Below are 55,504 nucleotides of genomic sequence, written 5' to 3' on the forward strand. Positions count from 1 at the left end.
GGGCGAGCGGATGGTTTTCTTTCGCGATGCGCAAGGCCGTGTGCAGGCGGTGGAAGATTTTTGCCCGCACCGGGGTGCTGCACTCTCGCTCGGGCGCGTGTGCAAAGGTGAACTGGTGTGCGGCTACCACGGCCTGGCCATGGGCGGCGATGGCGTGACGCGCTCGATGCCGGGCCAGCGCGTGGGCGCCTTCCCGCGCATCCAGCGCTTTGCCGTGGAGGAGCGGTATGGCTTTGTCTGGGTCTGGGCGGGAGAGGCCGATGGTGCCGACACCTCGGCCATTCCGGTGCTCGAATGGCATGGCAACCCGGCCTGGGCCTATGGCGGCGGCCTCTACCACATCAAGGCCGACTACCGGCTCATGATCGACAACCTGATGGATCTCACGCACGAGACCTATGTGCATGCCACCAGCATCGGCCAGGAGGAAATCGACGAAACGCCGTGCACCACGCGCCGCGAGGGCGCAACGGTGGTCACGAGCCGCTTCATGGAGCGCATTGACGCGCCACCGTTCTGGCGCGATGCCCTGGCGGCCATCGGCGTGCCTGAGGACACCAAAGTGGACCGCTGGCAGATCTGCCGCTTCTCACCGCCCAGCCATGTGCTGATCGAAGTGGGTGTGGCGGTGGCAGGGCTCGGTGGTGTGGATGCGCCCGATGACCAGAAGGCCTACAGCATCGTGACCGACTTCATCACACCCGAAGCCGATGGGTCGATGTGGTACTTCTGGGGCATGGCGCGCCGCTTCCGGCCGCAGGATGCTGCGCTCACCGAGCGCATCCGCGACGGGCAGGGCCGCATCTTCGCGGAAGACATGGCCGTGCTCGAACACCAGCAGCGCAACCTGGATGACTTTGCGCAGCGCAAGCTCCTCAAGCTCAACATCGATGCCGGCGGTGTGCAGTCCCGCCGCATGATCGACGAGCTCCTCGCGAAGGAAGCCTGCGCTCAAGTCGTTTGAAAGCGTTCGAACGGCGTGACCAGCACATCGCCGTCGGCCCACTTGACGAGGCGTTGCGCCACACTGCCGGTCACGATCCGCTCCCATGCCGAGAGGCGGCGCTTGCCCACTACGATCAGTTCAGCCCGTGTGGCATGTTGCTGCAGCGCCGCCGAGTAGGCCGGGTCACCGTGGCCGACGTCGTACGTGACCGGGCGATCTCGCCGCTCCAGGCTGTCGACGAGTGTGGCAAGGCGTTCCTTCGCGTTTTGCCGAGAACTCACGCGGTAGGACTGGATGGCCTGCTGTGACGCATCGGCCGAACGCAGCTTGGTTTCGCCGACCGTGTCGATGGCATGGAACAGGCGCAACTGAGAGGGCTGGCACAAGCGATGGCCGATGTCGATCAAGGTGGAAGACTGGGGCGACAGATCGATCGACACCAGAACGCGTTCGTACATCCGCGCGGCCTGGCGCCTGACCACCAGCAGCGGGCAGGTGCTGCCGTGCACGGCCTGATCCAGGGTCGTTCCCTTGTGGAACCGCTTCCAATGCCGGTGGGTCAGTGGCCCCATGACGAGAAGATCGACAGACTTCGCTTCTTCCAGGAGCTCGTCGATCGAACAGATCTTCTGCACGGTGTGCACGACCAGGTTGTAGCGCCGGCCGAGTTGGCGGGCGCGCTGCTCCAGGCGCGCGACGGGATGGGCCAGGTAGGGGTGGCGGTCTTCGGTGTGGAATGCCAGGCGCAAGGTGGCCTGGTGTTGCTGCGCGAGCAACGCGGCACGCTCCAAGGCGTGTTCGGAGTTCACGGTGAAGTCGGAGACGGCGAGAATCGAATCGAAGTTCATGGAAGTCCTGACGTACGAAAGCCCGCCCTGTGGCGCACAGCCTGCAGGGACGCGATGGATGAAGATCGAAGCGCGGCTTAGGTGGTGTAGTCGCCGCTGGCTTCGGGCTGGAACAACAGCTCGACGACTTCCGCCGCGCACTGGTCGCCATTGGGCGTCTGCCAACGCGCGATGGCACCCACGCGCTGCCCGATGAGGCTCGCGCCCACTGGCGACAGCACCGAGATGAAGCCCACGTGGGGTTCCGCGTCGGCGGGGTAGCACAGGGTGAGCTTTTGCTGCTTGCCCGTCTGCAGATCGGCGACCATCACCTGCGAATACATCGTGACGACGTCTGCGGGAATCGACTGCGAGGGCACCTGTTCCAACGATTCCAGGGTGTCGAGCAGGTCGGTTGAGACCTGCGCGGCAGGCAGGTTTTTCAGGCGGGCGAAATCGAGCTCGGTGAGCATGCGTTCGCTGTCCAGGACTTTTTGCATGTGCAACTCCATTGGGGGCGGCCCGACGCCCACAAGGCGGCGGCCGCGATCGCGCTGAGCTGTGGGCCCGGCGATAGATGGATTGCGCAAGAAGGTGAGGAGGGGTATCGCCGGGCTTAGGAATGTGCGGCGGGCTGGCGCAGTCCTGCCGCGCCCATTCGCGCGTGCTGCGCGGTAGGGGTCGTCGTTGCGATGGAGCAGGGGAGGGCCATGGGTGGCATTGTAGGCAGCCTCGGCCGCTGGTGTTCTTGCGTGGCGAGTGACGCACCGCCGCAGTGCGGTATTGCGATCGCGCATTGCGCGCATGGGCACGCAGGCATGCCGATCTTGAGGGGACGGGTTGCATCGATCGGCGTATCGGGTTAACCTAAAAAAGGACGAGGCGCAAAGCCCTTGTCCCTCTGGCTCCCGATGCGGCACGCGTGTCGCCTCTCTTCTGTGGGCCGGTGATCGTTCAACGGCCAGCCGGTCGCTTGAGTTTTTTTGTAGGTCCGCAGGAGCGGGCCGGCCAGCCGCGGTGCCCGCCCATGTGGCGTTGACGCGGTGTGGCACGTTCGGGTGCGAAAGGCGCACGGAACGTGTCACCAAGACAACCCATTGCATGACCCTTAAGACCGTCGAGAACCCGACCTCCGCTTCCGTTCCCCTTCAATTTCGCGCAGCCCGTCCCACCGACGGTGCATCCCTGTGGCAGATCGCCAGGGCCACCGGCACGCTGGAGGTGAATTCGGCTTACTTCTACCTGCTGTTCGCGACCGACTTTGGTCGCACCTGCCTGGTGGCCGAGCAAGAAGGCAGGCCCATTGGCATGGTCATCGGTTACCGCGTGCCCGACGATCCGGACGCGGCCTTCGTGTGGCAGGTGGGCGTGCTGCCGGGCCTTCAAGGCCGAGGCCTGGGCATGCAGTTGCTGGAGCACTGGCGCGCATTGCCGGCACTGGCGACGTGCCGGTATGTGAGCGCCACCGTCGCAGACGACAACCCGGCATCGCAAAAGCTGTTTCGCCGGTTCGCGCGCGCCCATGACGTGGCTTGCGAGGAGCGAACCCATTTCACGGCCGACATGTTCCCCCACGACCATGCACCCGAACCCTTGTTTCGGATCGGTCCCTTGTCGCACGGCACCTCGCCGCGCGCCTGACGCCGGACGCCTGCGGGCGCCCGTTCCCAGCGCGTGTCGAGCACGGGCTATCCGCCCCGACCGCGCGCCAACATTTCAGAAGGAAGAGACATGAACATCTTTGAACAATTCGAATCCGAAGTGCGCGGCTACTGCCGCAGCTTCCCCACCGTCTTCAGCAGCGCCAAGGGCTCCTGGATGACCAACACGGCAGGAGAGCGCTACCTCGACTTCTTCGCCGGCGCGGGCGTGCTGAACTACGGCCACAACCCCGACAAGATCAAGCAAGCCTTGCTGGGCTATCTCATGCGCGACGGCATCACCCACACGCTGGACATGTACAGCCAGGCCAAGCAGCGCTTCATCGAGCGCTTCCACGAAGTCATCCTGCAGCCGCGCGGCTTGCACTACAAGTTCCAGTTCCCGGGACCGACCGGCACCAATGCGGTGGAGGCTGCGCTCAAGCTCGCGCGCAAGGTCACCGGGCGCGAGCAGGTGGTGGGCTTCACCAATGCCTTCCACGGCATGACGCTGGGCGCACTCGCCGTCACAGGCAACAGTTTCAAGCGCGCGGGCGCCGGCGTGCCGCTGGGTCACACCGCTTCCGTGCCGTTCGACGGCTACATGGGCCAGGACATCGATACCCTGAACTACTTCGAAGCCATGCTGCACGACAACGGCAGCGGCATGGACACACCGGCGGCGGTGATCGTGGAGACGGTGCAGGCCGAGGGCGGTGTCAACGTGGCCAGCGTCGAGTGGCTGCGCCGCCTGCGCCAGATCACGCAAGCGCACGGCATCGTGCTGATCGTGGACGACATCCAGGTCGGGTGCGGGCGCACCGGCAGCTTCTTCAGTTTCGAGGAAGCCGGCATCGTGCCGGACATCGTCACGCTGTCGAAATCGCTCTCGGGCTATGGCCTGCCGCTGGCGCTGGTGCTCATCAAGCCGGAACTCGACCAATGGGCGCCGGGTGAACACAACGGCACCTTCCGGGGCCATTGCCCTGCGTTCGTCACCGCCACCGCCGCGCTCACCTTCTGGGAAGACGGGCGGCTGCAGCAAGCGGTGGCCAAGAAAGAGCGCATGGTGCAGAAGCAACTGCAGAAGATGGTGGCGAAGCACGTGCCCGGCGCGCAGGTGCGGGGTCGCGGCCTGATCTGGGGTGTCGAGTTCGGCGATGCGGGCCTTGCCGCCCGCGTGTCCAAGGCGTGTTTCGAGCGCGGTCTCATCATCGAAACCGCGGGCATCGACGACCAGGTGCTCAAGCTCCTGCCGAGCCTGACCATCACCGAAGAAGAGTTGCAGCACGGGCTCGGCGTGATCGAGTCCAGCCTGGTGGCCGTGTTGACGGGCAAGGACGGCGCACCCACGGGCGAAGCGCATGCCTTGGCGGAAGCCGCCTGAGCCCATCCAAGCCTCTTCACCACCGAACAAAGGAATCCCACCATGATCGTGAAACACCTCGACGACATCCTCAACACCCCGGCCGACGTGGACACCGAAGGCTGGACCAGCCGACGCCTCATCTACAAGGACGCGGGCATGGGTTACTCGGTCAACGACACCATCATCAAACCCGGCGCCGAGCTGGAGATGGAATACCGCAACCACTTCGAGACGGTGTACTGCATCGAAGGCGCGGGTGAAATCACCGACCTGGGCACCGGCCAGACCCACCCCATCCGCGTCGGCACGCTCTACGCGCTGAACCACCACGACCGCCATGTGCTGCGCGCCAACAAGGGCACGCACATGCGCATGGTGTGCGTGTTCAACCCGCCGTTGACCGGCCGCGAGGTGCACGACGCATCCGGCGCCTACGCGCTGGCCGACTGAGGAGGGCACGCGCATGATGAGCATGACCGGCATGGGCGCGGCCGCCCGACCCGTTCTCGCCCAGCCCCGCGAAGACGACCGCTACCCCTCGCGCTTCGGCGCACGGGGTCAGATCAAGAAGCGGCTCGACCCGGTGGTATGGGGCACGCCCGAACAAGGCAGCCTGAGCAACAGCCAACTGATGTTCTACGAGGACAACGGCTACCTCAACTTCGACCAGCTGCTCACGCCCGACGAGGTGCTGACCTGCCTGGAAGAGCTGCAGCGCCTGCGCGCGAGCGAGGCGGTCAAGCGTGCCGACGAAGCGGTGGTCGAACCGGGCAGCCGCGAGTTGCGCTCGCTGTTTGCCGTGCACCAGAGCAGCGCCGTTCTCAAGTCGCTGTGCCAGCACCCCAAGCTGGTGGCCATCGCGCGCCAGTTGCTCGGCAGCGAGGTGTACATCCACCAGTCGCGCATCAACTACAAGGGCGGGTTTCGCGGCAAGGAGTTCTACTGGCATTCGGACTTCGAGACCTGGCACATGGAAGACGGCGTGCCCGCCATGCGCCTGTTGAGCTGTTCGATCGCGCTCACCGCGAACACACCGTACAACGGACCGCTGATGATCGTGCCGGGTTCGCACCAGCGCTACGTGAGCTGCGTGGGTGCGACACCCGAAGAGCACTACAAGGCCTCGCTCCAGCAACAGGAAGTGGGGGTACCCGACGACGCCAGCCTCACGCGCCTGGTGCAGGACTTCGGTATCACGGCACCGACGGGCCTGGCCGGTTCGGTCACGTTCTTCGACTGCAATGTGATGCACGGTTCGAGCTCGAACATCACCCCGCTGGCGCGCAGCAACGTCTTCGTGGTCTACAACAGCGTGCACAACGCGCCGACCGATCCGTTCTGCGGGCTTCCCCCGCGTCCCAATTTCATTGCCGAGCGGCGGGATTTCACGCCCGTTTGAGCGCCATGGCGCGTGTATTCAAGGAGAACCTTCATGAAAAAAACCTCTGTGTTGCGCCGAACGGCCCTTGGCCTGCTGGGTGCCGTGGTGTGGTCCACCGCCGGTCTGGCCAGTGCCCAGACCACGTTGGAAAGAATCCGGGAGCAAGGCTTCATCCGCGTGGGTTTCGCCAACGAGGCGCCCTTTGCGTTTGCCAATGCATCGGGCAAGCTCACGGGCGAGTCGCCCGCCGTGTTCGAGCATGTGATGAAACAACTCGGCGTCAAGGAGGTCGACGGCGTGCTGACCGAGTGGGGCTCGTTGATTCCTGGCCTGAAGGCGGGCCGCTTTGACGCCATCGTGGCATCCATGTACATCACGCCCAAGCGCTGCGAGCAGATCGTCTTCGCCGAGCCCACCTATGGCGTGGGCGAGGCGCTGATCGTGAAGACCGGCAACCCCGATGGGCTGACGCGGTACAAGGATGCCGTGGCCAGCGGCAAGAAGGTCGCCTTCGTGGCCGGCACGGCCGAGATCGAGCACGGCAAGCTGGCGGGCATGAAACGGCAGCAGCAAATGGTGGTGCCCAACATCGCGGCCGCCGTGGCGGCCGTGAAGTCGGGCCGCGCGTCGGCCGCCGCCTTCACGTCGCTCACCGCCAAGGGGCTGGCCGACAAGGACGGTTCGATCGTCCGTGCCGAGCCCTTCACCTTCACCCACAACGGCAAGATCTACAAGGGCGAAGGCTCGTTCGGTTTCCGCCCGGACGACACCAGCCTGCGCGATGCGGTCAACGCCGAGCTGGCCAAGTTCATTGGCACGCCCGAGCACCTGGCCATGACCGCGGAGTTCGGGTTCGACAAATCCAACCTGCCGGAGAAGACCACCGCGCAACACTGCGCCGGTGAATGATTGAACTGCTGCCCGAACTGCTGAAGGGTCTCCGGGTCACGGTGACCGTGGCGGCCGGTGGCGCGCTGCTGGCCAGCACGGTGGCGGTGCTGGCCGGCCTGGCCAAGCTGTATGGACCGAGGCCCGTGCGCGGGTTGGCGGTGGTGTATATCGAAACCTTTCGCGGCACCTCGGCACTCGTGCAGTTGTTCTGGCTGTTCTTCGTGCTGCCGCATTTCGGCATCACGCTGGAGCCGATGGCGGTGGGTATCGTGGCGCTGGGCCTGAACATCGGCGCCTATGGGGCCGAGGTGGTGCGCGGCGCGGTCCAGTCGATGCCGCGCGGCCAGTGGGAAGCCTGCACGGCGCTGAACTTCAGCCGCACCGAAGCCTTGCGCCACGTCATTCTTCCGCAGGCCTTCGTGGCCATGATTCCGCCCTGGGGCAATCTCTTGATCGAGTTGCTCAAGGCAACGTCGCTGGTGTCGCTCATCACCTTGTCGGACCTGAGCTTCAAGGCGCAGCAGATCAACCAGAACACCCTGCGCACGTTGGAAGTGTTTTCGCTGGTGCTGCTGCTCTACCTGGGGCTCTCCATGTTGATCACGCTGGGCGTGAGGACGCTGGAGAAGCACGCCGCGCGCGGTTTGCGCCGGGGGAGGGTGGCCTGATGGCACCGGTCTGGGACTGGGACTACGCCTGGGAAGTGCTGCCCATCCTGGCCGAGGCCTCGGTGGTCACGGTCAAGGCCACGCTGCTGGGCTTTGCCCTGGCATTGGGGGTGGGCCTTGTGTTCGCCATCGGCCGCATGGCGGGGCCGAAGGCGCTGCGGCTGGCGGTAGGTGCCGTCGTCGAATTCGTGCGGTCCACGCCGCTGCTGATCCAGATCTTCTTTCTGTACTACGTGATGCCGGAGTTCGGCATCACGATGGATGCCATGCTCACGGGCGTGCTCGCGCTCGGCTTGCACTACGGCGCCTACTGTTCCGAGGTGTACCGCGCGGGCCTGGACAACGTCTCCAAGGGCCAATGGGAAGCCTGCGTGGCGCTGAACCTCTCACCCTGGACCACCTTCAAGGACGTGATCCTGCCCCAGGCGATTCCGCCCGTGGTGCCCGCGCTGGGCAACTACCTGGTCGCGCTGTTCAAGGAGACACCCCTGTTGTCCGTGATCGCCTTGATGGAGCTGATGCAGACCGCCAAGATCCTCGGCTCCGAGAGCTTTCAATACACCGAGCCCATCACGCTGGTGGGCTTGTTCTTCCTCGCGTTCAGCCTCATCGCTGCCGCGCTGATCCGCCAACTGGAACAACACCTGCAACGCCGCAGAAAGACCCGGTCATGAACCCCGTGCCGTCCTCCACTTCCGCCGTGCCCATGGTGCGGTTCGCCGCCGTGACCAAGCGCTACGGCGCGCTCACCGTGCTGGATCGGCTGGACCTGGACGTCGCTGCCCATGAGAAGGTCGCGATCATCGGCCCATCGGGCTCGGGCAAGACCACCGTGTTGCGCATGTTGATGACGCTGGAGACCATCGATGCGGGCGTGATCTGGATCGACGGCGAACCCCTCACCCACATGCCGCGCGGTCAGTCGCTGGTCCGTGCCGACGCCACCCACCTGCGCCGCATGCGCGCCCAGGTGGGCATGGTGTTCCAGCAGTTCAACCTCTTTCCGCACATGACGGCGCTGAAGAACTGCATGCAGGCGCCCATGACCGTGCTCAAGCTGAGCGCCGACGAGGCGCGCGAGCGCGCGGGCGAATTGCTGCGCATGGTGGGGTTGGGCGACAAGCTCGACCACTACCCGGCCCAGCTCTCGGGTGGCCAGCAGCAGCGCGTGGCGATTGCCCGTGCGCTGGCCATGCGACCGCGCGTGATGCTGTTCGACGAAGTCACCTCGGCGCTCGACCCGGAGCTCTGTGGCGAGGTGCTGGGCGTGATCCGCGAACTCGGCCAGGCGCACGATCTGACCATGCTGATGGTCACCCACCAGATGGGCTTTGCCAAGGAGTTCGCCGACCGCGTCTGCTTCTTTGACCAGGGGCGTATTGCCGAACAGGGACCGGCGGACGCGTTCTTCGAGAACCCGAAGCAGGAACGCACGAAGCAATTCCTGCGGGCGGTGATGGATGCGGTGTAACGCAACTGGGGTCACGCCACGAGCGGCTCGCCCTGCATTTCCTCGATCTGCTCCACCAGCATGTCGACCTGGCCCTGCCAGTAGTCGCGGCTGCCGAACCAGGGGAAGTTGATCGGAAACGCGGGGTCGTCCCAGCGGCGCGCGATCCAGGCGCTGTAGTGGATCAGGCGCAGCGTGCGCAGCGGCTCGATCAGCGCCAGCTCGCGCCGGTCGAAGGGGCGGAACTGCTCGTAGCCGTCGACCAGCGCACCGAGTTGCTGCGTCTGCTGGCGGCGATCGCCCGACAGCAGCATCCACAGGTCCTGCACGGCCGGGCCGGTGCGCGCGTCGTCCAGGTCCACGAAATGCGGACCCGCGCCGGGCTGCCCCTCGGGTGTCCAGAGGATGTTGCCCGGGTGGCAATCGCCGTGCAGGCGGATGCACTGGATGCCGTCTTCCAGGTTCTGCGCCGCGGCACCGCTGCGCAACACCGGGTGCGCTTCGATCAGCGCCAGGGCTTCTTCGAGCGCCTCGGCCCAGGCGCTGCGCACCTCGGGCGCGATGGCATGGTGTTCCAGCAGCCAGTCGCGCGGCTCGTGCGCGAAGGCCGCCGCATCCAGCGCCGGCCTTGCAACGAAGGGCCGTGCCGCACCCACCGTGTGGATGCGCGCGAGAAACCGGCCGATCCATTCGAGCACCTCGAAGTTGTCCAGCTCAGGGCGGCGTCCGCCGCGGCGTGGGCTGACCGCGAAGGCGAAGCCGCCGAAGTGGTGCAGCGTTCGGCCTTGCACACGCAACGGCGGCACGGCCGGGATTTCCGCGGCGGCGAGTTCCTCGGCAAAGGCATGTTCTTCGGCGATCTGCGCATCGCTCCAACGCCCGGGGCGGTAGAACTTGGCCACCACCTGGTCCACCCCGTCCAGGGGCGATTCGAGGTGGATCTGGTAGACGCGGTTCTCGAAGCTGTTGAGCGCGCTCATGCGCCCGTCGCCCCACAGTCCGATGTGGCCGAGCGCATCCTGCACCACATCCGGGGTGAGGGCGCTGTAGGGATGGGTTGGGCGGGCGGTGTCGTCGGCGGGCAAAGTCATGCGCGATTGTCGCCGTTGGCTTCACCCGGTTCGCAAGGCGGTCTGGATGGCCTTGGCGGCTTCGGCCACCCGGGGGCCCACGCGTTTTTCCAGCCGTGCCTTGCTCAATTGCTGTGAAGGTGCCGCGCAGGACAGCACGAAGATCTCCGAGCCGCTGGAGACGATGGGCACCGCGGCCGCGCTCAGCACGCCCCCGCGCACGCGGCGTGACACCACGAACCCCAGGCGCTTGTACTCGGCATGCACCCGCTCCACATCGGCGCGGTAGCTCGGCCAGTCCACCGAGGACACGCGCTGCAGCTCCTTCAGAATGGCCGCGCGCTCCCGGGTCGGCGAGGCGACCAGGTAGGCCAGGCCGAGCGAGGTCGTCTCCATGGCCAGCAGGTCGCCCACTTGCTTGTTGATCGTGACGGAGCAGATCGGCGGGCGCACGATGTCCAGCAGCAGCATGCGCGAGTGCTCGCGGGTGGCGAGCAGCACGCTCACATCCAGTTCGTCGGCCAGTTGCTGCATGAACGGCGCGGAGACACGCTGGATGCCGTGCTTCTGCATGGTGATCGATCCCAGGTTGAGCACCCGGCCGCCCACGCGGTACTTGCGTTGCTTCTCGTCGAAGCGCAGGTAGCCCAGCTTCTCCAGTGTGCCGGTGAAGCGCGAGACGGTCGCCTTCGGCATGCCGGTGAGGTCCACGAGTTCCTGGTTGCCCAGCACGTCGGCATGCTCGAAGGCCGAGAGGATGGACAGGCCCTTGGCCAGCGAGGCCACGAAGTCGCGGTCGTGGGTGGGAATGGCGGCCATGTGCAGGGTGGGGGTCATGGGATGTTCCTGGCCAGGCAAAGGGGGCGCGAGAGGAAGTTTCGCAAGTTCCGGAATGCGGAACTGTGCCACATAGCCCTCGCCGCGGCGAGCCCCGCTGCCTAGAGTTGCACCGCATGAACACATACCGATTTCCCGACTACGAGGTGGCCGGCGACGCCGATACCACAGTCTTCCTGCTGCACGGTGCGTACGGCAGCCGCGCCTACTTCCGCCCGCTCATCGAGACGCTGGTGCTGGCCGGCTACCGGGTGGTGGCCTGGGACGCGCCGGGCTATGGCATGAGCCCCTTGCCCGAAGGGGGCCTGTCCATCGAAGGCCTGGCCGAGGCCGCCGCGCGCCTGATCGAGCGCGAAGGCACGCGGGTCAATGTGGTGGTGGGCCACAGCATGGGCGGCATCGTCGCGCCGCTGGCCTCGCTGCTGGCGAAGGAGCGGGTGCACGGCATCGTGGTCTCGGCCACCGTGGCCACGTTCTCGCGCAAGACGGCGCAGGACAAGGCCACGTTCGCCGAAGAGCGCATCGGTCCGATCCGCCGCGGGCTGCCGTTCAAGGAAGCAGCCTTGCCGGTCATCCGCGGCATGCTGGCGCCGACGTCCTGCGGGCCGCAGGTGGACCTGGTGGTCGACGTGGCCTCGGGCATGCGGGCGGAGACCTTTTGCGCCGCCATCGAAGCCATCGTCGGCTACGACGGTGAAGAGAACCTGAAGGCCGTGAGCGTGCCCACGCTGCTGATCGCGGGCGCGCAGGACAAGGTCGGACGGCCCGACGGCATGCGCTCGTTGACCGGCTTGATCCCACACGCGCGCTTTGTCTGCATCGACGGCGCCGCGCACTACGCCTTCGCCGAACAGGCCGATGCATTCAATGCTGCGCTGCTGGCGTTTCTCGCCGCGCTGCCAGCCCAGAGCGATTGAACAGAACCGAGAGGAGCCACGATCATGAGCACCGTCGTCAACACCGTCCACAGCACACTCAAGCCCACCGACAACCCGTTTCTGAACGGCGCGTTCACGCCCAACTTCAACGAGCACGTCGCACACGCGGGCAGCCTGAAGGTCATCGGGGAGATTCCCCAGGACCTCGATGGCATCTACATCCGCAACACGCACAACCAGGTGCACGAGCCCATGGGCGTGTACCACCCCTTCGATGGCGATGGCCTGCTGCATGCCATGCATTTCCAGAACGGCCAGGCCACCTACCGCAGCCGCTTCGTGCGCACCACCGGCTTTCTGGCGGAACAGGCGGCACAAGCGTCGCTGTGGACCGGCATCATGGAGCCCGACAAGGGTGCGCGGCGCGGTTGGGGCGCGATGGGGTCGATGAAGGACAACGCGGGCACCGACATCATCTGCCACGCGGGCCGTTTGCTGGCCACAATGTCGCAAGGCAGCGAGCCCTGGCGCCTGGATCCGGTTTCGCTGGACACGCTGGGGCCCGATGCGAACTGGGCCCGGCACGTCATGCCGCACGGTATCGGATCGCACTACAAGGTCGACCCCGAGACCGGCGAGATGATGTTCTTCAACTACCCGGAAGTCTGGCCCTACATGCACTACGGCGTGGTGGACCGCGACAACCAGCTGGTGCACTACGTGCCGGTGGAGCTGCCCGGCGCGCGCTGGCCGCACGACCTGGGCATCACGAAGAACTACACCATCCTGCACGACACGCCGCAGTTCTTCGACCCCGAACTGTTGAAGAAAGGCGTGCGCAAGCTGGCGTTCCACCCCGAGGTGCCGGCGCGTTTCGGCGTCATCCCGCGCCGTGGCGCTGGGTCCGAGGTGCGGTGGTTCGAAGCCACGCCCTGCCACATCCTGCACCTGTCGAACTGCTACGAGGATGGCGAGGAGATCGTCATGGACGGCTGCATCATGCCCAAGCCCGTGATGCATCCCGTGGGCAAGACCGAGGGAGGCGATGTGTACGCCCGCATGAAGGCGCGTCTGGACAAGCACAACAACCCGACCATGATGCACCGCTGGCGCTTCAACCTGCGCACCGGGCAGACCACCGAGCAGTACCTGGACGACGAGATCACCGAGTTCCCCATCGTCAGCAACGACTACGTGGGCCGCCCCTACCGCTACAGCTACAACATCCTGTACCAGCCGGGCGAGTGGCTCTTCTGCGGGCTGAAGAAGTTCGACCTGCAGACCGGCGCCACGCAGCGCTACGAGTACGGGCCTGGCCGCTACGGCAGCGAGCCGCAGATGGCGCGCCGCGTGGGCGCGAGCGGCGAGGACGATGGCTACCTGTTGGTCTACGTCACGGACATGGTGCAGGACCGCTCCGAAGCGCTGGTGTTCGACGCCACCGACATCGCGCGCGGCCCTCTGGCCACCGTGATCCTGCCCGAACGCATCTCGGCAGGCGTGCACGCCTGTTGGGTCGAAGGCGACCGCATTCGCGGTGAAAACCGCGACCGCCGCATGCTGCCCTGAGAAGACACCATGGACATCGTTTTTCTCCCCGGACTGAACAACACGGGTGACGTTTTCCGGGACGTCGCCGCCGCACTGCCGCCCCAGACCCGCAGCCATTGCCCAGACCTGCCGCCGCTGGACAGCGTGGAGGCCTTGGCCGACGCGGTGCTGGCCAATGCGCCGCCAAGCTTCGTGCTTGCCGGGTATTCCTTTGGTGGCTATGTCGCCATGGCTGTGCTGGAAAAAGCCCGCGATCGGTTGAACGGCCTGTGCCTCATGGGCTCGAGCGCCCGCGCCGACTCCGAAGAGCAGAAGGCCAAACGTCAGCAGACGCTGCAGGCGTTCGACAGCGCGACTTACGTGGACACCGCGTCGTCGTCCCTGGCCCCGTTCCATCCGGACAACCGCGCGCGGCCCGACCTGGTGGCGCGCCGGCGCGCGTTGGCGAGCGCCTATGGTGCGCAGCGCTATGTGGCCCACGTGCGCGCCACGATGGACCGCAAGGACCGCTCGCACCTGCTGGATGGCGCGGTGCCCACGCTGTGGCTGGCGGGCTCGCACGACGCGGTGGTGCCGGTGCAGCGGCAAGCCGAAGAGGCCGCCAAGGCCCGGCACTGCGAATGGGTCGAGATTTCGGGCGCGGGCCATTTGCTGCCGCTGGAGCAGCCCTCGGCGGTGGCCCTGGCGCTCTCCACCTGGATGGGACGCTTGCGATGAGCCCCACCCCATTGGCCATGGACGGCATCCGCGTGTTCGATCTCACGCAAGGCATTGCCGGCCCTTACAGCACCATGCTCATGGCGGCGCACGGCGCCGAAGTGATCAAGGTCGAACCGCCCGGCGGGGACTGGATTCGCCACGCGCGCAACCAGATCCGAGGCCACGCACCGGCCGCGATCGCGGTCAACGTCGGTAAGAAAAGTATCCAGCTCGATCTGAAGAACGCCGACGATCTCGCCACCGCGCAAAGCATTGCGCGCACCTGCGACGTGGTGGTGGAGAGCTACCGGCCCGGCGTGGTCGAGCGCCTGGGGCTGGGTGCAGCGCAACTGCGCGCGGACAGTCCCGCGCTGATCTACTGCTCGGTGACGGGTTTCGGGCGTGACAGCCGGCTCTGTGACAGGCCTGTCATCGACCACATCGCCCAGGCGTATTCGGGCTGGATGCACATCAACGCGGACGAGAGTGGCGCACCCCAGCGCACGCGCAACGTGGTATTGGCCGACCAGATCACCGGCCTGTACGCCTACCAGGCCATCGCCAGCGCCTTGCTGCGCCGCTTCCGCTTTGGCACCGGCGGAGCGCTGGAGGTGACCTTGGCCGGTTCCATGGCGGCGTTTCTCGCGCCGCGCATCATTTCCAGCGCGCTGAGCGACGGCAAGGTCGGCAACGCCGAGTTCACCGCCCCCACCGGCGACTACCCGACACGGCAGGGCGTGCTGGTGGTGGCGGTGCAGAAGCCAGCCGACGTGCAGCGCCTGTTCGCGATGCTGGAGCGTGCCGATGTCTTGCAGGACGCGCGTTTCGCCACGCCCCAGGCGCGTGCGCAGAACGCCGACGCGCTGCGGCGCGAACTCGCCACCATCCTGCAAGACAGGACCGCGGCGCAATGGGAAGAACAGCTCGCGCCACACGGCGTGATGGTTTGCGAGGCGCGCGACATTGCGCAGTTTATGGCCGCCCAGCGCAGTGACGGGGTCGACGTGATCGAGACCCTGGACCTGCCTGGCGTCGGGCCATGCCCGCTGGTCAAGGTGCCGGGCGCGCCGCCCTGGCAAGGGCGGCGCAGTGCCCCGCGTTTTCCGCAGGTCGGTGAAGACCTGCAACACATCCTGGATCAGCTGGGCCGCTCACCACGCCCTGCGTCCGCCATTGCCACAGAGCACCACAACCCATGAAACCCGGTACCGTCGCATCCTTTTTTGAACGCACCCCGCTGCGCCTGCCGGTGGTGGCCGCGCCCATGTTCCTCGTCTCGGGGCCGGACATGGTGCTCGCCGCTTGCAAGGCCGGCATCGTGGGCGCGTTCCCCACCCCGAACGCGCGCCCCATCGAGGCACTGGAATCGTGGCTGCTCACGATCACCGAAGGCCTGCGCGAGTACCGGCAGGCCAACCCCGATGCGATCGTGGGTCCTTGGGCGGCCAACGTCGTCACCCATTCGTCCAACGCCCGCCTGGCGCAGGACCTCGCGCTGATCGAGAAGTACCAGCCCCCCATCGTCATCACGGCGCTGGGCAGTCCCAAGCCCGCGCTGGACGTGGTGCACGGCTACGGCGGCATCGTGTTGGCCGACGTGGTCAATCTGAAGCTGGCCCGCAAGGCGGCCGACGCGGGGGTGGACGGCATGGCCTGCGTCAGCGCGGGCGCGGGTGGGCACACCGGCTGGATGTCGCCCTTCGCCTTCGTGCGCGCACTGCGCGAATTTTTCGATGGCCTCGTCGTCATCGGCGGCGGCATCGCCGACGGCCACAGCGTGGCCGGCGCCACCATGGCCGGCGCGGATCTGGTCTACATGGGCACGCGCTTCATACCCACGGTGGAGAGCATGGCCTCGCCCACCTACAAGCAGATGCTCATCGACGCCACCGCAGAAGACCTCGTCATCAGCAGCGGCCTCACCGGCACACCGGCGAGCTGGCTCAAGCCCTCCTTGCGGGCGGCCGGCCTGGACCCCGACGACCTCCCTCCCACGCCGCCGCGCAACTACGACAGCAACCGCTCGCTCAAACAACGCAAGTGGGTAGACACCTGGACCGCTGGCCAGGGCGTGGGCGCCATCAAGCGCATCAGCCCGGTGGCCGAGGTGGTGGAGGAGCTCGAGCGCGAGTACACGCGCGCCATTCGGCAATGGCGCCGGTTCGACCAGCCACAGTGGGAAACCGCTTGACGGCCGTGCGGCATATGGATGAGATGTTTGACAACCTAGGAGATACGACATGACTTACTTGAAAAAAGCGCTGGCGGTGCTGGCATTGGCGGTGGCGGGTTCGGCTTCGGCGGCCTGGCCCGAGAAGCCCATCACCCTGCTCATTCCGTTCCCGCCCGGCGGCCTGGCCGACGCGGTCAGCCGTTCGCTCGCCGAAGAGGTGGGCCGCACGCTGGGCCAACCGCTGATCCTGGAGAACCGGCCGGGCGCCAATGGCCGCATCGGCCTGGAGCAGATGGCCCGCGCGCCCAAGGACGGCTACACCATTGCCGCCACGGTGCCCGGCATGCTGATCTTCCAGCCCCTCACGGAGAAGACCTACAAGTTCGACCCACTGAAGGACTTCGAACCCATCACCATCGCGGTCGACACCTACAACGTGCTGGTCACCAACCCGCGCGTGTCCGCCACCGGGGACCTGCGCGAACTGGTCGCCAAGGCCAAGGCCCAGCCGGGTGCGATGAACTACGGCACGCCCGGCAGCGGCAGCAGTTTCCACTTCAACACGGTGGTGCTGCTCGACAAGCTGGGCATCAAGGCCACGCACGTCTCGTACAAGGGCGAAGCGCCGGCGCTGATCGACCTGGCCGGCGGATCGATCGAGTTCATGCTCGCCGGGCAGTCCGCGCGCCCTTACATCCAGGACGGCAAGATCAAGCCGATCGCCGTCACGTCCCGACAGCGCGTGGGCATCCTGCCCAACGTGCCGACCTTGTCCGAGCTCGGTGTGGACTTCAAGACCGATGGCTGGGTCGGCTTCATCGCGCCTGCCGGCGTTCCCAAGGCCGTGCTGGACCGACTGAGCGAGGCCTTTCGCGCCGCCATCAAACTGCCCAAGGTGCGCGAGCAGATCGCCACGATGGGCTATGAGCCGGTGGGCAATTCCCGCGAGGAGTTCCGAAGCCTGGTCAAGGACCGCCTGGAACATTACCGAGCGCTGATCCGCTCGGGATCGGTCAAGCTCGAGGAGTGAGCGGGAGCCCCGGGGCGGGCGCGCGCCTATGATCGGCGCATGCCCAAACACAAGACCCCGGCGGGTCCGAAACCCACCTTGCAGGAACAACTGCCCGAGCTGCGGCCCGGGCAGTCCATCGCCTTGCTGCAGGAGCTGCACATCCTCACGCGCGAAGGCAAGCTCAACCAGGACACGCGGCGCAAGCTCAAGCAGGTCTACCACCTGGTGCAGTTCATCGAACCCTTGCTGGCCGAGGTGCTCGCCGCGCGCGGCGACGTGACGCTGGCCGACCACGGCGCGGGCAAGTCCTACCTCGGTTTCATCCTGTACGACCTGTTCTTCAAGGACAAGCCGGTCGGCCGTGTGACCGGGGTGGAAACCCGCGCGGAACTGGTGGAGAAGTCCAAGGCCCTGGCGACCCAGCTGGGTTTCGCGCGCATGGACTTCCTGGCCACCACGGTGCAGCAGGCGCTCACCGATCCCGCCTTGCCTGCCACCGTCGACGTGGTGACCGCTCTGCACGCCTGCGATACCGCCACCGACGACGCCATTCAATTCGGCCTGGCCAAGCAGGCGCACCACATGGTGCTCGTGCCCTGCTGCCAGGCCGAAGTGGCCGGCGTGATGCGCCAGCACAAGGCCCTGAGCCTGTCGCGCACGCCGCTGGCCGAGCTGTGGCGGCACCCGCTGCACACGCGCGAGTTCGGCAGCCAGATCACCAACGTGCTGCGCTGCCTGCAGCTCGAAGCGCATGGCTACAGTGTGACGGTGACCGAGCTCGTGGGCTGGGAACATTCGATGAAGAATGAGCTGATCCTGGCCCGTAGAATGGACCACGATCGCCATGGCGCTCGCGAGCGGGCCCGGCAGCGGTTGCAGCAGGTGCTCGACGAACTTCATCTGAACGATCTCGCGCAGCGCTTCGCGGTCTGACCCCTCGGGCACGCTGTTTGCCCATGTGTCCATTTGCGTTTCCCCGGTGTTTCAATCAGCGTTCTTCGCTGATGCCGGTTTGCCAGGTGGTGTCACGGGCGCTTCGTGCCCCGGGCTGAGCGCCTTTCCACAAGCCCCATCCAGGAGTTCCTGCCCATGGTCACCGATTACAGTTTTCTGCTCCAGTCCATTGCGTGGCCACTGGTGCTGATGTTCGCCTGGTTCATCAGCGAGCGCGCCTATGAGCTGTGGCACATCCCGAGGGTGACGACCTACGTCGCGGTAGGGCTCGTGGGCGGGCTGATCAACCTGCCCGGCCTGACCACCGATGTGCCGGGCCTGCCCTTTCTGGCCAACGTGGCGCTCTCGCTGGTCCTGTTCGAGCTGGGCTACCGCATCAACCTGCGCTGGTTCCGCCACAACCCCTGGGTGCTGCTGCTGGGCGCGATCGAGTCCATCGTCACGTTCTGCGTCGTGTACTGGGTCAGCGGCTGGTTCGACCTCGCGGTGGACGTGCGGCTCATCATCGCGGCGCTCTCCATTTCGGCCTCGCCCGCGGGCATCGTGCGCGTGGCCAACGAGTTGCGCAGCGCCGGTCAGGTGACCGAGCGTGTGCTGCACCTGTGCGCCATCAACTGCATGGTCTCGGTGCTCGTGCTCAAGCTGGTGGTGGGCTACTGGTACCTGAGCACCTCGGGCGATCTGGTGATGGCGGCCTTCGGCAGCATCCACCAGGTGGGCACGTCCCTGGCCGTGGGCGGCCTGCTGGGCGTGGCCGTGCCCTGGCTGCTGCGCTTGCGCAGCACGAACGAGCGCGGCGTGACGGTGGTGTTCGCACTCGCCGTCCTGCTGCTCACCACGGCGGCCTATGGCCTGAAGATATCGCCCCTGCTGGCCGCGCTCACTTTCGGCGTCGTGGCGCGCGAGCGCCGCGTGCACCTGACCAATGCACAGCGCGATTTCGGTACCGCCGGCGATCTGCTGTCGATCTTTCTCTTCGTCTACATCGCCTCGCTGCTCGATTGGGCCGATGTGGGGGCCGGCATGTTCCTCGGCATTCTGCTGATCCTGGCCCGCACCGCCTCCAAAGTCGGCTGCAACCTGGTCGCGGCTCGCCTCTCGGGCATTACCGAGCGCAAGGGCCTGCTCACGGGCCTGGCGCTCACGCCCATGTCGGCCTTTGCCATTCTGCTGATCGAGCAAAGCCGCCTCTATGGCTTCGCGCCGGCCGAGCAAGTGCTGTCCATCGCCGCCGGGATGATGTTGATACAGGAGCTGTTCGGGCCGGTGGTCACACAGCGTGCGCTGATGGCCGCGCAGGAAACCCACGTGACCAAGGGATAAGCCATGCCACTCGAAACCTTCAAGGCCTCCGACTCGCTGACCATGGGCGTGGAGCTCGAACTGCAACTGGTCAACACCTACGACCTCGACCTCTCCAGCAGTGCCAACGACCTGCTCGAACTGCTGCGGCGCAAACCGTTTCCCGGTGTGGTCACGCCCGAGATGACGCAGAGCATGATCGAGATCGCCACCGACGTGCAGCGCGAACACGGCCCACTGCTCACCCAGTTGCAGCAGATCCGCGACACGCTGGTGAGCGCGGGCGACCGGCTCAACATCGAACTCGCCGGTGGCGGCACGCATCCGTTCCAGCGCTGGTTCGAGCAACGCATCTTCTCCAAACCGCGTTTCGAGCAACTCTCGGGCCTGTACGGTTACCTCGCCAAGCAGTTCACCGTGTTCGGGCAACACGTGCACATCGGCTGCGCGAGCGCGGACGAGGCGCTGTTCCTGCTGCATTCCCTCAACCGCTACGTGCCGCACTTCATCGCCTTGTCGGCTTCGTCGCCGTTCTCCCAAGGGGTGGACACGCTGTTCGATTCGGCGCGGCTGAACTCGGTGTTCGCCTTCCCGCTCAGCGGGCGCGCACCCTTCGTGCTGAGCTGGGAGGAGTTTGCCAACGTCTACTTCACCAAGATGGAGAGCACGGGCGTGGTCAAGTCCATGAAGGACTTCTACTGGGACATCCGGCCCAAGCCCGAGTACGGCACGATCGAACTGCGCGTGTGCGACACGCCGCTCACGGTGGAGCGCGCGGCCGGCCTGGCCTGTTACCTGCAGGCCCTGTGCCGCCACCTGCTGGAGCGGCGCGAAGCCGCTCCCGAGGAAGACGACTACCTGGTCTACACCTACAACCGCTTCCAGGCCTGCCGCTTTGGCCTGGACGGCATGATGGTCAACCCCAAGACGCGCGAGCAGATCAGCATCCGCGAAGACATCCTGGCCACGCTGCGGCACCTCACGCCACACGGGGTGGCGCTCAACTCGCTGGCCGCGCTGGACGAGATCGAACGCACCGCAGGCCGCGTGGGCAACCACGCCACCTACCTGCGCAACCAGTTCAAGGGCAGTGGCAGCGTGCAGTCGGTGGTGCGCGCTAGCGTGGAAGCTTTGCGCCTGGGCCGTTCGTGACGCTGTTCACGAATGGCCTGTAGGGGAGCGGAACCGCTTGTCAGGCAACTTCTTACAGTGCGAATGGACGGGCGCCGACTTAACGTTCTGAAACATACCCCATACAGTTTGTTTCATCGACAGCACGTTTGTCCCCCCTCAAATTCTTCGCAGGAAACCGCCATGTCCACCACCGCCACCCGCCTCAATCCCTTCGTCCTGATGCTCGATCCCGAAGCCGTGATCAGCGCCATGGAAACCAGCGCCACGCTGAGCAGCCTGCGCCAGCACATCTGCCGCCCGCTGGACAAGCCCCTGATCCCGAAGATCCGCGACGCCGCCACCCGCGCGTTCGACGCGGTGATCGACGCCGACGGGTTCATGGACACCGGCAGCGAGCTGTACCGCGACGCACAACCCGCATTGGGCGCCGTTCACTGATTCATCGTTTTGACCAGCGGGTGTGTTGACCCCGCTGGAAGGTCTTGGACGGCCCGCAGGCCGCCGTCCACAGAACCGGGCCCGAACTCCGGCACACTGGGTGCCCCGAACCCGCTTCTGATTTCTCGTGTTGCACAACGCAGAAAGACCGCCTGCCATGAGCCCTGTCATCCACAGCCTGCTCGACACCGATCTCTACAAGTTCACGATGTGGCAGACCATGCTGCATCGGCACCCGCAGACCCAGGCGATGTTCACCTTCGTCTGCCGCAACGGCAGCGTGTACCCCTTGGCCGATCTGGTGGACGCGGTGCGCGAGGAGATCGACCACTTGTGCCGCCTGCGCTTTCGCGAGGACGAGCTGGCCTTCTTGCGTGGCCTGCGTTTCATCAAGTCGGACTTCGTCGACTTCCTGCGCATCTTCCGGTTCCAGCGCGCGTTCATCGACGTGCGCGCCAACGGCGATCGCCTGGAGATCGTCGCGCGCGGTCCACTGGTGCATGTGACGGGCTTCGAGATCCATGTGCTCTCCATCGTCAACGAGCTGTATTTCCGGGGGCTGAAGGCCGAAGGCGCGGAGGTGGAAGGCCGTCGCCGGCTGCAGCAGAAGATCGACGCATTTCACGGTTTTTCGACCGAACCGGCGAGGCGGCACCCGTTCGAATTCTTCGACTTCGGTTTGCGCCGGCGCTACTCGGCCGATTGGCAGCGTGAAGTCGTGGGCACGCTCAACGCCGCGCTGCCCCGCTACTTCAAAGGCACCTCCAACGTGCTGCTGGCGCGCGACCTGGGGCTGGTGCCCATTGGCACGATGGCGCACGAATACCTGCAGACCTACCAGGCGCTGGGCGTGCGCCTGCGCGACCACCAGAAGGCCGCGCTCGAAGACTGGGTGCAGGAGTACCGCGGCGACCTGGGGGTGGCGCTGACCGACGTGATCGGCATGGACGCCTTTCTGGCGGACTTCGATCTGTATTTCGCCAAGCTCTTCGATGGACTGCGGCACGACTCGGGCGACCCCGTGGTGTGGGGCGAAAAAGCCCTGGCGCATTACGAGAAGCTGCGCATCGACGCACACACCAAGCGGCTGGTGTTCTCCGATGGGCTGGACGTGCCGCGTGCACTGTCGCTTTATCGGCATTTCGCGGATCGGGCGCAACTGGGCTTTGGCATCGGTACGAACCTCACCAACGATCTCGGCCCGACGCCTTTGAACATCGTGATGAAACTGACCGAGTGCAACGGCCAGCCGGTGGCCAAGCTCTCCGACAGCCCGGGCAAGACGCTGTGCGACGACCAGACTTTTCTGGCGTACCTGAAGCAGGTGTTCGGTGTGACAGATGCCTCTATGCGCTGAGCGCCGATGGACCAACGCCCGCCTAGACCATTCCGCCGTTCGGTTGCACCACTTGACCCTGAACCCACGAGGCCCGCTCCGACGCCAGAAAGCCCACCACTTGCGCAATCTCCTCGGGGCGTCCAACGCGTCCCAGCGGGCTCATCGCAGCGGACCTTGCCAATGCCTCGGGCGACTTGCCCGCGCGGAACAGATCGGTATCGACCGGCCCTGGAGCCACTGCGTTCACTCGGACTCCGCGGGCCGAGAGTTCGCATGCCATCGCACGCACCAAAGACTCCACCGCTGCCTTGGTGGCGCTGTATGGGCCGAGACCGGGCGCTGCGCGGCGGACCAGCGATGTGCTCAGGGCGATGATGCTGCCGCCGTCGGCCACCTGGCGGGCCGCTTCGGCCAGAACGTTGAATGCGCCAACGATGTTGGCTTCCACCAGTTGGCGAAAGCGCTCTGGGTCGAAATCAGCCAATGGCGCGGGCGGCACATTGATGCCTGCGTTCGCCACGACACACTGAATGTGGCCAGCGAAGTCGCGTCTTGTGAACTCGAACACTTTTCGAACGTCGGCCATTTCTCGGATGTCCGCCTGGTAGCAGCGCACCGTGCCTTCTGAAGTGCCCGATACGGGCGCACCGGACACACTGGTGTACCCCACGCCGAAGCCATCCGCCGCCAACACCTGCACACAGGCACGGCCAATGCCGCGCGAGCCACCGAAGACGATAGCGGTCATTGTTTTGCTCATGGTATGTGTCCTTCGGTTCGTTCACGCCCGCCATGGCTTTCCATAGACGGGTTCCTTGAAAGGAATGGGCGGGAGCTGCCAGGTTCCGGTCGCGGGGGGGCGAATCTCGGCATCGACGTGCACATCGATGAGGCAAGGTCTGCGGTTCTTCAAGGCTTGCTGGACCGCCGCCGCGAGATCCTGCGGCCGCTTGACGGTGACGCCGTCCGCGCCACACGCGCGCGCCCAAGCAGCGAAGTCTGGGTTGTAGCGCTCGCCGCTGTGCCCTTTGTAAAAAGCAGTGCCGATCTCGCGGCCGTCGAACATTCCGTATTGGATGTCTCGAATGGCGCCCCAGGCGAAGTTGTTCCAGACAATCCAGACGACCGGCAGATCGAGTTCCACCGCTGTGCACAACACATAGGGTGCCATCGTGAAGCCGCCATCACCCACCACGGCCACGCACGCCCGATCCGGCGCGGCGAGTTGGGCACCCAGCACACCACACACACCGAAGCCCATGCTGGAATAGCCCCAGCTGTTCAACATGCTCTGCGGCCTGTTGGCACGCCAGAACTGCATGAACCAGTTGTGGTGAACGCCGGAGTCGAGCGAGAGGATCACGTCGTGGGGCAGCATTTTCTGCAGCGTGCCCACGACAAACTCTGGGCGCAGTGGACTGGTGTGATCCTCGAAGTGCGGTTGAACGAAGCGCTCCCATTCCTGCTGCCAGCCCCGTACTTGCTCCCGCCATGGCGCGAACCGCTTGGCGGAGATGTCGGGGTGCGCTTCGAGTTCCTGCAGCAACTGCTGGGTAAACACCTTGATGTCTGCGATGACGCCAAGGTCTGGCGCATAGTTGCGTCCCAGCTCCTGGGGATCTATGTCAACGTGAATCAACCGTGTCGTCGGGAAGTTCCAGGAGTATCCCGGTTGCCAGCTGGAGGCGCTGCGATCGTCGAACCGCGTGCCGAGCGTCAGTACAAGGTCGGAACGCCGCCCTGCCTCATTGGCGGGGTAGCTGCCATTGCGTCCAATGAAGCCCAGTGCCAAGGGGTGTGAACCAGGGATACATCCCATGCCATTGGGCGACGTGATCACGGGAATGCCCAAGAGATCGGCCAGTGCTGTGATCTCTGCACCTGCCTCAGAGAGCGTGGCGCCATGCCCGATGAAGACGACGGGGCGGCGGGCGTCCGCCAGGAGCATGAGCGTTGCCTTCAGGTCTTCCCGACTGGCTCCGGGACGGTGCGTGAGATGCACATGGGAAGAGGGGGGAATTTCCACCTCGTCTTCCTCCTGGTACACGTTGTAGGGGATGTCGAGATTGACCGGGCCCGGTCGACCCGTGACCATCGTGTCCATGGCCTGGCGCAGGGCAAGAGGCAGCATGTCGACGCGCGAAGGCTGAAAGGCCCGTTTCACGACAGGGCGCAGAACTTGCGCCAAATCGGCCTGGTTGTGTTTGTACAGTTCCTGGAATGGCCCGCGGTTGTGCTGCGACGTGGGCACGTTCGACGTGATGGCCAGGAATGCCGACGAGTCGGACAGGGCGGTGGCCAGCGACATCACCATGTTGGCCGAGCCAGGTCCCGTCGAGGTGAGCGTGGCGACCGGTTTGTGCTTGACGCGGAAATAGGCGTCGGCCATATGGCCCGCGCATTGTTCGTGCCGTGGCGAGATCAGGCGAATCTGGTCACGCCGCTCGTACAGCGCATCCAGCATCCCTACGTTGCCGTGTCCGCAGATGCCGAATACATAGGGGACTTTCTCTTGAATAAGATAGTCCGCGATCAGTGCGCTACCCTTCATTCTTGGCATGGCTTGTTCCTGGCGATGATGGCTTAGCTGGAGATGGTGACCACACGCTCTTCGCTCATTTCACGAATGGCGTAGTGCGGCCCTTCGCGTCCGAAGCCGCTGCTTTTCGATCCTCCGTAGGGCATCAAGTCCACTCTGGAGCTGGAGGTCTCGTTGACATGGACCCCGCCTACCTGCAGCCGACGCGCGGCAAGAAGCGCATCACTCAGCCGATGGGTGAATATGCCGGTCGCGAGGCCGTAAGGTGTGGCGTTGACCCGGTCGAATGCATCTTCCAGACTGTCAAAAGGCACCAGGCACATGACGGGGCCGAACACTTCCTGGCAGCCCACCTTCATCCGCGCGTCCACATTGGCAAGCAGCGTGGGGGGCACGACGGATCCCACCCTGTCACCGCCTGCCAGGCGCCGGGCTCCGAGAGCGAGCGCCTCGGTGATCCAGCCTCCGACGCGTTGTGCCGCCTCCTCGCTGATGAGCGGACCCACCACGGTGTGCTCGTTGGAGGGATCTCCGAAGGCAAGATCGCGCACCCGACGCGACAGCTCTTGCTCCACGCGTTGCGCGATCTGTGACTGGACCAGCAGAAGCTGGATGGAAGTGCAAACCTGACCCGCCTTGCGGTAGGCAGCATTGACGATCTTCGGCAGAGCGCGGTCGAGATCCGCATCGGCACAGACGATGGTGCAGGCTATCGACCCGAGTTCCATCTGCGTGCGCCGCAATCCGGCGGCCTGCTGGATGATGCGTCCTACCTCGGTGCTGCCCGTGAAGGCGAAGAAGCGCACCGATTCCTGCGATTGCAGGGTCTGCACGGTATCGGCACCGCCGTGCAGCACCGACAAGAATCCACGCGGGATGCCTGCCTGGACGAGGAGTTCGCCCAGCAGACAGGCTGTCATCGGCGTGTGCGTCGAAGGCTTCAGAACGACGGCATTGCCCGCCGCAAACGCCGGACCTATCTTGTGTGCAACGGTGTTCATCGGAGAATTGAACGGTGTGATGGCCGCCACGACCCCCAGTGGCACGCGAAGGGTGAAGCCCATGCGCTCCCCTTGGTCCGGCGCGCCCTCCAATGGCAGCACGTCGCCACAAAAGCGACGCGCTTCTTCAGCCGAGAGCCGCAGTGTCTCCATGCAACGCCGAACTTCACCTAGCGCGTCGCTGCGGGGGAAGCCGGCTTCTTGCCGCATCAAGCCGACAAACTCTTCGGCCCGGTCTCCGACAAGGCGTGAAGCCTCCTGCAGAATGTGTCCACGCAGATGCGCCACCGGGGCGCCGGCCGCGAACGCCGCATGCGCCATCGCAACAGCCGCTTCGACCTGACGCGTGCCCGCATTCCTGAAGGTGGCCACGGGAACGCCCCTGAACTTGTCGAGAACCGGGTGCTCCATGCCGTCTCCAGGAACCCATTCGCCTCCGATCAGATGGCGCACTTCCTTCATGGGGTGGTCTCGCTGTCTTCGAACGGTGTGGTGATGACGAAAAACACGAGACCCGATATACCGGTGTTGGCGAACCCGTGCCGCACGCCAGGAGGGATGTATACGTAGTCATGCGGTCGCATCAGATATGGGTTGTCGTCCAGCGTCAGCACCCCTTCGCCCTCCAGCACGTAGTAGATCTGCTCCTGGACTTTGTGCACGTGGTCTTCGACGTAGGCAGCGGGCGCGTACCGTGAGATGCGAAAGTCGATGCGGCGCGTGCCGGCGTTGTCCAGACCCACCAGTGCCTTTGAGAGGGCACCGCCGAAGTGCCCTGGAAACTCTTTCCAGGGCAGATTGGCCATGGTGTGCACGCGTGCCATGTCGCCTTGCGACCGCGATGTGTTTTCGATGGGACTCATGACAGTTTCCTCAGGCTGGTGCGGCCGAAGCCGGGTGGGTTGATGTCCATGGAGGTCGTTGCGCCACATGGCGACCGGCGAGATAGGCGAAGGTGATCGCGGGACCCAAGGTAATTCCGGGCGCAGGGTAGGCCCCTTCCATGACAGAGGCCATGTCGTTGCCACACGCATACAAGCCGTCAATCGCCGCGCCGTCCGCGGTGAGCACCCGGCCCCTCTGATCCGTGCGAATTCCCGTGGCCATTCCAAGATCCGCCGGCCACACCGCCACTGCGTAGAACGGCGCGCGCAGGATCGGCGCCACGCACGGATTGGGTTTGTGGTCACCGTCGCCCATGTGGCGTTGATAGGCATCGCCGCCACGCCCAAAGGCAGGGTCAAGGCCCTCGCGCGCCCCGCTGTTGTATTGCGCCACGGTATGTGCAAGCGCTGGCGGCGGAACCCCGATGGCTTGCGCGAGCCCTTCCATCGTTCGCGAGCGCTTGAGATAGCCGGACGCTAACTGACTGTGCAAGGACACCGTGAATGGCTTCACGCATCCGAGACCGTACTTCCACAAGAATCGGCTGTCGCAAACGAGCCATGCCGGAATGGCCCGACCGTCCTGGCGAAGCTGGCTTTTGACGAACTCGTGGTAGGAGCGCGATTCATTGGTGAAGCGGGCTCCCGCGCTGTTCACGGCGATCAGACCGGGCTTGCCGCGATCGGTGACGGTGTGCGGAAAGAGGCCGACGGTGCCGTCTGCACGGACGAAGCGCGACACAGGTACCCAGAACGCACCTTGATCCAGGCCCCGCGACAGCGTCGCCCCTGCTTCGAGTGCAAGCTTTGCACCCCGTGGGGCACGTCCAGGCGCCGCGCCGGCGGAGAACGTACCCGCGTTGGATGGAACGCTCCGCGCCCGAAGTTCACCGGCATGGGACAGCCCGCCGCTGGCCAGTACCACGCCGCGCAACGCGCCGAGCCGTTCAACCGTGTCTGCACGGCCTGCCACGCACACCCCGCGCACGCGTCCCTCTGACAAGTCCAGTTGCAGTGCTGCCGTTCCGGTACGGATCGTCACACCGAGTCGCATGGCGGATTCGTACAGCCGGGCTGCGAGCGCATTGCCCAGGTACAAGGTCGTGCCACGTGGCCATGCAAGCCGCTGTCGACCGTACCTCAGTAGAAGCTTGGCAACGTGCACAGCCGAGGTCATCGAAGTCGACGCACGGCGGAGGTGGGGAATGTCCTGCCGGCTGACCATCATTCCGCCGAACAGCATGAACTCGGGCAAGGGTGCTCGCAGCGACTTGAAGTGCGCACCCAATGCGGTCGCGTCATACGGTTCAGGTTCCAGAACGCGACCGCCCGTGGTTGCGCCGGGCAAGTCGGGGTAGTAGTCGGGGTAAACCGCCACCGGGCGCATGCGCAGTTGGGTGTGCTTCTCCATGTACCGCAGGGCTTCGTTGCAATGCGAGAGAAAGGCCTCCAACCTGTCTCTGTCGGTACCAGGAACCGCGTGCGACAAGTAGGTACGCGCTGCGCAAATGGTGTCTTGCACGCCTGTCTTTTGCATGTGGAAGTTCGCCGGCATCCACACCATGCCGCCCGAGATGGCCGTCGTTCCCCCCACCTGTTCGGCCTGCTCCAACACCAGCACGGACGCGCCTTCGGCGGCGGCAACACATGCGGCGCTGAGCCCGGCGACTCCGGACCCGACAACGATCACGTCCCATTCATCCATGCCTTGCGTTTCTTGTGTATGGGTGTAGCTGAAATCAAATTATCTCGTTAAACTATAACAGATATCTAATCTATAGAAACAGGAGCAAGTGCGTGACCGTCCAACATCAAGGGCCCCTCGCGGGCATCAAGGTAGTCGAACTCGGATCCATGATTGCGGGTCCCTTTTCCGCCACGCTGCTGGCCGATTTCGGGGCCGAGGTGATCAAGGTTGAACAGCCTGGAACAGGTGACCCAATGCGGCAGATCGGGCCTTTCACCGAAGGTGAAAGCCTCTGGTGGAACGTGGAGGCGCGCAACAAGCGCTCCATCACGCTGGATCTGCATGCGCAAGAGGGTCAAGAGTTGCTGCGTGACCTGGTTGGGCAGGTGGATGTGCTGATTGAGAACTTTCGCCCTGGCACCATGGAACGCTGGGGCTTGGGCTGGGAGCGGCTCTCTGGCATCAATCCGAAACTCATCATGGCCAGCATCTCGGGATACGGACAAAGTGGCCCGTATTCGCAGCGACCCGCATACGACCGAATGGCGCAAGCGTTCGCCGGCATCCTGAACATGACCGGCTTTCCGGACCGCCCGCCCGTGCGCCCGGGCGTGGCCATAGCCGACTACGGCACGGCGGTGTTCGCGGCCTTTGCCATCATGATGGCGCTGTACCACCGCGACGCGCGCGGCGGGCAGGGACAGCAGATCGATGCAGCGATGTTCGAGGCCATGTTCAGGCTGACCGACAACATGGTCACTTGCTACGACCAGCTTGGCGCGACGCGTTCGCGCTCGGGCAATCTGAACCGCAATGCAGCACCCGGCGATCACTTCGTGACCAAGGACAATCGCTATCTGGTCGTCACCGTGTCCAGCGACGCCTTGTTCGCCAGACTCTGCACCTGCATGGACCGCGTGGATCTCATCACCGATGAGCGATTCTCCTCCCACGACGCGCGCGCGGCGCGCCTGCCGGAAATCAATGGCATCGTGGGCGACTGGGTGCGGTCCATGACGGCCCAGGAAGCATGCGAGAAGCTGGATGGCGGGCAACAGCCGAATTCGTTGATCTACGGCGTCGAAGAGATCATGGCGGATCCGCACTACGCGTTCCGGGGTTCGATCGCCACCGTGCAACATCCGCGCATTGGGCCGATCAAGATGCAAGGTGTGTCGCCGCGTCTGCTGGGAACGCCCGCGCCAGAGATCCGCCCCGCGCCGACATTGGGGGACGCGACCGAGGATGTGATCGTCAATCTCCTCGGACGCAGTGCCGAAGAGTTGGCGCATCTGCGCAGCATTGGCGTGGTGTAAAAGAAATCGGCGCCAAGATGGCGCCGCCTGCAAGTGCGCAAGGGCCCGCTGCTGCGGGGCCCTTGTGCTTTCTACGACTTCAAAATGCCGCAGGCGCGCCGTCATGCGCCGTCGATGTGAGCCGCAGACGCGATCCGATGTCCGCGCACAGGCGGCTGTTGCCGGGTGCCACCTCCTGAAACCGCCCGTTGTGAACCGTGATGGACACAAAACCGTTCATGACCGCATGCGAGTCGTGCTGCGCGGACGCGCCGGACACCGGGCGCTCCAGCTTCATCCGGAGTTCGCCGTTCACCATCTCCACGCCGACGTCGACCAGGCCTTCGGGCGCGATCTCGGCGTGCTGCACGCCCTTGAGTGCTCCGGCGCTGCAGTTGGGCATGTTGATGTTCAGCGCCAGGGGTGGTCCATCTGCCTGTTGCAGAAGTTCGATGGCGCTGACCACCACATCCGCGGCCATTTGCAAATTGCTCTGCGATGCATCCTTGGCGCAACTGATGGCCACGGCGTTCAGCCCTGACGCGCACGCGGTCAGTGCGGCCCCCACGGTGCCTGAGTGGAGGATGGACGCACCGGCGTTCCAGCCGTAGTTGATTCCGGAGACGACGACCTCGGGCTCCCAGTCGAACACGCCGCTGCGCACGGCCTTGACTGAGAATGCAGGTGGTCCATCAATCACCAACACGCGCATGCCCGGCAGCGCTTCGCGGGTGACTTCGCGCCACGCCACTTGGGCGCCGTGTTCCACCGGACCGAGCGACGCGCTGCCGCCGCTTTGCTGCTCCTGCGGCGCGGCGACCATCACCTCGTGGCCCGCCGCAGCCAACCGCTGGGCCATTATCGCCAGGCCCACCGCGGTGTAGCCGTCGTCATTGGTGACCAGCACTTTCATGAACGCATTCCTTGGTTGTATGCAGCGACGTTGAGGTACGTGCTGTAGTGTGGCAAGGCGCCCATGTCCACATCGACGGCCAGTGGCTCGTACCAAGAGCGTTCAAACGCGAGCAACTCGGCGGAGCGTTCGATCACCGCCCGTTCCACGCGCGCGCGCAGGCCAGACTTGTCCGAGGCCAGTTGGCGAACCAACTCGTCCACCGCTTCGGCAATAGCGCGGGATGCCTGGCGCAAATCGTCTGCTGAGCTCTTGCCGCAGTGCACGTCTCGTACCGCTGAAACGGCTTTCGCCAACGCCTGACCGCGCGGCGCGTCCACGATATCCAGCGCGGCATGCGCCAGGGCTCGGTTCTGATCGAGCTCGTACTCCAGCTGTGGCATCACCAAATCCAGCCGCTCGCGCAAGAAGGCAAGAAATTCGATCGCCAGACCGAGCTGTTCCTTGGCAATGGGGTCGGCGGGATCGATCGCGGGCATCACCACGTCGCTCAGCGACTTGATGACGGAACCCAGTCCGTTGTCCATGTGATTCGCCATCAGAGTCTCTCCTTGAGCAAGGTCGCCAAGGTGTTCAGGTTCGACGGCACCATGGCTCTCAGCCGCGCGAGCAACACGTCCTGGTGCGAGCGCCCGAGGCGTGTCACCCGGTACGAGGTGGCAAGCAGCGTGGCCACGAGCTGGTAGGCGTTGAGCACGCGGTAGTAGTGCAGAGTGTCTTCGTTCACCGACAGGCCCGAGACGGCCTCGTACTCGCGGTAGAACGTGTTCATGGGCACGAGGCCGCAGACCATGTAGGTTTTGCCATCCGTATCGAGATGGCCGAACATGCGTTGGGTGGTCCACGCAAGATCGCGGTGCCGGTCGCCGAGATATCCGCGCTCCCAGTCCAGCCAGGCTGTGAACTGAAAACTCACGGGGTCATACAGAAAGTTGCCGCTGCGGTAGTCGCCGTGCACCACGCTGACCTTGTCGAGCTTGGGCAGGTTTCTCTCCAGCCAGTTCGCCGCCACCGCCATCAATGGTGCGCTGTCGCCAGCGTCTTCCTCCCACACGCGGTGGGCGCGGTTGAGTTGGAGCACGGCGGACTCGGTCGAGTCGACGCGGGGTGCGTCCATGCTCTTGAAGTCGTACTGGGTGTGGTCGAAGGTGTGGATCTTGGCGAGATAGCCCAAGAACTGCGGCGCGAGTTGGGCACGCAGCTCGGGCCCGAAATCGGTGCCCATGCCCGCGATCTTTCCGCTGTGCGTTGCGGGTGGCTTGGTCACGCCATTGGCGAACGAGTAGATCAGCGCGGGCTCCGGAAACCAGTCGCCGTGCTCGTCGAGGAAATAAACGTCCGGCACAGGCACCACACCCTTGAACGCTTGCAAGAGCTCGTACTCGCGCAGCCGGCTGTTGGAGTTCAGCGCCTCTGCCGGTTCCATGCGCAGCACCAGCGCTTCTTTACGGGGTTTGCCCGCGCCTTCGGTCCAGGCCAGGTCGAAAGCCACTTGCAGTTTGGATGCGCCGCCGTTGAGCCAGCGCACATGGGACACCTCGAACGTGCCGTCGAGCTTGTCGGCGAGGAAGTTCGAGAGATATCCGCTGAGTGTTTCCAGGCTGGGGCGGCTGAACTGGCCCTGGTTGCGTCTCTCCATCTTGCGGGCCAGTGACTTCTCGATCTCTCTCTCGACCGGATACTGGCGCGTCAGCTGCGCGATGAAGTCCTGCGTGGGTCTGTCGCGCAATGTGTCGTCTTGGGTGAGCACGGTGACCTCCCTCTCAATGACGCGCATGCCGAGACATACGGTCGGCGATGTAATCGGTGCCGAAGATATCGCCCGTCTGCCCGTAGCCGATGCGGCCTCGGTATTCGTACCGATACAGCGACTGGAACATCACGTAAGCGGGGTTGAAGGTGCTGTAGGGGTAGCCGGCGATCGCAGTGCCTTCAAGCACGTGTTCCTGCCCCCGCACATCGATGGCGCGGATGATCTGTCGCATGCCGATCATGTTGTCGCGTTCCGGCGTTTCCACGGTCGCTTCCACGATGCCGTAGATCTTGCCGCTCTCGACCACGAAGCCGAAACGTGCCGGGTCGCTGGAGACGCGGCCGCGCTCGATCTTCAAGGGCACCGAAAGTTGCATGCCGAAGTCCTCGCCGAAGGCCACCGAGAGGTACGATTCAGCCCGCGCGCTGACCTCTGCGCGTGGTCCCCAGCTGTGGTCCGTGCCGTCGTAACAATCCACCTTGTACTTCTTGCCCCGCAGCTCAAGCGTGCCGGTAATGTGGCCCTTGAGTTCGAAGTGCCCGTTCTTCCACGGGTCGCCGAAGCGTGCGTCGGTCGGGTTGGACGTGCTCGACTTGGCCATCAGCACGTTTTCCTCGGGGTCGTGGATGTCGAAGGGTTGGTGCAGGCCACGGAAGTTGAGATCGAATCTGCACGAGCCCAACGCGTGTTCGTATGTGAAGTGGAAGTCCCGCGGTGGCTTGGTGGCTTTCACCGACAAGCCGTTCTCGAGTGTGAAATCGCTCAGATCTTTTGGCGCCGTGAGGTGCATCTGGGAGTCAAGAAAGTCGATCTCGTGCACGTTCCTGCAGATGCCCTTGGCAATCGCGATCGAGGAGATCGCGGCGCCCAGGTTGGGTCTGGTGAGAACGTATGCAATGCCGCAGATCTGCTCTTCGGGAATGTTGAAGAGGATGGGCATGGTCTCGACCCACGTGCGGATGCTCGGGTCCCGATCGTGGTACTTGACGTCTTCCGGTTTGATCATCGTGTCGCCTTGTTTCTGCTGAAGTTGGGAAATGGGGATGAAGGGCCGCGCCGAGCGATCACGTGTCGGCCTTGATGTTGAGTTCCTTCACGAGCGCGGGGAACACCTGCAGCTCTCCCTGGATCATCGAATTGAAGTCTGGGGTGTTCAGGTAAATGCCTTCGGCGCTGGCGCCCGCAAATTTCTCCATCACCGCAGGGGTGTTGACGGTTTTGGAGAGCACGTCGGAGATGCGCGCCATGGCGGCGGCCGGGGTGCCGATCGGTGCATACACGCCCACCCAGGAATAAAAGTCCATCTTCGGCAAGCCCGCTTCCTTCATCATGGGCACCTCTGGAAATTGCGGAATGCGCTTGCTGCCTGCGGTGGCCAGCAGCAGCAGCTTGCCGCTGCGCACATGCGGGAAGGCCACGCCGGGATCGATCACGAAATCCACCTCGCCGGTGAGCATGGCTTGCAGCGCCGGACCGGAGCCCTTGTAGGGCACGTGCGTCGCGCGGATGCCGGCCTGCTTCAGCATTGCTTCGGCCACCAGATGCGGCACGGTGCCGGAGCCGGTGGAGGCAAAGCTCATCTTGTCCGGATTGGCGCGGCCATACGCCAGGAACTCCTGGAAGGTCTTGAACGGCAGACCCGTGCGCGACACCAGGTGCAGCGGGTAGCGACCCACCGAGGCGATCGGAATCAGGTCTTTCGCGGGGTCGATTGCCATCTTGAAGATGTGCGGACTGGTCGTGATTTGCGTGGTGGGCGCGAACAACAACGTGTAGCCATCGGCCGGTGCGCGCGCCACGTCCACGGTGGCGATGTTGCCGCTGGCACCGGGCCGGTTTTCGACGATGACGGGCTGGCCCAGCAGGTCGCTCATCGGCTGGGAGAGCACGCGCGCCATCACGTCGGACCCGCCACCGGGTGCGAAACCGAGGACGAGGCGCACCGGCTTGGTCGGCCATGCGGCAGTCTGCGCGTGCAGCGAAGGCAGCACCGCTGTGGCGGCCGCACCAGCGGTCAAGGCAGCGAACTGGCGGCGGTTGGGGCGAAACGGAGTGGTCATGAACATCACCTTTCAGAACGGAAACTGAGGAATGGGATTTTCTGTGCGAACTATCTAATTTATGCAAATCAGATAGCTAGTTTAGGCATACTAAAGAAAATCAGGCACCGGGGTTTACCACTACCGACGGCACCGCTTCGCAGCAGCGTTGAGCGCAAAGAAAAAGGCCCGGTCTAGTGACCGGGCCTTTTCCATCGGGTGATCAGCCGTTCAGGGGTGCGTGAGGATCTCCATGAGCGGCTTCACGTTGGGCATCGTGTCCAGCGCGAACAACATGTCGGCGCCTTCGTTGGCGCGTGCCAACGGCAGGATGCCGTCGGTGCAAGAGAGGTACTTGCCACGCACCTCCTCGTCGGTCAACGGATCTTCGGGATCGCCATGCGACACCACACAAAGCTTTTGGTATTCGCGGCCATCGCGCGTGCGCACGGTCAGGGGGTTGGACTCGCCCAGAATGGCGCGGGGCCAATCGTGGCGAACGACCAGCTCGGTCTTGCTCCACTGCGCTTGCAGGTGCGATTCCTTGACGCCTTCGTCGGTGAACGTGCGGATCGAGATCTCTTCCCCGCTGATCGCGGCCGCCACGCAGTGGTGCATGCTGAAGCGCGACTCTTCACCGTTGCGCGGCGCGGGAAACTTGATGATCTCCAGGAAGGTCGGATTCACTTCGATCGAGACCTTCTCCACGTCATTCGCGGTGAGCTGGTTTTGCTGCACGATCTCGATCACGCCGTCGACGATGCGCTGCATCAGGTAGCAAGCGGTGTATTTCTTGAAGCCGACCTCCATCACGCGCAGATCGCTTCCCCGGCCCAACGGAAACTCCAGGTCGGGCATGCCGGCCAGCATGTCGAAGTAGCCGCGCCGGCCTTCGAACACATTTTCTTCACCGGTCAATCCCAGCTTGGCGAGCTTGGCGGCGCTGATGCCGTTGCGCCCGGCCACGCCCGCCTCGTACAGATGCGCACCCGTGCCCATCTGTCGCGTGGAGCCGCTGGCTTGTGACACCGCCAGGCTGAGCGCCATGCGAGTCTCTTCCCTGCTGAGTTTGAGCAACTTGGCCGCCGCTCCTGCGACCCCGATGGCGCCTAGGCTCGGTGCCGTCAGAATGCCACGGTCGTTGGCGCCGCCGTTGGTGAGCACCATGCCGGGCCGCGCCTGGATCTCGTAGCCCAAGATGAAGGCTTCGAGAATCTCTTTGCCGGAAGAACCCAGCTCCTCGCCGAGTGCGAACACCGCAGGAATGATGTGGCAGGTGTACATGGACTCCGGCCAGCTGTCGTCCTCCAGCTCGGTGCTGTGGGCTGCGGTGGCGTTGACCAGCGCGGCCATTTCGGCCGTGGTGCTGAAGCCTGCACCGATCACGCCGCTGCGCGGCGTGCCCCCGGCGTCGCGTGCATAGCGTGCGAGCACCTCGCCCGCGTGGATGCGCGAGCCCGCAACGGCCATGCCCAGCGCGCTCACTGAGAGCGTCTTGGCCTTGTGGTGGACATCAGGGTGGAAGTCATCCCAGCCGGTTTTGAAGAGATAGTCGGCGACCCGTTCCGTAGCGTTCATTCTGGTTCCTGTGTGAAATTCTCAGCCGCGTTCGCGCAAGATCGATTTGCGCTCTTCGGCCAGGCGCGGTCCGGCCAAGGCGACCAGACCGGAAATCGTGAGTTCGACGCCCTTTTGCTTGCCCGCCTCGACAGCCTCCCAGAGGTCTTTGTAGAACACGTCGGGCTGCGGGTGGGTGGTGAGCAGGTTGTCGAAGAACCCCTCGTTCTCGATGAACCACGAATTGCCCGTGCTCACCCTGGCGCATTCGACAATGGCTTCCTCACAGATGCCGTAGGCGCTCGCGAGCTTCTTTGCCTCGGACACCACGAAGGCATTGCACAGCGCCATCATGTTGTTGCACAGCTTGGCAATGGAGCCGGCGCCCGGTGCGTCTCCGATGTGGAAGATGTTTTTGCCCACGGCCTTCAAATAGCCGTCGCAGCGCCGCACCGCCTCGGTGTCGCCGCCCACCATCAGCGTCAACGTGCCGGCCACCGAGCCCGCGCGGCCGCCGCTGACGGGAGCATCCACCAGATCCCAACCGCGGGCGGCACAGTCTGCGGCAAGGCGCTGCACCATCTGGGGGGTGATCGTGCTGTGGATCAACACCGTGCGCGCCGTGGCCTGGCTGGCGAAGAGACCGCGATCGCCGTAGAAGCAGTCGAGCAGCTGCGTCTCGCTCCACACGCACAGGCCGATCAACTCGCTCGTGTCGGCGAGCGCCCGCAAGCTGTCTGCGAGGTGCGCGCCTTTGTCCTTGGCCACGGCCAGTGGCTCGCTGCGCACATCGAACACGGTCAGGTGAAAGCCCTTGCCCACCAGGTTGTGGGCCATGGGCTCGCCCATGTCACCCAGCCCCACGAATCCTACGCGCTGTTGAATGCTCACGAGTCTGCCTTGATGTTGAGGTCCCGAACCAGGCGGGAGAATACTTGCGTCTCGCGCTTGATGAGTGCCTGGAAATCGCTGGCGTTCAGGTAGATCACCTCGGCGCCCGCCGTCAGGAATTTGTCGATCACCACCGGGTTCGTCACGGCCTTGGACAACACCTCAGAGACCCGGGCGTTGACGGCGGCGGGCGTGCCGGCCGGCGAGAACATGCCGACCCATGAGTAGAAATCCATCTGCGGAAGGCCTGCCTCTTTCATGGTGGGCACATCGGGGAATGCCGCGATGCGCTTGTTGCCCGCCGTGGCCAGCAGTGCGAGCTTGCCATTGCGCACATGTGGGAAGGCGATGCCCGGATCGATCACGAAATCAGCCTCGCCCGTGAGCATGGCTTGCAGCGCGGGCCCCGACCCTTTGTACGGAACATGCACCGCCTGAATGCCGGCTTGCTGCAGCATCGCCGCGGCCACCAGGTGCGGTGTGGTGCCGGGACCGGCGGACGCGTAGGTCAGCTTGTTGGGGTTGGCGCGGCCGTGGTCCAGGAACTCCTTGAATGTCTTGAACGGCAGGCCCAGCCGCGTCACCAGGTGGAGTGGGTAGCGGCCCACGGCGGCCACCGGCACGAGGTCTTTCTCCGGGTCCACCGGCATCTTGAAGATGTAGGGGTTTGCGGTGAGTTGCGTGGTCGGTGCGAACAGCAGCGTGTAGCCGTCGGCCGTGGCGCGCGCCGCTTCCACCGTGGCGATGTTGCCGCTGGCACCCGGCTTGTTGTCGACGATGACGGGCTGGCCCAGCGCGTCGATCATGGGCTGGGAGAGCACGCGCGCCATCACGTCGGAGCCGCCGCCGGGGGCGTAACCCAGCACCAGGCGCACAGGCCGCGCAGGCCAGTTGCCTTGCGCGCGCAGCGAGGGCGATAGGGCGGCGGCCGCTAGTGCCGCGGACAGGGCGGTGAAACGCCGTCGATTGAGGGGGGGAGACATCGATGCACCTTTCCGGCTTGAAACCGTTAGCAAAAAAGAAGTGGGGTTGTATGCAATATCAGAATATTAGATATCGATCTTATGTATGCTCTCGCCTGTGAATCGCTCGGGTTAACCCCGATCGGCATCAGTTTTTTGCCCGCGGGCGCAGGATGGCTCTCCATTGTTCAAGGTCCTTCTGCTGCTGGTCCGCCAGTTGCCGCGAGTTCATGATCCAGGGTTCGTAGCCCAACTTTTCCAGGGCCGTCAGATACGCCTGCGACTGTTGCACCTTGGCCATCTCCGCGCCGATGCGGCCCACGATCTCGGGCGGCATGCCGGCCGGCCCGTACAAGCCAAACCAGCCGACGTGGTCGTATCCGGGCACCGTTTCGCTCACCAGTGGCACTTCGGGGAACGCAGGATGCCGCTTGGAGCCGCTCATGGCAATCGGAATCAGCTTGCCGGAACGGATGAGCGCGATGGAACCGCCCACCGGGTCGGCCACGAAATCGACGTGTCCGCCCATCAGGTCGGCCAGCGCGGGCGCGCCGCCTTTGTAGGGCACGTCGGTGAACTTGGTGCCGGTCTTCTCGGCCAGCAAGATGCCGGCGAGGTGGCTGCCGGTGCCCAGACCTGATGAGCCGAAGCTCACCTTGCCTGGCGTGGCGCGGGCCTTGGCGATCAGATCGGCCACGCTTTTCATACCCGAGGCGGGAGCCACGTTCAGCACATATTGAAAGTTCGCAATGCCTGCGAGTGGCGTGAAGCTCTTGATGGTGTCGAAGGGCAGGGGAGCCTCGGACTGGTGTGGCATGACGGCTTGCACGCTGTTGGCGCTGGTGCCGATCGTATAGCCGTCCGCGGGGCTTCTGGAGAGCCGATCCACCCCCACGGCGCCGGCGGCCCCCGTGACGTTCTCGACCACGATGGATTGCCCCAGCGCCTGTCCAAGCTGCTCGGCAGCGAGGCGCGAAACGATGTCGGTGGCGCCGCCGGCCGGGAACGGAACGATCCAGCGGATCGGCCGCGCGCTGGGCCAGGTGCCCTGTGCCGTGGCCGCGGTACTGAGCACGGCCAATCCGCCTGCCAGACCCAAAAGAAACGAAGCCCTTCGCAACATGTCGTGTCTCCTGTTAGTGATGCAAACGCCGAAAAGCAAATCGAAATATATTCGATATCTGTTATGCTGTGTTTGGATTTTAAGGAGATCGCATGGGCGTAGAACGCAAAGCTTGCTTGGTCGGTGTGGGGCAGAGCCTGTACACCCGATGGGGTGGAATTCAAGACAAGAGCCAGTTCCAGATCACCGCCGAGGCCATCGCGGCCGCTGTGAAGGACGCGGGGCTCAAGACGGCCGAAGTGGATGGCCTGGCCTCGTTCGCCGATGACGCCAACTCGGCGCCGTTGATGGCGGTGGCTCTGGGCGTGCCGCACATGCGGTGGTCGTCCATGGTGTGGGGTGGTGGAGGCGGCGGCACCATCGCCGCGCTATCGCAAGCGTGTGCTGCGGTCGAAGCCGGCCAGGCCGAAACGGTGGTGGTGTACCGCGGTTTGTGCCAGGGCCAAGGCCGTCGCTTCGGCAAGGCCTATGGGGCTCGCCCTGCAGGCAGCTTCGTGAACCCGTTTGGCCTGTTCGCGCCACCCTACATGCTGGCCTTGCTGGTGCAGCGTTTCATGCACCTGTATCCCATCACCGAACTGCACCTGGCAGAGATCGCACTGAACGCCCGGGTGAACGCCAACCGCAACCCGAATGCCGTGATGCACGACCGCGCGCTCACGCTGGAGCAGTACCTCGGCAGCCGCTGGATCTCCGAGCCGCTGCGCCTGTACGACTGCTGTCTGGAAACCGATGGCGCATGCGCCGTGGTGGTGACCACGCGCGAACGCGCGCGCGATTTGAAGCAGGCTCCGATCGAGGTGTTGGCCGCCAAGCACGGCAGCGGCCCTCAGTGGGGGCATGGACCGCTGGGCAGCCACAACATGCCCGACGAAGACTACGCCTCCACCAACAGCCGCCAGTTGGCGAAAGACTTGTACGCCGCGTCGGGCGTCACACCGGCCGACATCGATGTGGCACAGATCTATGACCATTTTTCGGGCCTGGTGCTCATGGCGCTGGAGGAATACGGCTTCTGCGGCCGTGGCGAGAGCGGTGCGTTTGTCGAGAGTGGCGCCATACGCTGGGGCACCGGCAGTTTGCCGATCAACACGTCGGGCGGCCAGCTCTCCGAGGCCTATGTGCATGGGATGAACTTGCTGGCCGAAGGCATTCGACAGCTGCGCGGCGAATCGACGTCGCAAGTCGAGGGTGCCCGCCTGTGCCTGGTCACCGGTGGACTGGGTGTATCGCCGACCAGCGGCGCGATCATTGGGAGAATGTGATGAGTTACTTTCCAGCCGACATGCCCCGCCCCGAACCCAACGCCGACGAAGCCGGATTCTGGGCGCACTGCAAAGAGCGGTCGCTTCGTTTTCAATCTTGCGCTGCGTGCGGCACGCTGCGCCATCCGCCGATGCCCATGTGCTTTCGCTGCCAGTCGTGCGAGACCGCTTGGAAGGAGGCACCTGAAGAAGCCACGGTCTACAGCTATACCGTGGTGCGGCACGCGGGGCATACAGCCGTCACCGCACGCTTGCCCTATGTGGTCGCCGTGGTTGAATTTGCGACGATGCCAGGTGTGCGCCTCATCACCAACCTGACCGACATCGATCAGACCCAAGTGGCCATTGGCATGAAGGTGCGCCTGTGGTGGGACGACATTGGGGACGGCATGCAGGTGCCGAGATTCGCACCAGCGGAACGCTTGAAAGTCTGATGCCGTGAGCGTTGCGTTCGGCGCTCACAGTTACGCCTGGATGTGGTCGATGCCGGCGCGGCCGTGTTTGGAGCGCCTGCAGGCTCTGGGCTTCGACGAGTTCGAACTCATCACCATGCCCGGGCACCTCTGGCCGACCGAGATGTCGGGCGCGCAGCGCGTGTCGTTGCGCGATTGGGTCGAAGGCGAGGGCGCCACGCTACGCACCCTGAACCACCCCGGTACCGATTTGAACTTGGCCAGCCCCGTGCCCGAGGTGCGCGCGTACAGCGTGCAGATACTGGCGCAGGTGTTGGCGCTGGCCGCCGACCTGCGTTGTCCCGCCGTCGTGGTGGTGACGGGCAGGGTGAACCCGTTGCTGCCGGCACCGCTCGAACACCACCGGCAATGGGTACTCGACGCGTTGCGCGCGCTGGTGCCTGTGGCCGAAGACCTGGGTGTTCGGCTGGCGCTGGAGAACATTCCGCTGGGGCCTCTGCCGCGCGCGCGCGATCTGCTGGACGCGGTGGCCTGGTTGAACAGCCCGGCGGTGGCGGTGTGCTGGGATGCAGCCAATGCCCATTTCTGCGGCGAAGACCCGGCCGAGGGCTTGCGCGAAGTCGCGCCTTGGTTGGAAGTGGTGCATCTGTCCGATACCGATCGCAGCAGCTGGCGCCACGATGTCATCGGCACGGGCGCTGTGGATTTCGCCTCGGTCTTGCAAGCCGCGCGCGACGTGGGTCATGCACGCAAGCCGCTGCTGGAGCTGTGCATCCGCAATCCCGAAGAGGGACACCGGGCCAGCCTCAGCCGACTGGCTGCGTTGGAGACGACGGAACGTCTACAACGCGAGTGAATACGCCGCGCGTGCGGGGGGGGGCTTGTTTCGCGCGGATGCCGGAAAACGGCGGTACCGCTATCCGCCCTTTGCCACCGCTTTGGCCACCTGCGCGCGGCGCGCAGGTGCATACGCCTCCTGTCCCAAAGCGACATACAGCGCCTGCGTCACGTCGTGGTGCTCGGCCAGCCCGGTGCGTTGCAGCAAGGCGATCGGGCCTTCCGGATAGCCCAGGCCCAGGCACAGCGTCTTGTCCAGGTCTTCGGCGCTCGCCAGCTTCTCATCCAGGCGGCGCAGCGCGGCGTTGAGGTACGGGCGGATCAGCCGGTCGACGATGCGACCAGGGAAGTCACCACACACCGCCACCTTGAATCCCGCGGCTTCAAACGCGGTCTTCGCCGCCGTGATGGCGGACTCGAGCGTGTTGGGCTGGCGCACGAGTTCGATCAGGTTGGAGGGATCGGCGTTGCCTATGCGGAAACGCGCAAAGCCCACCACGTTGGAGCCCTCATGGCCCCGGTCTTCGCCGGTGTGCACGCCCAGGCACTCGGTGCCCAGTTCGATGGCGACGAAGGGGCAAGCGCCCAGCTCGCCCGCGCTGGCAAAGGTTTTGCCGGCTTCTTCGCCAACGAAGACGCGACCCGCGCCCTGGTCATCCGCCTTGTCGGTGAAGGCGTGTGATGCCGGGAAGGAACGGCTCTCGCCGACCTGTGTGATGCGGTAGTGTTTGCTCATGGGGGTGCTCCTGCTCAGGCGCCAAACATCTTGCTGTCTTTGTACTCGTGAAAACCGCGCCCGCTCTTCTTGCCGAGCCAGCCCGCGGCGATCATGCGCTTGACCAGGGGCGGGCAGGCCGCGCGCGGCTCATTCGTCACGCCGTACATGGCCTCGCACAGCAGCTTCTGCGTGTCCATGCCGACCAGGTCGAGCAGCTCCATCGGACCCATGGCGTAACCCATGCCGGTCTTGATCGCCAGGTCGATGTCGGCCGGGCTCGCCACGCCCTGCTCGACCAGCCGGATCGCGTCGTTGTTGAACGGAATCAGGAAGTAGTTCAGCACGAAGCCGGGGGTGTCCTGCGTCTTCACCGGCTTCTGGCCCAGCTTCTCGCACACCGCCCAGGCACGCTCGAAGGTCTCGTCGCGGGTACTCAGGCCGGGCGACATCTCCACCAGCTTCATCAGCTGGGCGGGCAAACAGAAGTGCATGCCCACGAAGCGGTCGGCGCGGCCGGTGCCACCCGCTATCTCGGTGATGCTGATGGTGGAGGTGTTGCTGGCGAAGATGGTGTGCTCGCCGCAGATCTTGTTGAGTTTGCCGAACAGGTCGTGCTTGACCGGCAGGCTCTCGAACACGGCCTCGATCACCAGATCGCAGTCGGCGAAGTCGTCCAGGCTGGTCGTGCCGCTCCACTGGCCCATGATCTCGGGCAGCTTCTCGGGCGCCAGTTTGCCGCGCTCCACGCTCTTCTTCAGGAAGCCTTCGGTTTGTTGGCGTGCGCGGTCGATCGCGTCTTGCTTCAAATCGAAGATGCGCGTCTTGAAGCCCGCGCGGGCGCAGACGATCGCGATGCCCGCGCCCATCGTGCCGGCACCGGCGATGCCAATGGTCTTGATCTCACTCATGTGGTTTCCTTTGTTGATTCAGGTATCAGCGCTGCAGGAAGCTGCGGCCGATGAGCTGGCGGTGGACCTGGTTGGTGCCCTCCCAGATCTGCGTGATCTTGGCGTCGCGCATCAGGCGCTCGACGCGGTAGTCCTTGCAATAACCGTAGCCGCCCAGCAGTTGCACCGCATCGGTGGACAGGCGCATGGCCAAGTCGCTGGCGCGCATCTTGAGCAGCGAGGCTTCGTTGCCGAAGTCCTTCTCGCCCGCGTCGACCCAGCTCGCCACCTGCCACAGAAAACTCTCGGCCAGGGCCAGGTCGGTGGCGTTGTCGGCCACCATGAACTGGATGCCTTGGAACTCCAGGATCTTGCGGCCGGACTGCTTGCGCTCGTTGATATAGGCCACCGAATCCTCGAACGCGGCGCGCGCGATGCCCAGGGCGTGGGCGGCCACGCTGGGGCGCGATTTGTTGAGCGAGGCGAACAGGATCTTCAGGCCGTCGCCCGGGTTGCCGATGAGGTTGGTGCGCAGCACGCGGCAGTTGTCGAAGGCGAGCGTGGCGGTGCTCGAGGCGCGCGTGCCCATCTTGTCTTCCAGCCGCACGACCGACAGCCCTGGCGTGCCCTTCTCCATGATCAGCACCGAGATGCTTTCCTTCGCACCGGCAATGCCTTCCCACTTGCCGAACAGCAGGTAGAGGTCGGCCACGTCGCCGTTGGTGATGAAGGTCTTGCCGCCGTTGACGACGATCTCATCGCCCTCCTCGCGGAAGGTGGTGCGCATGCCGGTGGCGTCCGAGCCCGCGCCGGGCTCGGTGATGGCCAGCGCGCCCAGGCCGCCTTCGGCAATGCGCGGCAGCAGGCGCTGCTTCTGCTCCTCGGTGCCCCAGTCGATCAGAGGCTTCATGCCGTGGTAGTTGGTGGCCCAGACGATGCCGGTAGAGGCGCAGGCCTTGCTGATCTCGCGCACGCAGGCGAGGTACGCGGTGTACGACATTTGCGCGCCGCCATAGGCCTCGGGCACAAACATGGCGTTGAGGCCGAGTTCGTTGATGGCCTTGACGTTCTCCCACGGGAACTCGCCGGTGCGGTCGGCATGCTCGGCATGGGTTGCGATCTTCTCGCGGCAGAGCGTCTTCACGCTGTCGAGCAGCATGGTCTCTTCTTCGGACAGGCTCAGGCGGTCGTCCAGGCGTTGAAGGAGGGTCATGTTCTGGGTTCCTTCGGCTTCTCAGTGGTTGATGCTTTGCGCACCATCGATGTAGATGGTTTCGCCACTCATGAAACGGCCTGCAGGCCCGAACATCGAAGCCACCAGCGCGCCCACGTCGGCCGCCGTTCCAGGCGTCTTGGCCGGAATGCGCTTGTCCAGATAGGCGCGCAGCGGGCTGCCCTCGGCCATGGCATCTGCGTTGAGGTCGGTGACGATGTAGCCGGGCGCCACATTCATGACGCGAATGCCTTTGCTCGCCCACTCCACAGCCAGCACGCGCGTGATGGCGCCCACCGCGGCCTTGCTGGAGCAGTAGGCCAGGTTGTGCTTGACGCCGAGCTTGTCGAAGAACGAGCCGATGTTCACCACCATGCCGCCACCGGCGGCCACCAGGTGTGGGTAGGCAGCCTGGCAGGCCGAGACGACCGAGGTGGCGTTGGTGTCCATCACCTGCTGCCAGTCGGCCAGGGTGAAGGTGGCGGAGGCGCCGTCGATGTGCACGCCAGCGTTGTTGACCAATCCTGTGATGCTCCAGCCATCGGCCTTCAGTGCATCGAATGCCGCCGCGAGTGCCTGCGGCTGGGTGACGTCGGCCTTCATGGGAAGCCAGCGCGCGGCCACGTCGGCCGGCGCATCGGCGCAAGCGGGCATGGCGCCGGAGCGCGAGAGGCAGGCGACGTGTTTGCCCTGGCGGGCGAGTTCGAGCGCGATGGCCGCGCCGATGCCACGGCTCGCGCCGGTGACCACGATGCATTCGCGGCCCACCGCATCTATTGAAATCTCACTCATCGCGGAACACCGCCTTTCTTTTTTCGGTGAACGCCTGCATGCCTTCCTCGGCGTCCTGTGTGCGGTAGGCCAGGGTGGAGAGATCGGCCTCCATGCGCAGGCCCTCGTGCAGGGGAAGATCGCCCGCGCGTTGCACCGCCTCGCGGGCGAACTGCAGGGCCCGCAGCCCGTTGCCGCTGAACTCGCGCGCATAGGCCTTGGCCGCGTCCAGGCCCGGGGCCTGCACGATGCGGTTGACCAGGCCGATGGCCAGCGCTTCCTCGGCCGCCACGGTGCGCCCGGTCATCACCATCTCGAGCGCGCGGCCCTGGCCGACCAGGCGCGGCAGGCGTTGCGTGCCGCCGTAGCCGGGGATCAAACCCAGCTTGACTTCGGGCAGGCCGAACTTGGCGTTGGGCAAGGCCAGGCGCAAGGTGCAGGCCAGCGCGAGCTCGCAGCCCCCGCCAAAGGCAAAGCCATTGACCAGCGCGATGGAGGGAATCGGCAGCCGGTCGAGCTGGGCGAACACGGCCTGGCCGAGCTCGGCACCTTCGCGCTGCGCGCGCAGGCCGCGTTGCTGCAGTTCCTTGATGTCCGCGCCGGCGCAAAAGGCCTTCTCGCCCTCACCGGTCACGATCAGGGCGCGGGCGTTGGAGCGGCCGGCTTCGGCAATACGCTTGCCGATCTGTGCGATCAGCTCGAAGCTCAGCGCGTTCAAGGCGCCGGGACGACGGATGGTGAGGACGGCGAATTCGCCGTCGTGGGTCAGGTCGATCATGCGGTGGCTTATGCGGTAGGTTGTGCGGCCTTGGGTGCGCGGTAGCGCACCGGTTGGAGTTGGAGGCGACCGCTGGCAACCCACTGCACGAGCTCGCGCTTCAAGATCTTGCCGCTGGCGGTCAGGGGGAATTCGCGCACGACCACGAAGAACTCGGGCATGTCGAACTTGGACAGGCCTTCTTTCGCCAGGTGCTGCAACACCTCGTCGGGCTGGGGGGCTTCGCCTTCGCAGATGATGGCCAGGCACACTTTCTCGCCCAGGCGCTCGTCGGGCACGCCGAAGGCCGCCGCCTTCTTCACGCGGGCATGGCGGTGCGCATACTCTTCGATGTGCGCCGGGTGGATGTTGTGGCCTCCGCGGATGATCAGGTCCTTCTTGCGGCCCACGATGCTCAGGTTGCCCTGCTCGTCGAACTGCCCCAGGTCGCCGCTCAAGAACCAGCCCGAGCCATTGAACGAGTTTTCGGTGGCCGACTGGTTGTTGAAGTAACCGAGCATGAGCACGCCGCCGCGCCCGCCGATCTCGCCCACCTCGCCCGGGGCGGCTTCCACGTCCGGGTTCTCCGGGTTCCACAGCCGGATCTCGTAGCCGCTGCAGGCCTTGCCGCAGGTGCTGGTGATCACCTCGACCGGGTCCGAGGGCAGCGTGTACTGGTGCGAGCCGTTCTCGGTCATGCCGTAGACGTTCTGCGGCTTGGCGCCCAGGCTGAGCAGGCGGCGTGCGACTTCGGTGGGAATGGGCGCGCCGGCCATGTAGAACACCTTCACGCCACCCAGGCTGCTCATGCCGCGCTTGTCGACTTCCTGCAGCAGGTCCATCGCGTGGGTGGGCACGCCCATGACGTAAGTGGCGCCCGAGGCTTCGATCCAGTCGATCGCGGTGACGCCCGAGCTTGCATCGTGCATGACCAGCTCGCCTCCGCACACCAACACCTGGTTGAGCGCCACGGTGCCGATGTGGTGGCTCATCGGGCTGAGCGTGAGCAGCACCGTGGTCGGGCCGTGCCCCCAGTCGGCCACCATGGCGCGCGCGTTGGCCAGCAGCGTGTTGTCGCTGTGCATCACGCCCTTGGGCGTTCCGGTGGTGCCGCTGGTGAAGGCGAGGTAGACCACCTTGTCGGGGTGCGTGCTGGCGGGCGAGGGCGCCGCGCCCATCGGTGGATGCGGCAGCGGCATTGCGCGGGCGGCGTCGGGCAGCGTGACATCGCCAGCGCGCAGATCAGGTAGCGCATACACGCGCTTCATGTGCGACAACGACCTGGCGCGCTCAAAGACATCGGCCGCTTTTGCATCGGCGCCATAACCAGGTTGCGCGAACAGCGCCTTGCAATCGATGCGCGTGAGCAGCGCCGAGATTTCTTCAACGGTGTAGTTCTGGTGCAGCGAGGGGTTGCACACATACCCGTTGCGCGAACACGCGAGCAGCACCACCACGCTCTCCAGGCGGCTGGGCAGCCAGATGGCCACGCGGTCGCCGCGCCGCAAACCCGCTTCGTGCAGATCCGCCGCCACCGCGTCGACCCAGGCCACCAGTGCGCTCCAGGTGAGTCGGCGCGTGCTGTCGCGCACCGCGCGTGTGCTACCGCGCTGTGTCGCGTGCTGGCGAGCCAGGCTGTAGAGCGTGTCGATCTGCCAGATGCCGGACAGATAGTGTTCCCGCGTCTGGACGGGGTCGTGCAAAGTCAGCAGGTGCGCCATCGCCATACCCTCCAGCGACCCGTCAATGACCGAACTTGGTGCTGTCGGGCTTTCGGCGTTCGGCAAACGAAGCGGCCAGTTCGTCGTGCTCCTGGGTGTCGAGGTAGGTGCGCAGCAAGAGGTCGTGCGCGACGCGCGACAGGCCGGCAACCCCACCGTGTCGGGCCAAAAAGGCGCCCTTGATGGCCGCCAGCGCGAACGATCCGCGGTCGGCGATCTCCAATGCGATCTGGCGCGTGAAGTTCTTCAACTCGGCATCGGGCACCACGTGGTTGACCAGGCCCCACTCCAGCGCTTCCTGCGCCGTGAGCTTGGGGTTCCGGTACCACATCTCCTTCGCGCGCTTCTTGCCGATCAGGTCTTCCAGGTACCAGGTGCCGTAGCCGGCATCGAAGCTGCCCATCATCGGCCCCACCTGGCGGAACACCGCGCTTTCCTTGGCGATGGTGATGTCGCACACCACCTGCAGCACGTTACCACCACCCACCGCGAAGCCATTGACGCAAGCGATCACCGGCTTTTGCAGCTTGTCGATCGCCTCGTACATCTCGACCGTCGGGATCGTGCCCTCGTACATGAGGGTGTCGGGCATCCCGTCCTTGCGTCCGCCGATGCAGAAGAACTTGTCGCCGGCGCCTGTGATCACGATCACTTGGGTGCGTGTTTCGCGCCGGATCGCGTTGATGCAGTCGCGGATTTCCAGGCACATCTTCGGTGTGAACATGTTGCCGTCGTGCGGGCGGTTGAGCGTGATCGTGCCGATGGGGCCGTCTTCGGTGTAGATGATTTCTTCGAACTGCATGGGTATTTCTTCTGGATGAGAGCGTGGCGATCAGATAACGTGGTCGGCGCGCAGCTGATCGAGGTTCTGTGCGCTGAGTTGGAGCCAGTCGCGCAGGACTTCGGTGTTGTCTTCGCCCAGGCGAGGTGGCAGGCGGCTGCACGCTTCGGAGCGGCCGTCGAAACGAATGCCCAGACCCACCTGCGGCACCCGGCAACCGTCGCGTTCGACGGCGTAAAACATGCCTCGGCGTTGGAGTTCGGCGTCGGCCGTGACCTGGTCCACCCGGCTGATTGGGCCGGCCGGTACACGGGCCTCTCTCAGCAGTTCGAGCCACACCGCGCGCGGCTGGGTGGCCAGCAGGGCGGTGATGCGCTCGACAATGCGCGGCCGCTGCGCGCGGCGTTGCGCGTTGGTGGCGAAGGCAGGGTCTTCGCCAAAGGCAGGGTCGCCCACGGCGGCCCAGAAGCGTTTCCAGATCGCGTCGTTGCCCAAGCCCAGCGTCATGGGCTCGTCGGCGGTGTCGAAGGTCTGGTAGATCGCGATGACGCTGTCCTTGCCGCCTGAGCGGCGCGGTGCCTCACCAGAGCCCAGGTACGGCATCAGGCGCGGCGCCATGAAGCGGGTCATGCTCTCGACCATGGCGATGTCGATGGCGCAGCCTTCGTTGCTGCGTGAGCGCCGCACCAGTGCGGCCAGGATGGCCATGGCGCAATCGTGGCCGGCCAACATGTCTGCGGCGGGCGTGCCCACCTTCTGCGGCGCGCTCTCGGGTTCACCGGTAAGGTCCATGACGCCGGAATAGCCCTCGGCGATCAGGTCATAACAAGGCATGTCCGCGCGCTCGCCGTCCAGCCCGAAGCCCGTGAGCGAGGCGTGGATCAACCCGGGCCGCAGGCGCGTCAAGGTGTTGTGGTCGATGCCGAGCTTGGTCTGCACACGCGCGACCACGTTCACTACCACCACATCGCACTGTTTCACCAGGCGCTCGAGGATCGCGTAGCCCGCCGGCTTCTGGAAATCCAGCGTCAGGCTGAGTTTGTTGCGGTTGACGCTCTGGTACCAGAGCGCCTCGCCTTCCAGGAAAGGTGGGCCCCAGGCGCGGACGTCGTCGCCGGATCCCGGCTTTTCGATCTTGAGCACGGTGGCGCCGAGATCGCCGAGCAACTGGCCGGCATACGGCCCCGCGATGGAGTTGGTGAGGTCGAGGACCCGCACGCCCTTCAAGAGGTCGAGCGCGCCGGTGGAATCCCGCAGGGGGAGTTGGGGCAGAGATGCGGTGTTCATCGCGGGTTCAGGCGCTCTTGGTCAGTTGGGGCTCTTGCCAACCAATGCGCCGCGAGATCGCAGCCGCTTCTTCCCGCAATTGCTGGGCACGAGGGTGGTTCGGGTCGTCCGGCATCCGATCGGCGCGATCCGCCAGCGTCAGCGCCGCAACCATGCGACCGGCGCGGTCGAACAGCGGTGCGCTGAGCGCAGCGACCTCAAGGCCGTTGCGGTTCACCGTGGAGCGGGCGACGCCCTCCCTGCGGATCGCTTCGAGCTGCTCTTCGGACACGCTGTCGATCGGCTGGGAATGGTCCACGCGCGCTTGTTCCCTCTCCACCAAGGGATGCCACCGCGTGCGAGGCAACCATGCGCAGAAGGCCAAGCCCGTGGCCGAAGCTTGCGGCGAGACCACGTGGCCGGAAACGAGATCGCGCACGGCAGGATCCGGCCCTGGCTCCCATCGCACCACCGTTGCCCCTTCATTGGCCCACAGACCCAGGCCGACGATGCCCTTGAGGCGGTCGGCCAGATCCGGCAGTGCGTGGTGGATCAGGCGCTGCGCGCGAAGGAGATCCAGTTTGCTGTCGGATGGATCGTCCGCGCCCGCGCCGAGATCGTGCGGGTGCGCCACCATGTAGCGCCCACCGCCGAACGCCAGCGGACGCACTGGCATGCGGCGGAATTGGTCCACCTGGCCGAGGAACACGGCATGGTCCCCACCGGGGTAGGTGGCGATTTTCCGGCATTCAATGAAAGCAGCGCAACCGCGGATCAGCGGCATGCCGCTCTCGCTGATGTCGATCGGCAGGCCCCCGAACTTGTCCGCACCCGATCGCGCGAAACGTTGCGACACCTCGATCTGGTCTTCCGCCAGGATGTTGACGGCGAAGTGATCGCTGTCTTGAAATGCAGGGTAGCTCAGCGCCTTGAGCGACTGGCTCCAGAGCACCATCGGAGGATCGAGCGACACCGAACTGAAGGAGTTGGCCGTGACACCGTGGGCTTGCCCCTGGCTATCTCGTGTGGTGACCACGGTGACGCCGGTCACAAACGTCCCGAAGACGTCGCGCAATTGCCGCTGGGTTTCGTTCTGCATGATCGGCTCTTCGTCAGGCTGAAGCCGCCACGGCCTTTTCGGCCGAGCCGCGGTACACCTCGGGCACCTCGATGTGGAACAGGCGCGCGGCATTGAGGCCGATGATCTTGGCCTTCTCCTCGCGGGTGACGCCCGCGAACGAATCGATGACCTCCTGGGAGTGCGGCCACGTGCCTTCCAGGTGAGGGTAGTCGTTGCCCCACATCACGGCGTCGATTCCCATCCATTTGCGCGTTTCGATGCCGATGGGATCGTCCTGAAAACTCGCGTGGCCGTGCATGCGGAAATACTCGCTCGGCTTGTGCTTGAGCTTGGGACTGACCCAGAAGGCGTGCTTCTCGTAACCGTGGTCCATGGCCCACAGGGCATACGGCACCCAGCCCGCGCCAGCCTCGATGGTGGCGAAATAGAGCTTGGGGAAGCGGTCGAAGACGCCGCTGCTGCAGATCTGCACCACGGGCTCGAGCACGGTGTTCATGGCGTGCACCACGTAGTTGAGGATCGCACCGCCATTGCCGCTGGCGCTGCGGGGGTCCTTGCCAGTGCCCGCGTGGAATAGCACCGGCAGATTTGTGTCGCTCAACGCAGCCCACACCGGGTCGTAAGCTGGGTCGTTGTAGCCCCGCTTGCCCACCAGGGGCGGCATCATCACCGAGTGAAAGCCGAGCTTGGCCGCGCGCTGAATTTCGGCCACACAGGCGTCGATGTCGGCGGGGGCCACGCAGGCTGCGGGGAAGCTGCGCGGGCGGTTCGCAAATGCCTCGGCGGCCCAGTCGTTGTACACGCGGCACATGGCGACGTTGAGCTCCGCATCGGGCGATGACCAGTTGGCCAAGCCCTTGTTCGGGAACACGATTTCCGCGTCGATGCCGTCGTAGTCCATGTCGCGGTAGCGCCGGTCGTCGAAGTTGCCCACCTTCTGGAACATGGCGCCACGCGTGCGGTCTAGCCGGGGGCGGTCGTCGGTCTGGGCGTCTTGAAACACCTCCACGTCCACGCTTTCGTCGCGCGGCGCTTCGCGAATTTTCGAAGGCCGGCGGCCCTCTTGCAGCATCCACTTCTGCCCCTTGTCGTCCACTTCGATGCGCGGAATTCGCGACTTGAAGCGTTCTTCGATGCGCGTGGACCAAAGGTCCATCGGCTCGTTGACGTGGGCGTCGGCAGAGACGACGAAGAAGTCTTTGAGGCTTTCCTTGGTGTACGGAAGAGAGGCGGTCATCTTTCGGTCCTGTGCTGGTTGCAAGATTAATATTAGATAGCTGATATGCTACATCAGAATATGCGGTAGCACCACAGCTGTTGGAAACAGGCGGGTATATTCGGCAAAGACAGCGTTATGTTGGAGAGGAAGATCAGTTATGGGGCGTCCCAAGGCAACATCGAAAGCGGAAGGCGGCGGCATTGCACAGCAGGGCGTCATCGACTCGCGCCGGCTGCTGTATTTCTTCCACGTCGCTCGCACCGGCAGCTTCACCATTGCCGAGACGGTGCTGAACGTGGCGCAGTCGGCCATCAGCCGGCAGATCCAGCTGTTGGAAAGCGAGCTCGATGCGCAGCTGTTGCTGCGCAATGGCCGCGGGGTGTCGCTGACGCCTGCGGGTGAGATCGTTTTCGAGAAAACGAAAGGGATCCTGGACGACATGAGTGGCACCATCGAGCGGCTGCGCCTGGCGCGGCACAGCCCGTCGGGTCAGATCAGCGTGGCGTCCTTTGCCAGCGTGATGTCGGTGATCCTGCCGGAGGTGATCCGGCGCTTCTCGCATGTGCATCCCGAGATCGAGATCACTGCGCGCCAAGGTGCCACCGGTGAGGTGTTCGACCAACTCGCGCGCGGTGATGTGGATGTGGCCATCCTCTCGCAGCCCGCGCCAGCCAAGCGGGTGTTGCAGCACAAGCTGCTGGTCGAGCCGATATTTCTCGTGGCGTCGAAGAACCACCCGATCGCGTCCAAGCCCTATATCGATCGCGAGGAACTAGCCGAGCTCGAATACGTGCTACCGGCTTCCGCGCATGGCCTGCGCCAATTGATCGAGCAGTTTCTTCCTGCCGACACTTCGCTGGTGTGCCCGTTCCGTGTCGACAGCACGCCGCTGATCAAAGCCATCGTGCGCGGAGGGAGGTACTGCACGCTCATGCCGCAGCTGACCTTTGCGCCGGCCGAAGAGCCCGCACCCCAGGACTTCGTGTTGATTCCGTTGCGGCCCAAGTTCACGCGCACCCTGGTGGTTGCCACTCTGGCCGAACGTGCGGACAACCCGCTCGTCTCGGCGTTCATGAAGGAAGTGGTTGCGGTGTTCAAACAGTATTCGGCCACGCAAGGCACTTGAGCTCAGGGTTCTGGGTATTTCGGAATAAGATATCTGAAATGCCTCATAAGTCTGAGTCGCCCCAAGGGGCATTGTGTCGGGGGTTCGCGCAAGAAACTTCATCGCCTCCGCTGCGCTGGAGCTTGCCGGTCATGTTGTTGATCCAGGTGGCGACGTCGGCCGCCAACCTGGCGCCCGCAGTGGCGGCCCCCGCTCTGTTGTCACCCTTGGGCTTGTCGCCGGTAGCGGTCGGGTTTTACGTCGCCTTGCTCTACGCGTCGGCGATGGTGTCGGCGCAGCTCGGTCCCATGCTGGTGCGCCGATGGGGCCCGGTTCGTACCAGCCAATGGGCGCTGACGGTGAGCGCTGTCGGCCTGGTACTGGTCGGCATACCGCAGGTGGGCGTGGCGGCGGTGGGCACTTGTCTGGTCGGTGTCGGCTGTGGCCCGGTGGTGCCCGCGGGCGCCGACATGCTGGTGCGCGCGACACCGCCCGGGCGCGTCGCCCTGGCCTTCTCCATCCGCCAAACCGGCGTGCCTCTGGGCGGGGTGCTCGCGGGCTTGCTGGTGCCACCGGTGAGCCTGGCGTGGGGTGGCCAAGGCGCGATGATCGCGGCGGCCGGCTTTTGCGTCATCGTGGCGTTGGCCGCGCAAGGCCTGCGGCCGCACTTTGACAACCGAACCGATCCATTGAGCGCTTGGCCGAGTCTGTCGAGCATGGCACAACCCATCCGCACCGTGCTGGATGAGCCCCGGCTTCGTGGCGCCGTGCTCGGCTCCACGCTGTATGCGGCCATGCAGGTGTGCGTGGCGTCGTATCTGGTGGTGTATCTGACGCGCGACCTGGGCTGGAATGTGGCGGTGGCGGGCTTGGGCCTGGCCGTCGCGCAGATCGGTGGGGCGCTGGGGCGTGTGGCATGGGGCGCTCTGGCCGACGGCCCCGCGCAATACGACGGCACGATGCGCCTGCTGATCGGCGCCATGGCGCTGTCCGGCTTCGCCATGGTGCTGCTGCCTCAGGGGCAGGAGACGCTTCCAGCATTGCTCTTGCTGGGCCTTCTCGGTGCCAGCGCGATTGGCTGGAATGGCGTGTTCTTCGCACGGCTGAGCCAGTTGGCGCCGCACGGCCAGATGGCTGAGGCGGTGGCGGGCGGGGTCTTCTTCAACTACCTGGGGGTGGTGATCGGCCCGGCCATCTTCGGTGTGGCGGCAGCGGGTCTGGGCTCGCACGGTTGGGCCTACGCCCTGTTTTCCGTGCCGCTGGCGGTCTTGTGCGTCGCCTTGTGGCGAGCCCCGACGGACGGGGCCAGACGCGCGGCGTGATTCACTTTTTGGATAGCTGCTATGGCTGACCCAGGCTGAGAGAAGCGCCGATGCGTCGGCACAATCGTCTGCATGAACTTGCACCCACCTGCGACGCCGACCTACTGTCAGGAGCCCACGCCGCCTCGCCTGGTGCTGCCCCCCGGCGCATGCGACACCCACGTGCATGTGTTCGGCCCCGCATCGCGTTTTCCGTTGGCCGTCAGCGGCCAAGCCGCGCCCGCCGATGCCCCCAAGGAGACGCTCTACGCCTTGCACCGGCACCTGGGCATCCAGCGCTGCGTGATCGTGCAGTCTGCCGTGCACGGCCTGGACAACGCGGTGACCGAGGACGCGATTGCCCATGGCGAAGGTCGTTACCTGGGCGTGGCCCTGGTGCCGCTGAGCGTGGACGACGCCGAGTTGGCGCGCCTGGCCCGTGTGGGGTTTCGCGGCGTGCGCTTCAACTTCATGAAGCACCTGGCGCCAGCGGGCGGCATCGACGAGATCGTCGCTTTCACGCGGCGCCTGGCGCCTCTGGGCATGCACTTGCAGGTGCATTTCGAAAGCGCGCTCATCCACCACCTGGCGGGTCCGCTGGCGCAAAGCGCCGTGCCCGTGGTGATCGATCACATGGGGCGCGTGGATGCCTCGCTCGGCCCCGAGCACGCCGACTTCGCCGCGTTGCGCCAGTTGATGCGCAACCCCTTGTTCCGCGTCAAGGTCAGTGGGATCGACCGGGTCTCACCGTTCGCACTGGGGCAAGCCGCGCCGGACTATGCCAGCGGCATCGCGCTGGCGCGGGTGCTGGTGCGCGAGTTCCCCGAGCGCTGCCTGTGGGGCAGCGACTGGCCGCACCCCAACCACACCCACGTGCCCGACGATGGCGCGTTGGTCGACGCGCTGACGCAGATCGCGCCCGACGCCCGTACCCGCGAGCAGTTGCTGGTGCGCAATCCCCTTGAG

55 protein-coding genes (2 of these 55 cut by a window edge) are annotated in these 55,504 nt (G+C 65.0%); 27 read left to right on the plus strand and 28 right to left on the minus strand.

Going from position 1 to position 55,504, the window contains the following annotated elements; translation table 11 throughout:
- Window positions 1-964: the 3' portion of an aromatic ring-hydroxylating oxygenase subunit alpha gene (locus tag F9K07_RS04900; protein ID WP_159589936.1), read on the plus strand. Its footprint begins 80 nt before the window's first position; 964 of the gene's 1,044 nt are visible here — the last part of the coding sequence; the start codon falls outside the window, past its left edge; the stop codon is at window positions 962-964.
- On the opposite strand, the gene F9K07_RS04905 is transcribed toward F9K07_RS04900, so the two are convergent.
- Both F9K07_RS04905 and F9K07_RS04910 read right to left on the minus strand, forming a co-directional pair.
- Window positions 952-1,794, minus strand: coding sequence for a universal stress protein (locus tag F9K07_RS04905; RefSeq protein ID WP_159589938.1), 843 nt, complete (start codon window positions 1,792-1,794; stop codon window positions 952-954). The two genes, F9K07_RS04900 and F9K07_RS04905, sit on opposite strands and share 13 nt — an antisense overlap.
- A gap of 77 nt (window positions 1,795-1,871) precedes the next feature.
- Window positions 1,872-2,273 carry a GreA/GreB family elongation factor gene (locus F9K07_RS04910; RefSeq protein WP_159589940.1) on the minus strand — a complete coding sequence of 134 codons (402 nt, stop codon included), beginning with the start codon at window positions 2,271-2,273 and terminating at the stop codon, window positions 1,872-1,874.
- 601 nt (window positions 2,274-2,874) lie between these two features.
- Here F9K07_RS04910 and ectA point away from each other — a divergent pair.
- From ectA to ehuA, 8 genes are all read left to right on the plus strand, one after another.
- Window positions 2,875-3,414 carry a diaminobutyrate acetyltransferase gene (gene ectA, locus F9K07_RS04915; RefSeq protein WP_159589942.1) on the plus strand — a complete coding sequence of 180 codons (540 nt, stop codon included), beginning with the start codon at window positions 2,875-2,877 and terminating at the stop codon, window positions 3,412-3,414.
- 90 nt (window positions 3,415-3,504) lie between these two features.
- Window positions 3,505-4,800 (plus strand): diaminobutyrate--2-oxoglutarate transaminase, encoded by a 1,296-nt coding sequence (ectB, locus tag F9K07_RS04920; RefSeq protein WP_159589944.1) that lies wholly within the window; start codon window positions 3,505-3,507, stop codon window positions 4,798-4,800.
- Between the two features lie 42 nt (window positions 4,801-4,842).
- A complete protein-coding gene (locus F9K07_RS04925) occupies window positions 4,843-5,232 on the plus strand; it encodes an ectoine synthase (RefSeq protein WP_159589946.1) in 390 nt (129 codons plus the stop codon).
- 16 nt (window positions 5,233-5,248) lie between these two features.
- Window positions 5,249-6,181, plus strand: coding sequence for an ectoine hydroxylase (gene thpD, locus F9K07_RS04930; protein ID WP_442907431.1), 933 nt, complete (start codon window positions 5,249-5,251; stop codon window positions 6,179-6,181).
- A 33-nt stretch (window positions 6,182-6,214) separates the two neighbouring features.
- On the plus strand, window positions 6,215-7,072 hold the full coding sequence (ehuB, locus tag F9K07_RS04935; protein ID WP_159589950.1) for an ectoine/hydroxyectoine ABC transporter substrate-binding protein EhuB: 858 nt from the start codon (window positions 6,215-6,217) through the stop codon (window positions 7,070-7,072).
- Complete coding sequence (gene ehuC / locus F9K07_RS04940) at window positions 7,069-7,722, plus strand: ectoine/hydroxyectoine ABC transporter permease subunit EhuC (protein WP_159589952.1); 654 nt, start codon at window positions 7,069-7,071, stop codon at window positions 7,720-7,722. The genes ehuB and ehuC overlap by 4 nt, the downstream gene beginning before the upstream one ends.
- A complete protein-coding gene (gene ehuD / locus F9K07_RS04945; RefSeq protein ID WP_159589954.1) occupies window positions 7,722-8,396 on the plus strand; it encodes an ectoine/hydroxyectoine ABC transporter permease subunit EhuD in 675 nt (224 codons plus the stop codon). The genes ehuC and ehuD overlap by 1 nt, the downstream gene beginning before the upstream one ends.
- Window positions 8,393-9,193: an ectoine/hydroxyectoine ABC transporter ATP-binding protein EhuA gene (gene ehuA, locus F9K07_RS04950; protein ID WP_328794009.1), complete on the plus strand. Its 801-nt coding sequence runs from the start codon at window positions 8,393-8,395 to the stop codon at window positions 9,191-9,193. The genes ehuD and ehuA overlap by 4 nt, the downstream gene beginning before the upstream one ends.
- A gap of 11 nt (window positions 9,194-9,204) precedes the next feature.
- Here ehuA and F9K07_RS04955 read toward each other — a convergent pair whose 3' ends face one another.
- Window positions 9,205-10,263, minus strand: coding sequence for a serine/threonine protein kinase (locus F9K07_RS04955; protein WP_159589956.1), 1,059 nt, complete (start codon window positions 10,261-10,263; stop codon window positions 9,205-9,207).
- A gap of 21 nt (window positions 10,264-10,284) precedes the next feature.
- The gene (locus F9K07_RS04960; RefSeq protein ID WP_159589958.1) at window positions 10,285-11,079 is read right to left on the minus strand and encodes an IclR family transcriptional regulator; all 795 of its coding nucleotides are present in this window, start codon (window positions 11,077-11,079) and stop codon (window positions 10,285-10,287) included.
- Between the two features lie 116 nt (window positions 11,080-11,195).
- Between F9K07_RS04960 and F9K07_RS04965 the strand changes: the two genes are divergently transcribed.
- The 11 genes from F9K07_RS04965 to pncB all read left to right on the plus strand — a co-directional run bounded on the left by F9K07_RS04965 (window position 11,196) and on the right by pncB (window position 22,577).
- Window positions 11,196-11,996, plus strand: a complete 801-nt coding sequence (locus tag F9K07_RS04965) for an alpha/beta fold hydrolase (RefSeq protein ID WP_159589960.1) — start codon at window positions 11,196-11,198, stop codon at window positions 11,994-11,996.
- Window positions 11,997-12,020: 24 nt separating this feature from the next.
- The gene (locus F9K07_RS04970; RefSeq protein ID WP_159589962.1) at window positions 12,021-13,526 is read left to right on the plus strand and encodes a carotenoid oxygenase family protein; all 1,506 of its coding nucleotides are present in this window, start codon (window positions 12,021-12,023) and stop codon (window positions 13,524-13,526) included.
- Window positions 13,527-13,535: 9 nt separating this feature from the next.
- On the plus strand, window positions 13,536-14,225 hold the full coding sequence (locus F9K07_RS04975) for an alpha/beta fold hydrolase (protein ID WP_159589964.1): 690 nt from the start codon (window positions 13,536-13,538) through the stop codon (window positions 14,223-14,225).
- Window positions 14,222-15,406, plus strand: a complete 1,185-nt coding sequence (locus F9K07_RS04980) for a CaiB/BaiF CoA transferase family protein (RefSeq protein WP_159589966.1) — start codon at window positions 14,222-14,224, stop codon at window positions 15,404-15,406. The genes F9K07_RS04975 and F9K07_RS04980 overlap by 4 nt, the downstream gene beginning before the upstream one ends.
- Complete coding sequence (locus F9K07_RS04985; protein ID WP_159589968.1) at window positions 15,403-16,398, plus strand: NAD(P)H-dependent flavin oxidoreductase; 996 nt, start codon at window positions 15,403-15,405, stop codon at window positions 16,396-16,398. The genes F9K07_RS04980 and F9K07_RS04985 overlap by 4 nt, the downstream gene beginning before the upstream one ends.
- Window positions 16,399-16,447: 49 nt before the next feature.
- Window positions 16,448-17,410 carry a Bug family tripartite tricarboxylate transporter substrate binding protein gene (locus F9K07_RS04990; protein WP_159589971.1) on the plus strand — a complete coding sequence of 321 codons (963 nt, stop codon included), beginning with the start codon at window positions 16,448-16,450 and terminating at the stop codon, window positions 17,408-17,410.
- A gap of 39 nt (window positions 17,411-17,449) precedes the next feature.
- Window positions 17,450-18,325, plus strand: a complete 876-nt coding sequence (locus F9K07_RS04995) for a class I SAM-dependent methyltransferase (protein ID WP_159589973.1) — start codon at window positions 17,450-17,452, stop codon at window positions 18,323-18,325.
- A 156-nt stretch (window positions 18,326-18,481) separates the two neighbouring features.
- On the plus strand, window positions 18,482-19,669 hold the full coding sequence (locus F9K07_RS05000) for a cation:proton antiporter (protein WP_159589975.1): 1,188 nt from the start codon (window positions 18,482-18,484) through the stop codon (window positions 19,667-19,669).
- A gap of 3 nt (window positions 19,670-19,672) precedes the next feature.
- A complete protein-coding gene (locus F9K07_RS05005; RefSeq protein WP_159589977.1) occupies window positions 19,673-20,800 on the plus strand; it encodes a YbdK family carboxylate-amine ligase in 1,128 nt (375 codons plus the stop codon).
- Window positions 20,801-20,962: 162 nt separating this feature from the next.
- Entirely contained in the window at window positions 20,963-21,220 is a 258-nt protein-coding gene (locus tag F9K07_RS05010) for a hypothetical protein (RefSeq protein WP_201451512.1), read from the plus strand.
- 157 nt (window positions 21,221-21,377) lie between these two features.
- Window positions 21,378-22,577, plus strand: a complete 1,200-nt coding sequence (pncB, locus tag F9K07_RS05015; protein ID WP_159589979.1) for a nicotinate phosphoribosyltransferase — start codon at window positions 21,378-21,380, stop codon at window positions 22,575-22,577.
- 22 nt (window positions 22,578-22,599) lie between these two features.
- On the opposite strand, the gene F9K07_RS05020 is transcribed toward pncB, so the two are convergent.
- The 5 genes from F9K07_RS05020 to F9K07_RS05040 are packed head-to-tail and all read right to left on the minus strand — an operon-like array spanning window position 22,600 to window position 28,688.
- A complete protein-coding gene (locus F9K07_RS05020) occupies window positions 22,600-23,319 on the minus strand; it encodes an SDR family oxidoreductase (protein WP_159589981.1) in 720 nt (239 codons plus the stop codon).
- Window positions 23,320-23,340: 21 nt separating this feature from the next.
- The gene (locus F9K07_RS05025) at window positions 23,341-25,119 is read right to left on the minus strand and encodes a thiamine pyrophosphate-binding protein (protein WP_159589983.1); all 1,779 of its coding nucleotides are present in this window, start codon (window positions 25,117-25,119) and stop codon (window positions 23,341-23,343) included.
- Between the two features lie 23 nt (window positions 25,120-25,142).
- Complete coding sequence (locus F9K07_RS05030) at window positions 25,143-26,561, minus strand: aldehyde dehydrogenase family protein (RefSeq protein ID WP_159589985.1); 1,419 nt, start codon at window positions 26,559-26,561, stop codon at window positions 25,143-25,145.
- The gene (locus tag F9K07_RS05035; RefSeq protein ID WP_236581800.1) at window positions 26,558-26,962 is read right to left on the minus strand and encodes a cupin domain-containing protein; all 405 of its coding nucleotides are present in this window, start codon (window positions 26,960-26,962) and stop codon (window positions 26,558-26,560) included. Before F9K07_RS05035 ends, F9K07_RS05030 begins: the two co-directional genes overlap by 4 nt.
- 10 nt (window positions 26,963-26,972) lie before the next feature.
- Window positions 26,973-28,688, minus strand: a complete 1,716-nt coding sequence (locus F9K07_RS05040) for an FAD-dependent oxidoreductase (protein WP_159589987.1) — start codon at window positions 28,686-28,688, stop codon at window positions 26,973-26,975.
- A 92-nt stretch (window positions 28,689-28,780) separates the two neighbouring features.
- Between F9K07_RS05040 and F9K07_RS05045 the strand changes: the two genes are divergently transcribed.
- Entirely contained in the window at window positions 28,781-29,986 is a 1,206-nt protein-coding gene (locus tag F9K07_RS05045; RefSeq protein ID WP_159589989.1) for a CaiB/BaiF CoA transferase family protein, read from the plus strand.
- A gap of 79 nt (window positions 29,987-30,065) precedes the next feature.
- On the opposite strand, the gene surE is transcribed toward F9K07_RS05045, so the two are convergent.
- The 9 genes from surE to F9K07_RS05090 form a co-directional block, all read right to left on the minus strand.
- Window positions 30,066-30,878, minus strand: coding sequence for a 5'/3'-nucleotidase SurE (gene surE, locus F9K07_RS05050; protein WP_159589991.1), 813 nt, complete (start codon window positions 30,876-30,878; stop codon window positions 30,066-30,068).
- Complete coding sequence (locus tag F9K07_RS05055) at window positions 30,875-31,417, minus strand: hypothetical protein (RefSeq protein ID WP_159589993.1); 543 nt, start codon at window positions 31,415-31,417, stop codon at window positions 30,875-30,877. Before F9K07_RS05055 ends, surE begins: the two co-directional genes overlap by 4 nt.
- Window positions 31,417-32,628 carry a phosphotransferase family protein gene (locus F9K07_RS05060; protein ID WP_201451513.1) on the minus strand — a complete coding sequence of 404 codons (1,212 nt, stop codon included), beginning with the start codon at window positions 32,626-32,628 and terminating at the stop codon, window positions 31,417-31,419. Before F9K07_RS05060 ends, F9K07_RS05055 begins: the two co-directional genes overlap by 1 nt.
- Window positions 32,629-32,641: 13 nt before the next feature.
- Complete coding sequence (locus tag F9K07_RS05065) at window positions 32,642-33,637, minus strand: DUF7064 domain-containing protein (RefSeq protein WP_159589997.1); 996 nt, start codon at window positions 33,635-33,637, stop codon at window positions 32,642-32,644.
- Between the two features lie 58 nt (window positions 33,638-33,695).
- Complete coding sequence (locus F9K07_RS05070; protein ID WP_159589999.1) at window positions 33,696-34,691, minus strand: Bug family tripartite tricarboxylate transporter substrate binding protein; 996 nt, start codon at window positions 34,689-34,691, stop codon at window positions 33,696-33,698.
- A gap of 210 nt (window positions 34,692-34,901) precedes the next feature.
- Complete coding sequence (locus F9K07_RS05075) at window positions 34,902-36,248, minus strand: MmgE/PrpD family protein (protein ID WP_159590001.1); 1,347 nt, start codon at window positions 36,246-36,248, stop codon at window positions 34,902-34,904.
- 21 nt (window positions 36,249-36,269) lie between these two features.
- The gene (locus F9K07_RS05080; RefSeq protein ID WP_159590003.1) at window positions 36,270-37,118 is read right to left on the minus strand and encodes an NAD(P)-dependent oxidoreductase; all 849 of its coding nucleotides are present in this window, start codon (window positions 37,116-37,118) and stop codon (window positions 36,270-36,272) included.
- Entirely contained in the window at window positions 37,115-38,101 is a 987-nt protein-coding gene (locus tag F9K07_RS05085; RefSeq protein ID WP_159590005.1) for a Bug family tripartite tricarboxylate transporter substrate binding protein, read from the minus strand. Before F9K07_RS05085 ends, F9K07_RS05080 begins: the two co-directional genes overlap by 4 nt.
- 127 nt (window positions 38,102-38,228) lie before the next feature.
- Window positions 38,229-39,203: a Bug family tripartite tricarboxylate transporter substrate binding protein gene (locus F9K07_RS05090; protein WP_159590007.1), complete on the minus strand. Its 975-nt coding sequence runs from the start codon at window positions 39,201-39,203 to the stop codon at window positions 38,229-38,231.
- Window positions 39,204-39,295: 92 nt separating this feature from the next.
- Between F9K07_RS05090 and F9K07_RS05095 the strand changes: the two genes are divergently transcribed.
- Genes F9K07_RS05095 through F9K07_RS05105 form a run of 3 tightly spaced genes read left to right on the plus strand, consistent with a single transcriptional unit; the run spans window position 39,296 to window position 41,737 of the window.
- A complete protein-coding gene (locus tag F9K07_RS05095) occupies window positions 39,296-40,468 on the plus strand; it encodes a thiolase C-terminal domain-containing protein (RefSeq protein WP_159590009.1) in 1,173 nt (390 codons plus the stop codon).
- Window positions 40,468-40,902, plus strand: a complete 435-nt coding sequence (locus F9K07_RS05100) for a Zn-ribbon domain-containing OB-fold protein (RefSeq protein ID WP_159590011.1) — start codon at window positions 40,468-40,470, stop codon at window positions 40,900-40,902. Before F9K07_RS05095 ends, F9K07_RS05100 begins: the two co-directional genes overlap by 1 nt.
- Window positions 40,903-40,906: 4 nt before the next feature.
- Complete coding sequence (locus tag F9K07_RS05105) at window positions 40,907-41,737, plus strand: sugar phosphate isomerase/epimerase family protein (protein ID WP_159590013.1); 831 nt, start codon at window positions 40,907-40,909, stop codon at window positions 41,735-41,737.
- Window positions 41,738-41,797: 60 nt separating this feature from the next.
- On the opposite strand, the gene F9K07_RS05110 is transcribed toward F9K07_RS05105, so the two are convergent.
- From F9K07_RS05110 to F9K07_RS05155, 10 genes are read right to left on the minus strand one after another with little or no spacing between them, the layout of a single operon-like run.
- Window positions 41,798-42,454, minus strand: coding sequence for a 3-hydroxyacyl-CoA dehydrogenase family protein (locus tag F9K07_RS05110; protein WP_159590015.1), 657 nt, complete (start codon window positions 42,452-42,454; stop codon window positions 41,798-41,800).
- Window positions 42,455-42,468: 14 nt separating this feature from the next.
- On the minus strand, window positions 42,469-43,344 hold the full coding sequence (locus F9K07_RS05115; protein ID WP_159590017.1) for a 3-hydroxyacyl-CoA dehydrogenase family protein: 876 nt from the start codon (window positions 43,342-43,344) through the stop codon (window positions 42,469-42,471).
- A gap of 25 nt (window positions 43,345-43,369) precedes the next feature.
- Entirely contained in the window at window positions 43,370-44,536 is a 1,167-nt protein-coding gene (locus F9K07_RS05120; RefSeq protein WP_159590019.1) for an acyl-CoA dehydrogenase family protein, read from the minus strand.
- A 21-nt stretch (window positions 44,537-44,557) separates the two neighbouring features.
- Window positions 44,558-45,328: an SDR family NAD(P)-dependent oxidoreductase gene (locus F9K07_RS05125; protein ID WP_159590021.1), complete on the minus strand. Its 771-nt coding sequence runs from the start codon at window positions 45,326-45,328 to the stop codon at window positions 44,558-44,560.
- Window positions 45,321-46,085 (minus strand): enoyl-CoA hydratase/isomerase family protein, encoded by a 765-nt coding sequence (locus F9K07_RS05130; protein WP_159590023.1) that lies wholly within the window; start codon window positions 46,083-46,085, stop codon window positions 45,321-45,323. The genes F9K07_RS05125 and F9K07_RS05130 overlap by 8 nt, the downstream gene beginning before the upstream one ends.
- Before the next feature lie 8 nt (window positions 46,086-46,093).
- Window positions 46,094-47,785 carry a class I adenylate-forming enzyme family protein gene (locus F9K07_RS05135; RefSeq protein ID WP_159590025.1) on the minus strand — a complete coding sequence of 564 codons (1,692 nt, stop codon included), beginning with the start codon at window positions 47,783-47,785 and terminating at the stop codon, window positions 46,094-46,096.
- 22 nt (window positions 47,786-47,807) lie between these two features.
- Window positions 47,808-48,587: an enoyl-CoA hydratase-related protein gene (locus tag F9K07_RS05140; RefSeq protein WP_159590027.1), complete on the minus strand. Its 780-nt coding sequence runs from the start codon at window positions 48,585-48,587 to the stop codon at window positions 47,808-47,810.
- Window positions 48,588-48,617: 30 nt separating this feature from the next.
- Window positions 48,618-49,853: a CaiB/BaiF CoA transferase family protein gene (locus tag F9K07_RS05145; RefSeq protein ID WP_159590029.1), complete on the minus strand. Its 1,236-nt coding sequence runs from the start codon at window positions 49,851-49,853 to the stop codon at window positions 48,618-48,620.
- A 7-nt stretch (window positions 49,854-49,860) separates the two neighbouring features.
- Window positions 49,861-50,931 carry a flavin reductase gene (locus F9K07_RS05150; protein WP_159590031.1) on the minus strand — a complete coding sequence of 357 codons (1,071 nt, stop codon included), beginning with the start codon at window positions 50,929-50,931 and terminating at the stop codon, window positions 49,861-49,863.
- 13 nt (window positions 50,932-50,944) lie between these two features.
- Window positions 50,945-52,150, minus strand: a complete 1,206-nt coding sequence (locus F9K07_RS05155; RefSeq protein WP_159590033.1) for an amidohydrolase family protein — start codon at window positions 52,148-52,150, stop codon at window positions 50,945-50,947.
- A gap of 139 nt (window positions 52,151-52,289) precedes the next feature.
- Here F9K07_RS05155 and F9K07_RS05160 point away from each other — a divergent pair, with 139 nt between their 5' ends.
- The 3 genes from F9K07_RS05160 to F9K07_RS05170 form a co-directional block, all read left to right on the plus strand.
- The gene (locus F9K07_RS05160) at window positions 52,290-53,258 is read left to right on the plus strand and encodes a LysR family transcriptional regulator (RefSeq protein ID WP_159590035.1); all 969 of its coding nucleotides are present in this window, start codon (window positions 52,290-52,292) and stop codon (window positions 53,256-53,258) included.
- 131 nt (window positions 53,259-53,389) lie between these two features.
- On the plus strand, window positions 53,390-54,559 hold the full coding sequence (locus tag F9K07_RS05165) for an MFS transporter (RefSeq protein ID WP_159590037.1): 1,170 nt from the start codon (window positions 53,390-53,392) through the stop codon (window positions 54,557-54,559).
- Window positions 54,560-54,631: 72 nt separating this feature from the next.
- Window positions 54,632-55,504, plus strand: the 5' portion of a protein-coding gene (locus F9K07_RS05170; protein ID WP_159590039.1) for an amidohydrolase family protein. 21 nt of this gene lie beyond the right edge of the window; 873 of the gene's 894 nt are visible here — the first part of the coding sequence; the start codon lies at window positions 54,632-54,634; its stop codon lies off the right edge, out of view.

This window comes from Hydrogenophaga sp. BPS33 (assembly GCF_009859475.1).
Lineage (GTDB): Bacteria > Pseudomonadota > Gammaproteobacteria > Burkholderiales > Burkholderiaceae_C > Hydrogenophaga.

What these genes read in the sequence shown, in the direction of transcription:
- F9K07_RS04905 (WP_159589938.1), bottom strand. Translation starts at nt 1,794, where the DNA reads ATGAACTTCGATTCGATTCTCGCCGTCTCCGACTTCACCGTGAACTCC.
- F9K07_RS04910 (WP_159589940.1), bottom strand. Translation starts at nt 2,273, where the DNA reads ATGCAAAAAGTCCTGGACAGCGAACGCATGCTCACCGAGCTCGATTTC.
- ectA (WP_159589942.1), top strand. Translation starts at nt 2,875, where the DNA reads ATGACCCTTAAGACCGTCGAGAACCCGACCTCCGCTTCCGTTCCCCTT.
- ectB (WP_159589944.1), top strand. Translation starts at nt 3,505, where the DNA reads ATGAACATCTTTGAACAATTCGAATCCGAAGTGCGCGGCTACTGCCGC.
- F9K07_RS04925 (WP_159589946.1), top strand. Translation starts at nt 4,843, where the DNA reads ATGATCGTGAAACACCTCGACGACATCCTCAACACCCCGGCCGACGTG.
- thpD (WP_442907431.1), top strand. Translation starts at nt 5,249, where the DNA reads ATGAGCATGACCGGCATGGGCGCGGCCGCCCGACCCGTTCTCGCCCAG.
- ehuB (WP_159589950.1), top strand. Translation starts at nt 6,215, where the DNA reads ATGAAAAAAACCTCTGTGTTGCGCCGAACGGCCCTTGGCCTGCTGGGT.
- ehuC (WP_159589952.1), top strand. Translation starts at nt 7,069, where the DNA reads ATGATTGAACTGCTGCCCGAACTGCTGAAGGGTCTCCGGGTCACGGTG.
- ehuD (WP_159589954.1), top strand. Translation starts at nt 7,722, where the DNA reads ATGGCACCGGTCTGGGACTGGGACTACGCCTGGGAAGTGCTGCCCATC.
- ehuA (WP_328794009.1), top strand. Translation starts at nt 8,393, where the DNA reads ATGAACCCCGTGCCGTCCTCCACTTCCGCCGTGCCCATGGTGCGGTTC.
- F9K07_RS04955 (WP_159589956.1), bottom strand. Translation starts at nt 10,263, where the DNA reads ATGACTTTGCCCGCCGACGACACCGCCCGCCCAACCCATCCCTACAGC.
- F9K07_RS04960 (WP_159589958.1), bottom strand. Translation starts at nt 11,079, where the DNA reads ATGACCCCCACCCTGCACATGGCCGCCATTCCCACCCACGACCGCGAC.
- F9K07_RS04965 (WP_159589960.1), top strand. Translation starts at nt 11,196, where the DNA reads ATGAACACATACCGATTTCCCGACTACGAGGTGGCCGGCGACGCCGAT.
- F9K07_RS04970 (WP_159589962.1), top strand. Translation starts at nt 12,021, where the DNA reads ATGAGCACCGTCGTCAACACCGTCCACAGCACACTCAAGCCCACCGAC.
- F9K07_RS04975 (WP_159589964.1), top strand. Translation starts at nt 13,536, where the DNA reads ATGGACATCGTTTTTCTCCCCGGACTGAACAACACGGGTGACGTTTTC.
- F9K07_RS04980 (WP_159589966.1), top strand. Translation starts at nt 14,222, where the DNA reads ATGAGCCCCACCCCATTGGCCATGGACGGCATCCGCGTGTTCGATCTC.
- F9K07_RS04985 (WP_159589968.1), top strand. Translation starts at nt 15,403, where the DNA reads ATGAAACCCGGTACCGTCGCATCCTTTTTTGAACGCACCCCGCTGCGC.
- F9K07_RS04990 (WP_159589971.1), top strand. Translation starts at nt 16,448, where the DNA reads ATGACTTACTTGAAAAAAGCGCTGGCGGTGCTGGCATTGGCGGTGGCG.
- F9K07_RS04995 (WP_159589973.1), top strand. Translation starts at nt 17,450, where the DNA reads ATGCCCAAACACAAGACCCCGGCGGGTCCGAAACCCACCTTGCAGGAA.
- F9K07_RS05000 (WP_159589975.1), top strand. Translation starts at nt 18,482, where the DNA reads ATGGTCACCGATTACAGTTTTCTGCTCCAGTCCATTGCGTGGCCACTG.
- F9K07_RS05005 (WP_159589977.1), top strand. Translation starts at nt 19,673, where the DNA reads ATGCCACTCGAAACCTTCAAGGCCTCCGACTCGCTGACCATGGGCGTG.
- F9K07_RS05010 (WP_201451512.1), top strand. Translation starts at nt 20,963, where the DNA reads ATGTCCACCACCGCCACCCGCCTCAATCCCTTCGTCCTGATGCTCGAT.
- pncB (WP_159589979.1), top strand. Translation starts at nt 21,378, where the DNA reads ATGAGCCCTGTCATCCACAGCCTGCTCGACACCGATCTCTACAAGTTC.
- F9K07_RS05020 (WP_159589981.1), bottom strand. Translation starts at nt 23,319, where the DNA reads ATGAGCAAAACAATGACCGCTATCGTCTTCGGTGGCTCGCGCGGCATT.
- F9K07_RS05025 (WP_159589983.1), bottom strand. Translation starts at nt 25,119, where the DNA reads ATGCCAAGAATGAAGGGTAGCGCACTGATCGCGGACTATCTTATTCAA.
- F9K07_RS05030 (WP_159589985.1), bottom strand. Translation starts at nt 26,561, where the DNA reads ATGAAGGAAGTGCGCCATCTGATCGGAGGCGAATGGGTTCCTGGAGAC.
- F9K07_RS05035 (WP_236581800.1), bottom strand. Translation starts at nt 26,962, where the DNA reads ATGAGTCCCATCGAAAACACATCGCGGTCGCAAGGCGACATGGCACGC.
- F9K07_RS05040 (WP_159589987.1), bottom strand. Translation starts at nt 28,688, where the DNA reads ATGGATGAATGGGACGTGATCGTTGTCGGGTCCGGAGTCGCCGGGCTC.
- surE (WP_159589991.1), bottom strand. Translation starts at nt 30,878, where the DNA reads ATGAAAGTGCTGGTCACCAATGACGACGGCTACACCGCGGTGGGCCTG.
- F9K07_RS05055 (WP_159589993.1), bottom strand. Translation starts at nt 31,417, where the DNA reads ATGGCGAATCACATGGACAACGGACTGGGTTCCGTCATCAAGTCGCTG.
- F9K07_RS05065 (WP_159589997.1), bottom strand. Translation starts at nt 33,637, where the DNA reads ATGATCAAACCGGAAGACGTCAAGTACCACGATCGGGACCCGAGCATC.
- F9K07_RS05070 (WP_159589999.1), bottom strand. Translation starts at nt 34,691, where the DNA reads ATGACCACTCCGTTTCGCCCCAACCGCCGCCAGTTCGCTGCCTTGACC.
- F9K07_RS05075 (WP_159590001.1), bottom strand. Translation starts at nt 36,248, where the DNA reads ATGAACGCTACGGAACGGGTCGCCGACTATCTCTTCAAAACCGGCTGG.
- F9K07_RS05085 (WP_159590005.1), bottom strand. Translation starts at nt 38,101, where the DNA reads ATGTCTCCCCCCCTCAATCGACGGCGTTTCACCGCCCTGTCCGCGGCA.
- F9K07_RS05090 (WP_159590007.1), bottom strand. Translation starts at nt 39,203, where the DNA reads ATGTTGCGAAGGGCTTCGTTTCTTTTGGGTCTGGCAGGCGGATTGGCC.
- F9K07_RS05095 (WP_159590009.1), top strand. Translation starts at nt 39,296, where the DNA reads ATGGGCGTAGAACGCAAAGCTTGCTTGGTCGGTGTGGGGCAGAGCCTG.
- F9K07_RS05100 (WP_159590011.1), top strand. Translation starts at nt 40,468, where the DNA reads ATGAGTTACTTTCCAGCCGACATGCCCCGCCCCGAACCCAACGCCGAC.
- F9K07_RS05110 (WP_159590015.1), bottom strand. Translation starts at nt 42,454, where the DNA reads ATGAGCAAACACTACCGCATCACACAGGTCGGCGAGAGCCGTTCCTTC.
- F9K07_RS05115 (WP_159590017.1), bottom strand. Translation starts at nt 43,344, where the DNA reads ATGAGTGAGATCAAGACCATTGGCATCGCCGGTGCCGGCACGATGGGC.
- F9K07_RS05120 (WP_159590019.1), bottom strand. Translation starts at nt 44,536, where the DNA reads ATGACCCTCCTTCAACGCCTGGACGACCGCCTGAGCCTGTCCGAAGAA.
- F9K07_RS05125 (WP_159590021.1), bottom strand. Translation starts at nt 45,328, where the DNA reads ATGAGTGAGATTTCAATAGATGCGGTGGGCCGCGAATGCATCGTGGTC.
- F9K07_RS05130 (WP_159590023.1), bottom strand. Translation starts at nt 46,085, where the DNA reads ATGATCGACCTGACCCACGACGGCGAATTCGCCGTCCTCACCATCCGT.
- F9K07_RS05135 (WP_159590025.1), bottom strand. Translation starts at nt 47,785, where the DNA reads ATGGCGCACCTGCTGACTTTGCACGACCCCGTCCAGACGCGGGAACAC.
- F9K07_RS05140 (WP_159590027.1), bottom strand. Translation starts at nt 48,587, where the DNA reads ATGCAGTTCGAAGAAATCATCTACACCGAAGACGGCCCCATCGGCACG.
- F9K07_RS05145 (WP_159590029.1), bottom strand. Translation starts at nt 49,853, where the DNA reads ATGAACACCGCATCTCTGCCCCAACTCCCCCTGCGGGATTCCACCGGC.
- F9K07_RS05150 (WP_159590031.1), bottom strand. Translation starts at nt 50,931, where the DNA reads ATGCAGAACGAAACCCAGCGGCAATTGCGCGACGTCTTCGGGACGTTT.
- F9K07_RS05155 (WP_159590033.1), bottom strand. Translation starts at nt 52,150, where the DNA reads ATGACCGCCTCTCTTCCGTACACCAAGGAAAGCCTCAAAGACTTCTTC.
- F9K07_RS05160 (WP_159590035.1), top strand. Translation starts at nt 52,290, where the DNA reads ATGGGGCGTCCCAAGGCAACATCGAAAGCGGAAGGCGGCGGCATTGCA.
- F9K07_RS05165 (WP_159590037.1), top strand. Translation starts at nt 53,390, where the DNA reads ATGTTGTTGATCCAGGTGGCGACGTCGGCCGCCAACCTGGCGCCCGCA.